We start from the raw sequence: 56,390 nt of genomic DNA, 5'->3' as shown, positions 1-56,390 counted from the left end.
CAGCGCTGCTGGACCAGCTTCTTGCCGGTTGCGGAGGCGGCGGCCCAGTCGTACTGGCTGGGGGCCTGGAGCAGCGCGGCGAGGTAGGCGCCCTGCTGGACGGAGAGCTTGTCGGCGTCGACACCGTAGTAGGCCTGGGCAGCCGCCTGGATGCCGTAGGCGCCGCGGCCGTAGTAGCTGGTGTTGAGGTAGCCGGCCAGGATGTAGTCCTTGGACTTCTCCCGGTCCAGCTTCAGGGAGATGACCAGTTCCTTGAGCTTGCGGGTGACCGTCTGTTCCTGGGTCAGGTAGTAGTTCTTGACGTACTGCTGGGTGATCGTCGAACCACCCTGGGCGCCCTTGCCCATGACCGTGTTGAGCACACCGCGCGTGGTGCCCTTCAGGTCGACGCCGGCGTCCTGGTAGAAGGTCTTGTTCTCGGCGGCGACGAAGGTGTGCTGCACGGGCTTGGGGATGTCCGCCAGGTCGACGTTCTCCCGGTTGAGCTTGCCGTCGCGGGCCAGCATCGTGCCGTCGCTGTACTTGTAGACGTTGCTCTGGAGCTGGGCGTCGGCGTTCGCCGTGTCGGGGATCGGCGTCGTCATGTACAGGACGATGAAGGCGCCGATGACGAGCACGGTGAGGCCGAGGAAGGTGCTGAGCATCTTCTTCCAGGTGAACAGGCGGCGTATCCGGCCCTTCTCACCCCTGGCTCCCTTGCCGCCCTTCGTCGTGCCGCGGCGGGCCGCCGCGCGCCCGCCGGCCGCGGCGTGCGTCGCGCCCTCGGCCGACGAGACCGGCTCGGTGCGCGACTCGGGAGCCGCCGTCTGCGACGAGCGGTTCCTGGGCGCAGCGCGACGGCCACCACGCTGTCGCGCTCGTCTCTCTTCCGCTCGTCCCATGAGTCCGCTCGCTCCGCTTCCTACTCGGCAGTCACACCCGTGCCCGGAGGCAGGTCAGCTCAGAAAGCTAACACCGCTCTCTGTGACAAAGGGGTCCCGATCCGGTCCCGCGAGGGCGTGAGAATCAGCACCCCTCGCGCTGGAACCGGTGCACCGTTCCAAGGGAACCGACGTACGAGAGCGGTCAAGGGTTGCCATCTCACGGTAAAGTGATATCACTTAGATAGATCCAAGCTAGATCGAAGCGAACCCGCGAGCGAGCGCCGTCCGGCCGGCTCACCCGGCCCACCGGTCACCCCGGCGCACCGGCTCACTCGCTCGCAAGAAACGGGGGACCCATGTCCACGCACGACCCGTCGGCCACCGTCGACGCACCCGAGATGCCCGCCCCGCAGGTACGCGAGTTCCCGGCCCGCAGCGTGGGCGGCGGCCTCGCGCTGCTGTCCGGTCTGGTCGGGCTGCTGGCCGGAGCCGGCATGATCGCCGCCGCCACGACCGTGACCTCGTCCGGCGGCAACGCCGCGCTGATCACCGGTGGCATCCTCGTCGCGCTCGCCGCCTTCCTCGCGATGTGCGGGCTGAACACGGTGGCGCCGGGCGAGGCCCGCGTGGTGCAGCTGTTCGGGCGCTACCGGGGGACCATCCGCGAGGACGGACTGCGCTGGGTGAACCCCTTCACCTCCCGCGAGAAGATCTCCACCCGCGTCCGCAACCACGAGACCGCCGTCCTCAAGGTCAACGACGCCTACGGCAACCCCATCGAGCTGGCCGCGGTCGTCGTCTGGAAGGTGCAGGACACCGCCCAGGCCTCCTTCGAGGTGGACGACTTCCTGGAGTTCGTCGCCACCCAGACCGAGGCCGCCGTCCGGCACATAGCCATCGAGTACCCCTACGACGCCCACGACGAGGACGGGCTCTCGCTGCGCGGCAACGCCGAGGAGATCACCGAGAAGCTCGCCGCCGAGCTGCACGCGCGCGTGGCGGCCGCCGGCGTGCGGATCATCGAGTCCCGCTTCACGCACCTCGCCTACGCTCCGGAGATCGCCTCCGCGATGCTCCAGCGGCAGCAGGCCGGCGCGGTGGTCGCGGCGCGGCGCGAGATCGTGGACGGCGCGGTCGGCATGGTCGAGGCGGCGCTCGGCCGGATCGCCGAGCAGGGCATCGTGGAGCTGGACGAGGAACGGAAGGCGGCGATGGTGTCCAACCTGATGGTCGTGCTGTGCGGGGACCGGGCACCGCAGCCGGTGCTCAACACGGGGACGCTCTACCAGTGACCTCACCGGAAGAGGGGACGGCCCCTCGGCGTCGGCCGCAGCAGCGCAAGCAGGTGCTGCTGCGGCTCGATCCGCTGGTGTACGACGCGCTGGCCCGGTGGGCGTCCGATGAGCTGCGGTCGGCGAACGCGCAGATCGAGTTCCTGCTGCGGAAGGCGCTTCAGGATGCCGGGCGGCTGCCCGGCGGGGCACAGCCCCTGCCCCGGCGGGGGCGGCCCCCCGGACCGCCTGACCCGCCTGGCCCCTCCGGGGACTCCGCCCCGAGATCCCCGTAGCGAATCTGTGGCAATCGGCCCCCACCTGCGGCGCTGCACGCCCCGCCACCACCTCTGCACTCGGCGTATACACCCCGCGTATACACCCTGTGTACAGTCCTCCTCATGTCCATCGGTCACACCCTCCTGGGACTCCTTGAGTCCGGGCCCCGCCACGGCTACGACCTCAAGCGGGCCTTCGACGAGAAGTTCGGTCACGACCGGCCGCTGCACTACGGCCAGGTCTATTCGACGATGTCCCGGCTGTTGAAGAACGGCCTGGTCGAAGTCGACGGCATCGAGGCCGGCGGCGGCCCGGAGCGCAAGCGGTACGCCATCACCGACGCCGGGGTCACCGACGTCGCCCAGTGGCTCGCCACGCCCGAGAAGCCCGAGCCGTACCTCCAGTCGACGCTCTACACGAAGGTCGTCCTCGCGTTGCTCACGCACCGCGACGCGGCCGACATCCTGGACACGCAGCGCTCCGAGCACCTGCGCGGCATGCGCATCCTGACCGACCGCAAGCGCAGGGGCGACCTCGCCGACCAACTGATCTGCGACCACGCCCTGTTCCATCTGGAGGCCGATCTGCGCTGGCTGGAGCTGACCGCGGCGCGCCTCGACAAGCTGCGAGAGGCGGTGACCGCGTGAGCGCCCCCGCCGGTTCGCTGCTCGCCGCCGAGGACCTCCGCAAGGCCTACGGTCCGACCCTCGCGCTGGACGGCGCCGAGTTCTCCATCCACCCCGGCGAGGTCGTCGCCGTCATGGGTCCCTCCGGGTCCGGCAAGTCGACGCTGCTGCACTGTCTCGCCGGAATCGTGCCGCCCGACTCGGGCTCGATCACGTACGACGGGCAGGAGCTGGCGACGATGAGCGACGCCCGGCGCAGTGCGCTGCGGCGCTCGGAGTTCGGGTTCGTGTTCCAGTTCGGGCAGCTCGTGCCGGAGCTGACCTGCGTGGAGAACGTGGCGCTGCCGCTGCGGCTGAACGGCGCCCCGCGCAAGCAGGCCGAGCGGACCGCCCTCGCGTGGATGGAGCGGCTGGAGGTCGACGACCTCCGCGGCAAGCGGCCCGGTGAGGTGTCCGGCGGGCAGGGGCAGCGGGTGGCCGTGGCGCGGTCGCTGGTGACCGGCCCGCGGGTGATCTTCGCCGACGAGCCGACCGGCGCGCTGGACTCGCTCAACGGCGAGCGCGTGATGGAACTGCTCACGGAGGCCGCCCGGTCCGCCAACGCGGCGGTGGTGCTGGTCACGCACGAGGCACGGGTGGCCGCGTACTCCGACCGCGAGATCGTCGTACGGGACGGGAAGTCGCGGGACATGGAGCGGGTCGTATGAACCTGCGCCAGTGGGGCCGGGATCTGGCCCTGGGGTTCCGGTTCGCCTTCGCGGGCGGACGGGAGGGGTGGGTCCGGGCCGGGCTGACGGCCGTCGGCGTGGGGTTCGGCGTGGCGCTGCTGCTGCTGTCGACCGCGCTGCCCAACGCGCTGTCCGCGCGGCACGACCGCGAACAGGCGCGCATGGACTACAGGTTCGACCTGACCGTGCCGCCCAAGGCGGACGACACCCTGGTGATCTCCTACGTCGACACGACGTTCCGGGACAAGGACGTGCGAGGGCGGCTGGTGGAGCCGGAGGGCCCGCGGGCACAGCCGCCGCCCGGCGTGAACCGGTTCCCGGGCCAGGGCGAGATGGTCGTCTCACCCGCGCTGAAGAAGCTGCTCGCCGCGGACGGTTCGGCGCTGCTGCGGGAGCGGCTGCCGTACCGGATCGTCGGGGGCATCGGGGAGAGCGGGCTGATCGGCTCGCAGGAACTCGCCTACTATGCGGGCGGCTCGGGGCTCGCCGCGCGCATCGACGGGTCACGGACGGCCCGGCTCACGGCCTTCGGGGACCCCAACCCGACCCGCGAGGAACCCGACCCGGTGCTGGTCCTGCTGAACATCGTGGTGATCGTGGCGCTGCTGATGCCGGTCGCGGTGTTCATCGCGGCGGCCGTGCGGTTCGGCGGCGAGCGGCGCGACCGCCGGCTCGCGGCCCTGCGGCTGGTGGGTTCCGACAGCCGGATGACCCGGCGGGTCGCGGCGGGCGAGGCCCTGGCCGGCGCGCTGCTCGGCCTGGCCCTCGGCACCGGGTTCTTCCTGATCGGGCGGCAGGTGGCGGGCTCGGTCGAGGTGATGGGCGTGAGCGTGTGGCCCAGCTATCTCGACCCGTCCCCCGCGCTGGCCGCGCTGGTCGCGGTGGCGGTGCCGACCGCCGCCGTCCTGGTCACGTTGCTCGCGCTGCGCGGTGTGGTGATCGAGCCGCTCGGCGTGGTGCGCGCGGCGAAGCCCGCACGGCGCCGGCTGTGGTGGCGGCTGCTGCTGCCGGTGGCCGGCCTCGCGATGCTCTACCCGATGATCGGCCAGGGCCGCGACAACGGCGACTTCAACAAGTACCTGGTGGTCGGCGGTGTCCTGCTGCTGCTCGTCGGGATCACCGCGCTGCTGCCGTGGCTGGTGGAGACGGTCGTCGGCCGCCTCGGCGCCGGTGGCATCGCCTGGCAACTGGCCGTCCGGCGGCTCCAGTTGAGCAGCGGTACGGCGGCCCGGATGGTCAACGGCATCGCGGTGGCGGTGGCCGGGGCGATCGCGCTCCAGATGCTGTTCGCCGGCGTCGACGGCCAGTACACCGAGGAGACCGGCCAGGATCTCCGCCGGGCGCAGATGCAGGTGGGTCTCCCGGACGGCGTCCCGATGACCGCGACGGTCCAGAAGTTCGCCGACACCAAGGGCGTACGGAAGGTCACGGCCCTGTGGGAGGGGTACCTCGGTGACGCCTCGTGGGATGCCGGGGACGGCCCCAGCCTGTCCGCCGAGCTGACCGTCGGCGACTGCGCGGCCCTGCGCGAGGTGGCGAAGCTGCCGTCCTGCGCGAACGGCGACCTGTTCGTCCTGGAGGGATCCGAGTACTCCCTCGACGGGCCGGCGCTGAACCGGCCGGGCAGGAAGCTGTACCTGGAGTCCTACGGCCGCGGCGATGTCGCGGAGGTCACCTGGACCGTCCCGGCGGGCGTCGGCACGGCCCGCTCGGTCGTGGACCCGGCCGGCACCCGGCGCGGAGGCTTCCTGATGACTCCGGCCGCGATGCCGGAGAACGTCGCGAAGACCGTCAGCGGCGAGCTGTACCTCTCGGTCGACGAGTCGGTGCCGGACGTCTCCGACCGCGTCCGCAACACCGCCGCCCGCGTGGACCCGCTGGCCATCCCGACCAACTGGACCGCCACCACGACCTCCGCGAGGTACGACTCGCTGCGCACCGGGCTGCTCGTCGGCGCCGTCTGTGTGCTGATGCTGATCGGGGCGAGCCTGCTGGTGTCGCAGCTGGAGCAGCTGCGCGAACGCCGCAGGCTGCTCTCGGCGCTGGTCGCCTTCGGCACCCGCCGCCGCACGCTGACCATGTCGGTGCTGTGGCAGACGGCGATCCCGATCGGGCTCGGTCTGCTGCTGGCCTCGGTGGTGGGCATCACGCTCGGCGCGGTGCTGCTGCGGATGTCGGACACGCCGGTGGGCGTGGACTGGCCGAGTGTGCTGGCGATGACCGGCACCGGCGCAGCGGTGGTCCTGGCGGTGACCCTGCTGAGCCTGCCGCCGCTGTTGCGGCTGATGCGACCGGACGGCCTGCGCACGGAGTGAGCGTGCGCCACGAACGCCCCGTTCACCCCTCCGGGTGGGCGGGGCCCGGTCGTTCCTCGCCCCTTCCGTTCCCGTCCCCGGGGGCTGTCGCCCCCGGACCCCCGCCTTCGGCCTGAACGGCCTCGTCCTCAGTCTCTCCCAGCGGGGGGACCCCCGGACGGGCTGGGTGTTGTACCGGGGCCACGTCTGCGGCCGTCGCGCCCCTCGGCTTCGGTGCCGTCAGCAGGGCCGGTTCTCTCGAGTACGCGTGCAGGTAGCCCACCACCGTGTTCGTCACCGCCACCAGGGGTACGGCGACCACCGCGCCGCCGATGCCTGCCACCATGCCGCCGGAGGCCACCGCGAGGACCACCGCGAGCGGGTGGACGCGTACGGCGCGGCCGAGGATGAACGGCTGGAGGATGTGCCCCTCGATCTGCTGCACGGCCAGCACGACCGCCAGCGTCATCACCGCGGTGAACACGCCCTGGGTGACCAGGGCCACGACCACGGCCAGCGCCCCGGAGGCGACCGCGCCGACCAGCGGGATGAAGGAGAACAGGAAGATGAAGACGGCCAGCGGTACGGCCATGGGCACGTCGAGGAAGTAGATGCCGAGGCCGATGAAGATGGCGTCGATCAACGCCACTATCACCGTGCCGCGCACATACGCCGTGAGCGTCGCCCAGGCCCGCGGACCGGCACCCGCGACACCCGGCCGCGCGGCGGCGGGGACCAGCTTGAGGGTCCACTGCCAGATGCGCTTGCCGTCGTAGAGCAGGAACAGCGTCGAGAAGAACGCCAGCAGGATGCCGGTGAGGGCCTCCACGACGACGGTGACGCCCTCCAGGCCCGCGGAGGTGATCTCGTCGGTGTTGGCGCCGACCGCCTCGCGCAGGTTCTTGGCGATGCCGTTGATCTGCTTGTCGGTGACGTGGAAGGGACTGTTGAGCAGCCAGCGGCGCAGGTCGTCGATGCCGTCCTGGACCTGGTCGGAGAGGTTGTCGATGTTCTCCATGACCTGCCAGGTCACGAACCAGCCCATCAGGCCGATGACGACGAACCCGAGGATCCCCGTCAGCGCGGTCGCGGGCCCGCGGGGGACGCCCAGCCGCTTCAGCCGGGCCACGGTGGGTTCCAGGAGCGCGGTCAGCAGCAGGGACACCACGAAGGCCAGCACGACGAGTTGGACGGCGCTGATGACCTTCATCAGGACCCAGACGGTCCCGGCCAGCACCAGCAGTCGCCAGCCCGCCTCGGCGGCGACCCGGACACCCCACGGCACGACCTGTGCGGGGTCGGGGCGCGGCGCGGGAGGCGGGAGTTCCTCGGCGGGCGCCGCCGGTGTCTCGGGCACCGCCGGCTCAGGTCCGGCTCCGCTCTCCCGGTCGGTCTCGGCCCGACGTTCGTCGAGCCGCTGCCCCATCTTGGTCAGACCGGCACCCACCCGGCCGAGCCACCCTGGCACTCGCGACATGATCCGCCCTCTTCCCCCGTCTCTCCCCACCACTCACCCCTGGAGTCGTCGGCATAGACCGTACAGGGCGAAAGCCCCTCCCCCTAGGACGGGGAGGGGCTGCGCGGGGTTGAGCTGTCGGCGCCGGGCGTCAGGCCTAGTACCAGTGGTTGGACTGCCAGAACGACCAGGCGTCACACGGGCTGCCGTAGCGGTCGTTCATGTAGTTCAGGCCCCACTTGATCTGGGTGGCCGGGTTGGTCTGCCAGTCGGCGCCCGCGGACACGTACTTGCCGGCGGGCAGCGCCTGGAAGAGACCGTAGGCGCCGGAGGACGGGTTGACGGCCCGGTAGTTCCAGCTGGACTCGTGGTCCACGATGTTGCTGAAGCACTGCCACTGGCCGCTCGGCACCATCTGCTGCGCCATCGCCTGGATCTGGTCGACGGTGTAGGAGTTCTGGATGGGGAAGTCGGCGGAGCTGCGGCTCGCGGCGGCCTTGGCCTCGGCGCGTTCCTTGGCGTCGGCGGCCGCCTTCTCGGCGGCCTTCTTCTTCGCGATCGCGGTCTTGGCCGCGGCCTTGCGGGCCGACTCCTCGGCGTCCTTCTTGGCGCCCTCGTCCGCGGCGATGGCCTGGACACTGGCCTGCTGCGTCAGGGAAGCGGTCTGCACCTGGGCCTGCTGACCTGCGGGGATGTCGGCGAGGAGCGTCGTAGAGTCGCTTACCGTCGCTTCCGCGTCGTTGGGCTGCGCGGTGCTGCCCGAGGCAACACCGACGACGCTTCCGACAGCGGTGACCGCCGTGGCCGAGGCCACTGCGAATCCCCGGACCGAGATCCGGCTCACACGGTTTCCTTCCAGCATCGCCCGCTTCGGTGACCCTGGCGGACGCAATCGTGCCCCTGAACACTGGCCTCCCAACTGCGGGGTCACGGGAGGCGCGGGCCCGGTGGGCAACTCCCTGCTCGGGAGCGCCGCGTGGTGCGCGGGCGGCATACGACGAAGCTATGGAGTTGATGGGGTGTCGTATCGCTGGGGATACACGTGTGTCGTATGCGGGGCCTGACAGGAAGGAGACTCTGCCGTACCCGACGCCGAGTGGCAATTCCGAGTTGCGTGTGAAAGCTCACATCCCGTTTCGCCCTGGGTATTTCATCGTTCGCCCACATACGAAGGCGCCGCCCGACTAGGCTCACAGCCTTTGCCGAGCGGCGCCAACTACCTGATAGGGCCCGCGAAACGGGGCGGTCCGGTCAGATGTGCCCCTCCTCCAGCATTTCGGTCACCAGGGCCGCGATCTGGGACCTTTCGGACCGGTTGAGGGTGACGTGCGCGAAAAGCGGATGCCCCTTCAGTTTCTCCACGACGGCGACGACACCGTCATAGCGGCCGACCCTCAGATTGTCCCTTTGTGCGACATCATGGGTCAGAACGACCCGTGAATTGGCACCGATCCGGGACAGAACGGTCAGCAGGACATTCCGTTCCAGCGACTGCGCCTCGTCCACGATCACGAACGCGTCATGCAGCGAGCGGCCACGGATGTGGGTGAGCGGCAGGACCTCCAGCATGCCGCGGGCGGTGACCTCCTCGATGACCTCGCGGCTGGTGACCGCGGACAGCGTGTCGAAGACCGCCTGTGCCCAGGGGCTCATCTTCTCGGCCTCGGAGCCGGGCAGATAGCCCAGTTCCTGCCCGCCCACCGCGTACAACGGGCGGAAGACCATCACCTTCTGGTGCTGGCGGCGCTCCAGGACCGCCTCCAGACCGGCGCACAGCGCGAGCGCCGACTTGCCGGTGCCGGCCCGGCCGCCCATCGACACGATCCCGATGTCCGGGTCGAGCAGCAGATCGAGCGCGATGCGCTGCTCGGCGCTGCGGCCCTTGATACCGAACACCTCCCGGTCGCCGCGCACCACCCGCACACCGCCGTCGGCCGTGACCCGGCCGAGCGCCTTGCCGCGCTCTGACTGGATGGTCAGGCCCGTGTGCACGGGGAGTTCGGAGGCCTCCGGGACGTACACATGTCCTTCCTCGAAGAGGATGTCCACCTGTTCGCCGGGGAGCGTCAGTTCGGACATTCCGGTCCATCCGGAGGAGTCCGTGATGGCCAGTTCGGCCCGGTACTCCTCGGCGAGCAGCCCCACGGAGGACGCCTTGATCCTCAGCGGGAGGTCCTTCGATACGACGGTGACGTCGAACCCCTCGGCCTGCAGGTTGCGGGCGACCGCGAGGATGCGTGAGTCGTTGTCCCCCAGGCGGTAGCCGGTGGGCAGCACGCTGGGGTCCGAGTGGTTGAGCTCGACACGGATGGTCCCGCCCAGCTCCCCGATCGGGATGGGGGCGTCGAGACGGCCGAACTTCACCCGGTAGTCGTCGAGCAGACGCAGGGCCTGCCGGGCGAAGTAGCCGAGTTCGGGATGGTGCCGCTTGGCCTCCAGCTCGGTGACCACGACGATGGGGAGCACGACTTCGTGCTCGTCGAAGCGGTTCATGGCGTGCGGGTCGGCCAGCAGGACGCTGGTGTCGAGAACGTAAGTGCGCCGGTCGGGCTTATGGCGCTTTGTGCTGGTCACCACGGAAGGACGTACCCCCTCGGATGAGGTCGGGGAGCGACGGAGTGGAGCTGGACCGGAATTCGACCGCCTGCACGGGCCGAAAACCGGCCCTCCGCTGCGTCCGTGCGGACCGCACGATCGGGCTGGTGCAAAGGGCCTCCCGGGCGGACGGCCCCGTGCCGTCCGCTGAGATCCGACACCCGTGGTTCGGGCGTCGACCTGCTTGGCTTATGCCCTCGAACTTGCGCCGCCATGCCACGGCATATGACGGCGCGCCGATGAACTCCTTGTTACTTCCGTTCCGGCGGGGGTACTCGGCGCATTTTTACGGGGGCACGGAGACGTGCGGCCGGAGGTGACGGTGGATGGCCGGACGCGGGGGAAACGGCACGGCCGGCCGTCATGTGCTTACGGCCGGCCGTGGTGTCGGTGCTGTGGTCAGCCGCCGAAACGCCGGTGCCTGACCTCGTAGTCGCGCAGGGCGCGCAGGAAGTCGACCTTGCGGAAGGCGGGCCAGAACACGTCGCAGAAGTAGTACTCCGAGTGAGCCGTCTGCCACAGCATGAAACCGGACAGCCGCTGTTCGCCGCTGGTGCGGATCACCAGGTCGGGGTCGGGCTGGGCGCCGGTGTAGAGGTGGCGGCCGATCATGTCGATGTCGACGGACTCGGCGAGGTCCTCCATCGACACGCCCTTGTCCCGGGCGTCGAGGATCATCGAGCGGACCGCGTCGGCGATCTCCTGGCGGCCTCCGTAGCCGATGGCGACGTTGACGAGTATCCCGTCGATGTCGGCGGTGGCCTCCTCGGCCTCCTTCAGCGTGCGCTGCATGCCGGCCGGGAGGAGGTCGGGCGTGCCGACGTGGTGCACGCGCCAGCGGCCGTCGGCGGCGAGGGTGCGGACGACGTCCTCGATGATGCCGAGAAGGGGGACCAGCTCCTCCTTGGCGCGGTCGAAGTTGTCCGTGGAGAGCAGCCAGAGGGTGACGACGCCGACGTCCGTCTCGGAGCACCAGCCGAGGAACTCCTCGATCTTCTCGGCGCCCGCCCGGTGGCCGTGCACGGTGGTGGAACCCGCGGCCTTCGCCCAGCGGCGGTTGCCGTCCATGATCACGCCGATGTGCTTGGGCACCTGAGCGTGGTCCAGGTGGCCTTCCACCCGGCGCGCGTACAGCCTCACCAGCAGGCCGCGCAGCTTGTCGCGCAGGTTCACGTGAATTGTCAGCCCCTCCGTGCGGTGACGGTCCCCGCGGGCGGCAGCCTACCCCCACGGGGGTCGTGGGCGGTGGGCGGGGTGGGGGCGCACACGGAGCGGAGCGGGGGCGCTTCCGGTGCTTCCGGTGCTTCGGTGGAGTGGGGCCACGGGTGCGTTACCGGGTGCGGGAGCGGCTTCTGCGGGCGGCACCCTCGGGCGGGGCCCTGTGCGGCAACAAAAAACGGGCCGGTCCGTGGGGGGGATACGGACCGGCCCGAGGGGGGGTTTCCACCATAACCCTTCGTGAGGGATGCTGCGTGCATTGGCGCGCTAAAATTACTCTCCGCAGTCAACCGGCGACGGGGCGGTGGTCTTGCCGGGTGCGATTCACAGGTGGTTCATGGCCGAAAGGCGGCGGAATCCCAGGCGGACGGGGCAGAACACCGGTTAAAGCGGAGGTTTTCGCACCGGTTGAGCCCCTGCCGGGCAATCGCCCGCTCATCCCCCTGACGGGCTACCCCACCTGCGCGTCCGCTTGACGCGGCACGCCACCGCGCAGCCCCCTCCACTGCACGGTGACGCCCGCGCAGCTTTGCTGGCGCGAATTGCCTGGCAATGAATTTACCGGAGGCGCGACAAGGGTCCGGACCAACCGCGGTAACGATGTGGAAACCCTGTGGAGATGGCTGGGCGGAGTGTGGAGGTATGGGCGAAATGCCGCTCCCCCCACGGGCGTATGCCTGGGTGTGTCCGGTGGGGCGGTCGGCGGGCGGGCGGGTTCGCGGGGCGGCAGACGCAAAGTGGACGCTGCGCGTCGCGGTGAGGACAGGCACTGTCCTCTTGCAGCGCCGGCGCCGGCCGCACGGCCTGGGGCCGGTCGACGTGGGGCCGGTCGACGTGGGGCGAGTGCCTGCGGCTCGGACGGCGGTTCCTGGCCGACTCGGCCCGAGGAGAGGCTGTTTGAAGGCCAGGGGCCGCTGTCAGGCCGGTCTGCGGGCCTCGACGAGGTGTCGGGTGCTGTGGGCCACGAAGGGGCCCTCGGACTCGATCCGCTCGTGCAGGGAGCGGAGTTGTCGCTCGTACCGGTCCACGGTGAAGCCCGGCACCATCCACACCACCTTGCGCAGGAAGTGGACGACGGCGGCGATGTCATGGAACTCGACGCGCAGCCGTTCCGCCCGCAGGTCGACGATGTCCAGGCCGGCCGTCTCGGCGTCGGCGCGTTCGCGATCCGGGTGGCGGACGGCGCTCACTTCCTCGGGCAGCTGCCCGAGGAAGTACTCGACCAGCTCGAAGACACTGCGCGGGCCGACGTGTTGGGCGAAGTAGGCGCCGCCCGGTTCGAGGACGCGCGCGATCTCGGCCCACGGCGGCCGTACCGGATGCCGGCTGGAGACGAGGTCGAAGGCGGCGTCCGCGAAGGGCAGGGGCTCGTCCTCCGCCACAGCGACGACCGCGATCCCGCGCGGGCGCAGCAGGGCGGTGGCCTTGGCCACGTTCGCCGGCCAGCCCTCGGTCGCGACGGCGAGGACGGGGGCCTTCGGGGCGACCCGGCCGAGGGCGAAGTCCAGGACCTCCCCTCCCCCGGTCTGCACGTCGAGGGCGGCGCGGGCACCGGCGAGGCGCTCGGCGAGGGACACCGCGTACCCCCAGGAGGGCCGGGCCTCGGTGGCCCGTCCCTCGAACCAGGAGAAGTCCCACCCCTCGGTGGGCACGGCCACGCCCTCGGCGACGAGGTCCTCGAAGCCGCGGGGCCGGTCGTCCCCGTCCCGCGACGGCTGCCGGGCGCTCATCGTGGCCGTCACCGTCACTTCACCAGGGGGCGTACGTCGTCGCCCACGAACCGGATGAAGCCCTCGGGGTCGGGTTCGTCGGCGGTAGGGAGGAGGACGACCGTGTCGGCGCCCGCCTCGGCGTACCGCTGGACCCGCTCGGCGACCTCGGCCGCGTCACCGGCGACACCCAGGCCGGGCACGTCGGTGAGGCCGGTCGTGACCAGTTCGCGCTGGAGGCGGGCGGCGGCGTCCTCCCCCGTGGCGGCGAAGAGATAGACGACGAGCTTGTGCGAGGCGGCGTCCCGACCGGCCGCGGTCCTGCCTTCCCGCACCAGCTTCCGTGCTTCGCGTACGCCCTCCGGTGAGAAGGACTCGTTGAGAACCGTGCCGTCGGCGACCTCCCCGGACAGCCGCAGGGTGCGCGGGCCGATCCCGCCGACCAGCACCTCGGCCCCGTCCGGCGGCGGCCAGTCGAGGGCGATGTCGTCCAGGGTGACGTACCGCCCCTGGGTCGTGATCCGTTCTCCGTTCAGCAGGCCGCGCAGGGCGAGGGTGTACTCGCGCAGCAGGGTCAGCGGGGAGGCGGGGCGGGCGCCGACCTGGCCCATCCAGTCCTGGACGCCGTGGCCGATGCCGAGGCTGACGCGGCCCGGGAACATCCGGTGCAGGGTGGCGGCCTCCATCGCGGTGACGGCGACATTGCGCAGCGGGACCGGCAGCAGGCCGACGCCGACGCGGACCCGCTCGGTCCAGGCGAGCGCGGCCGCGGCGGCCGCGATCCCGGCCTCGCGGAAGCAGTCCTCGAAGACCCACAGCTCGTCCAGGCCGGTGGCATCCGCGAGTCGGGCGATCGTGCGGAGCCGCTCCGGGGGCAACTGCGGGCGGAAGATGGCGCCGAGTTCGGTCATGATCCCTTCCTATCCGGGCGCCCCCGCCCGGACAACCCCTTTGATCCGGGTGCCTCGCCCGGACAACCCCTTTACGTCATGGCCGAGTCGACGCATTCGTGAGGCCGTGGACTACTGGCGCTCGTGGCTCAGGAGGACGACGCCGTTGCCGAAGGTGTGGGTCTCGACGAGACGGAGGCCGGCCGGGGCGGAGCCCTCCGTGAACAGCGGGGTGCCGCCGCCGACGATCACCGGATCGACGTAGATCCGGAACGCGTCGACGAGCCCGTGCCGCAGAAAGTCGGCGGCCAGGTGGGCGCCGCTGAGGACCAGAGGGCCGCCCGGCTGCTCCTTGAGCGCGCGCACCTCCTCCGGTACGACGTCCCGCACGACGGTGGTGTTCCAGTCGGCGCGCTCCCACGTCCGTGAGTACACGAACTTGGGCTTCTCCCGCCAGATCTCGGCGAACTCGACGACCGTGGCGCTCGCGTCGGGGTCCTGGTCGGCCGTGGGCCAGAACTCGGTCATCAACTGGTGCGTGACCCGACCGCTCAGGAAGGCGCCGGCCTCGCGGAGGGTGTCGTTGAAGTGCTGGTGCAGTTCCTCGTCGACGCGATGCCAGGAGATGTCCCGGTCGGGGCCCTCGATGTACCCGTCGAGGGAGATGGTGGCGGTCAGGACGACGTCACGCATGGTCGGTGCTCCTTGCTGCTCCTCGGATCCCTTGCTGCACGGTGCCATGGAAGGAGGGTGTGGCGGGGACGAGACGGGGATACGGTCCTGGCGTGGCGCGGGGTTCAAAGGGCGGGTTCGACGGGCTCGCTGGGTCTCGCGGGGGTCGGTCGGCTGATCGGAGCTGGGGATGGGGCGGCGGTTTCGGGACGGGCGGGGGCGGCTGGTCGTACCGGGTGAGGCGGGTCAGCGCGGGGCGGTGGTGACGGTCCCGTTGGAGATCGCGGCCTCCTACCGCGCCCGGACGAAGGGGCTGCTCGGCCGGGACTCGATCGAGGGCGCGATGCTCCTCACCCCCGCCGGCAGCGTCCACACCTTCGGTATGCGGATGCCCATCGACGTCGCCTACCTGGACCGCCACCTGACCGTGCTGTCCGTCCGGACCATGCGACCGGGCCGGTTGGGTCGACCCCGGCTGAGGTCGCGACACGTGCTGGAGGCGGAGGCGGGGGTCATGGCGGGGTGGGGGGTGCGGGTGGGGGTGGTGGTCGCGGTGGAGGCTGAGGCGAATTCCGGACACTCTGCGTGATGGGCGGTTTCCAGGCTGTCACTGGTGGTGGCTAGAGTCGCTGGTGGGGCGTCGAGGTTCTCGGGGTGGCTCTACTGGGGTGACGTGTTGGCGAGGCGAGGCGGGGCTGCGTCAGCGGCATCGCCGTGGCCAGGTCAGCCTGTTGGACGAGGCGAACACCAGACCGCGCCGGACAGAAGCAGCACGACGACTGGTCACAAGGAGGTTCCACGCATGGCGTGGGAGGAATGGGAGCAGGTCAAGGCCGCCGCGGGGGAACCGGGCGGCCATGCGCGGATGCAGCTCAACCAGCTCCCGGTGGACCAGGGTGCGAGCGGCGGGACCGGTGACCTGGTGGTGTCTCAGGACGACCTCGGCGCGGTCGGCCACGACGCGTACCTGCTGTGGGACGAACTGCGCACGACAGCGGACATCGCGGGCGCGGGTGCCGACAGGAGCGGCGAGGGATCCACTGCCCAGGCAGCGAGTTCACTGACGTCCTACGGTTTCGCCATGGGCGCGGGGCTGACCAGGACGGTGGAGATCTGGACCTCCCAGGCGGAGTCGGTGCTCCAGGCGTGCGCGCACATCTCCGACCATCTCGACTACACCAAGAAGCTGCACGCCGAGGAAGACGCGAAGATCGCCGCCCAAACGGCCGCGATCGACGGCGGCGTCTCGTCCGTGTCGGTCTTGAGCAAGTACTTCCAGTAGAGGGACGCAGCTGTGGCGCTCACGTACACGGACCTCATCGAGGTGGATCTAGGCAGACTGGGCTCGGCCGTCTCCGACTGGGACAGCACCGTCAAAGGGCTGAAGACGCTGGCGGAGAGCGCCCGTACAGGAATGCTGGCGAAGTCGGACGCGGCTCGCTGGGCGGGGGTGAACGCCACGGTCACCCGGGGGTTCGTCGCGGAGACGGCGAAGGAGATCTCCGACCTGCACACCGAGGCCGGCAGCATCCATCACGTCCTCGACGACGCCCACACCGAACTCGTCTCACTGCAGAAACAGATCCGAGCCGCCCAGGCCGAAGCGCGGAAGTGGGGCATCAGCGTCCAGGACTACGGCGACGGCACCGTCCACTGCGTCTACCCGCACATCAGGGGCGATACGGACGTGCGCACCACGGAGGAGAACACGGCCAGGGACGAACTGGCCGGCCGGATCAACCGGATCCTCGCCCACGCCGCCGAGATCGACGCCTCCGTCACCCGCGCACTGAACAAGAGCCACGGCAACGACGCCCACAACGCCGGGCACAGCTCGTACGACTCCCTCGACGACGCCCAGGCCGAGCGGGCGGCCGAACTGGCCGAGCTCGGCCCCGAGATGAGTGACAAGCAGTACCTGGAGCTGAACTCCATCATGAAGTTCAACGCCAGGGACTCGGACTTCTCGACGGACTTCTACAAGTCGCTCGGCGGCCCGAAGGACGCGCTGGAGTTCTACGGCCGCATGTCGCTGAACGGCACGATCGGGGACGACAAAGACCGGCTCGCTCTCACCCGGCAGCTCCAGAAGAACATGGGCCTGGCCCTGGCATCGGCGACCGACCCGGACAACAAGTCGCACCTGCCGGCGAGTTGGTCCTCCGAGTTCCGGAAGCTGGGTACGCAGCCGATCCAGCTCTATCCCGCGGGCAGCGCCCCGTACGGCTACCAGCTCCTGGGCGGGATGCTGCGCTACGGCAATTACGACGCACGGTTCATCAACCCCATCGCGGAGCACATCGTTCAGCTTCACCGCAAGGACCCTCAACGGTTCATGGGCAACAAGCCCATGGCCCCTGGATCCGACCTCGACTGGGGCTTCAACCCGTCGGGAAGGAACGGCGCCGGCTACGACCCGCTGACCAGCGTCCTGGAAGGCCTCGGCCACAGCCCCGAAGCGGCAAAGAAGTTCTTCACCGACGCGCCGACCGTCTATAAGGAGGACGGCACGGTCGACAAGAACGCGACCCTCGGCTATTCCTACTTCGACGAGTTGAACAAGACGGACTTCGAATGGGCCCCGGACAGCCTCGCCCACGCGGGCAGTGACGAGGCGAAACACGCTCGCGAGACGGGCGCCGACGCCCTCGGTCACGCGCTGGAGGCTGCGACGACGGGGGCGGCGTGGGATGCGGATCCGCCGGTGTTGCGGCGGGACGAACAGACGGCCGACGTCATGCAGAAGGTGATCGACCGCTACAACGTCGCCTCCGAAGGCGGACCGCCTCCCGAGATCATGAAGGACAGTCTGGCCCGCATGGGCGCGGCGTACATCGACGACCTCAACTACTCGATCGACGACTTCGGCGGCTCGGGCGACCCACTGAACCGAAACGCACACTTCGGGCAGAGCAGCGACGGATCAAAGCGAACATCCTTCGGTGAGGATCCAGCGGCGAACTTCATGATGCTGGTGGCCGGCGACGCAGACGGCTACCAGACACTGGCCTCGGCTCAGCAGGTCTACATGGGGAGCGGCCTCGCAGCTTTCGAGAACGACGAGGACAACGCCAATTTGTTTGCCCAAAATGCCGCAAAGGTGAACGGAATCCTCGACGAGTCCCGGTCTCATGGAATTCGTGAGGAATTCAAGGACGACGAGACCACCAAGGGCATGGAGACGACAAAGCAGGGCGAGTGGCGCAAGACCTTGATGACAGGTGTCGTCACGGCGGTTGCCGCCGGCGGCACGGCATTGGTCCTGGGCCCGGCCGCCGGCATCGTGGCAACCACCGCCGTTCCGGTTCTGCTGGGAACAGGCGCCTCCGCAGTCAGCACGGCCTACGGCAACCACACGATGCAGTACCTCCAGGACACCGAGTACAAGAACGATCCGCAAGCCCTCCAAGCTGTGCAGGGAATGACGTCGATCGGCCAGCGGGCAGTCACCCAGCCTATTCTTAGCTACGCCGAGACGACAGGCATGAACGACAACGATGCCAAAAATTTCGTCAATGCAATCGAGCAGTCCTACCTGGCTGGAAAGCAGAAAATCTCAAGCAACGAAGAGGCGTCACAGTGAGGCATCTGCTCCGAATTTCCTGGTGTGGGACAATAGCAGCCCTGGCGTTTTCGACCGGCTGCGCCGACGAGAAGCCTCTCAGCGAAAAGTACCCCACCCAGTGGACGACCTGTAACGCGCTCTTCGGCGCCAAGAACATGAAGTCTCTTCAGGACATGCTTGACTCCGACGATCTCAAGTTCAGCAACTCTGCACTCTCCGTCGACCAGCTCAAGAAGGGCCTGATGAAGGAGGCGATGGGGCCCTACGACAAATTTAAGGGCTTTGATGAATATAGCGTGTGCAGGCTTTCAGGAAACGGCCTCTTCTACGCGAGCGTGACATGGGCCGCGGACTCCTTGAAGGCCGTACAGACCTACACCGACAGATGGCATCAAGCGAGCACAGATGTCTACGTGTTGAAACGCTCCCCCATTGACCTCGTATTCCGCTGCGAGATCAAGGGCGCGTCGAGCGAGCAACAGAAGCAAGTACTCCTCGAAGCCCGAGTCAGCCCGCCGGGCAACCCTCGGTTTTCGGCAGCGTTCCACCAGGAACTGACCGTCAATCTGGCCCGCGCGCTGAGAGATGAGCTGGCCTGCACCAACAAGCCGGACATTCCGGATGACTTGCAGCTCAGCAAATAGGCCAAGCCGTTCTGTTCAGCCCTGTGGGCGGGAAACCGATGTGGGCGGAGGGTCGCGCCAAGGCGTTCGGTACCTGTCGGACCACTTGCCCCGCCCTCCGTGCAACGGAAGCAGCGGCAGCGCGGCCACGGTGAGGAGTCCGGAAGTGCAGTCAGTCCACGGGGTAGGTGCGAAGCGTCATGCGGGAGCTACCCGGCTCGGGTCGGGTTCCGGCGTTCACCGTGGCCCCTCCCCCGTCGACGGGGGGTGGCAGACGCACCGCAGTGGCGTACCAGCGGCAACAGACCGCCGCTGTGCGGGAGCCAGGTCTGCACGAACCGGGGCTCGTCGAGACTGTTCACGGCCGAGGGGGCGATCGGCTGACAGGCGGGACCGCGGATGGGTCTGTCAGCTCGCCGTCCTCGGGAACGTGACCTCCACTCGGCGGTTCTTCTTGCGGCCCGCCTCGGAGGCGTTGTCGGCGATGGGGTACTGCTCGCCGTAGCCACGCACCTCGAACGTGACGTTCGCGTTGTTGAGGTCACCGGCGAGGGCGGCCTGGACCGCGTTCGCGCGCTGTTTCGACAGGACGTCGCCGTGGGCTGAGGAGCCGAGGTTGTCCGTGAAGCCGAAGACGCGGATCTGGGTGGCGTTCTGCTTCTTGATCTCCTCGGCGATACCGGCGATACGCGCCTTCGCGTCGGCGCTGAGCTTGGCGCTGTCCTTGCCGAAGAGGACCTCCGCCTGGAGCGCGAACTTCACATCCGCGTTGGTGTCCTCCCGCCGCTCGTCCCCGGTCTCGTCCTCGACGACCTGCTTGATGTCCAGCACCTTGGGCTCCGCGAGGGTGGCACCCTCGGGCAGCTTGAGATCGGGGTCGTTGGGGTCCACCTCCACGGGGGCGGTGGCGGTGGGTTCGGTGCCTGGGGGGACGCTGGGGTCGTCGGCGTGGGCGGGGGGTGTGGTGAGGAGCAGCAGGGTGGTCGTGAGCACGGCCAACGGCAGGTGGCGGGGTGCGAGTCCGGTGTGGGTCATCGGGGGTTCACCCCGAGACCTTGATCACCGCGCTGGGGAACAGCGGCAGTTGGAAGGAGACGTCCGTGGTGTCGGCGGGCGGGGACGGGAACTGGAGGAAGACGTCGATCGACTCGCCGGCCTTCAGCGTCGAGAACCCCGTCGTCGTCAGGGGGCGGCCTTCCGTGTCGCGCAGGACGTAGTAGCGCTTCTTGCTCTTCGAGTCGACGAGGGTGGCTCCACCGAGGGACAGCCCGTTGTTGATGATCTCGGTCTCGTTGCCACTCAGCGCGGACGGGACGACGATTTCCGTGCCACTGTCGTTCTTCAGTGCACCGCTCACGGTGATGAAGCCGCCAGCGTCGCGTACCGCGGAGGTGAGCTGGAGAAGGAGACCGCTCGGGCCCTTCACCTCTGCCAGCGGTTCGTCGGACTGGCCCTCTTGGGCGCTGGGCTGCGACCCGTTGCCCTGCGAGGCGGAGGCCGAATTCTGGGGCTTCTTGTCGTCGCCACCGCCGCCGCTGCACGCGGTCGCGCCGACGGCCAGCCCGGCCACGGCAGTCAGTGCGACCATCCTCCTGCCGGCTTTCGCCGTGAACCGCATCCTCATCACTCTGCTTCCTTATCCACTCGTCGTTCGCTCGTCAGTCGGCCAGGTGGACGTCGAAGAGGTCTTCCGGCGCGGGCAGATCGGTGAGGTCCTCCGGGTTCAGTTCCCAACCCCCGTCCTCGCACGTCAGCTTCGGAAGTGCATCGCCTTCGGCATCCTCGCCCGGAAGCTCGAATGTGCACAGCGGCTCGATCACAGCAGTCGCGGAGGCATGTGCCCTTCTGTTCGCCGTCCCCGGGACGACGGAGGCTCCGATGGGCTTGTTCGCCTGGACGGTCACGCTGTAGCCCAGGAGGCCATCCGGGCCGCATTCGACATTGCCCGCGTCGTTCATTGCCGCAAGCTCATAAGCTCGCCAGCAGGTGTCGTCGGCTCCATTGCCGTCGAAGATGTCCTGCCATTTCGCCGGGTCCCGGACGTCCACGACCCACAGGTCAACCAGCTGGTCTCTGGCCTCCTGTGCTGCTGCCAATGCCGCCGCGTCGGCGGCCGTCTGAGCGCCACTGCGATTCACCGCGGCCTGGCCGACCGCGAAGTACGCGAACGCGAGAAAGAGCAGGCCCGCCACCACCGTGAGGTAGATGGGAAAGACCTGCCCTGCGTCGCCGTACGCGCGAGGTCGTGTCAGGGAGCCACCCGGGTGATCTGAGTCCTGAGCTTGTCCACGATCGTCTGTCCCAGATTCGTATTCGCGATCAACACCACAATCGCCACCACCACCGCGATGATCCCCAGGTACTCGACCGCGGTCTGCCCCCGGTCGCCGCGGCGGCGGGCGGCCTGTGCCGTCGTGTTCTTCCAGCCGCTCACCCGGACCTTGGCCGCGACGACGGTCTTCAGCATCAGGTCGCTCATGGCGTTCCCCTCCGTTTGAGGCGTTACCGGCATGAGGAACGTAGGGCGGAGCGGGGGTCTCGGTGGAGGGTCCCAGGGCCCAATCGCGGGCCCAATCGGTGGTCCGGGAGCGTTTCACGGGGTCACCGCCGTTCCCAGCCACTTGGCCGCGGCCTCCGAGCGGCTGGTGCTGTGGAGCTTGGCGAAGATGCGGTTGATGTGGTTCTTGACCGTCTTCTCGCTGATGAAGCAGGCGGCGGCGATCTGCTGGTTGGTCAGGCCCGCCGCGATCAGGTCCATGATCTCCGCCTCCCTCGCGCTGAGTTGGAACGCTTGAGCCGACTGTCCCATAAGCGGTTGCACTTGCGAAAGTCGTTCGCGAGAAGTCGCAGGGGATGCGGCATGTGAGGCCTCGACACCATGTGCAGTCGCACTGGCTCGGAGCTGGGCGAGTACCGCCGTCGCCGCCGTCGGTGTGAAGTGGGCCCGTCCCGCCGCGATGTCCCGGATCGCGGAGAGCAGTTCCGCCACGGTGAACTCGCCGTGCACCAGATAGCCGCCCGCCCCGCGCCGCAGGGCCTCCTGGACGATCTCCGATTCGCTGCTGTAGGTGAGCATCACGACGGGGGCGATCCGCACCAGATGGGGCAGTGCCGACAGCCCGTCCACCTCGGGCATGCGGACGTCCAGCAGGACGAGGTCGGGGCGATGGTGGAGGGCGGCGTCGTAGGCCTGGCGACCGTCGGCGGCCTCCGCGACGACCGTGATGTCCTCGTGGCCCGAGAGGAGCGCGGTCAGGCCGGCCCGGACCACGGGGTTGTCGTCAGCCACCACCAAGCGCACCGGAGTGGAGCGGGGTGGCGCCGCAAACGCTTCCCGTAAGGGGACGGCAGGCGGCTGGTCCGGCATCGGGCGGCCTCCTCTCGTGGGGTGGGGGGTGGGGTCGTACGGCGTGCCGGTCATGGTGTCGATGTCGTGAGTGCCGCGAGCGGAAGTTCCAGGAGTACGCCCGTGCCGCGGGAGTGGAGGCCGCCGCCGAAGCGGATGTGGGCGCCGACGGACGCGGCCCGCTCCGCCATGCCGACGATCCCGAAGTGTCCTGTGCGACGGAGATGTTCGAGGGTGGTGCCGGGCGGCAGGCCGCTCCCGTCGTCGAGGACGCTCACGTCGAGGAGTCCGTCGCGCACGCCCGCCCGTACCTCGACCCGGGTCGGGTCCGCGTGCCGGTGGGCGTTCTCCATGGCTTCCGAGGCGATGGTGAGGAGATGACGGGCCACCGCGGGCGGAACGGGGAGCGTGGTGCGGTCGCCCGTCGGGTGGTAGGTGGCCGGCAGACCGGTGCCGGCGGCGAAGGCGCGGGTGCGGACGGCCAGTTCGTGGAGAACGTCGATGCCCTGGTCCGGGTCCGTCTCGCGACGCAGGTCGGTGAGGAGTTCGCGGGACTCGGCGGCGGCCCTGCGTGCGGCGCGGGCGACCAGTTCGGCCTGTTGCCGGACGCGGTCCGGGTCCATGGTCGCTGATCCGGCGGAGCAGGCCAGGCCGTCCGCCGCGAGGGCCACGCCGTGCAGGGTCTTGGCCACGGAGTCGTGCATCTCCCGGGCCAGCCGGGCCCGTTCGGCGGCGACGGCCTGGGTGACGGCGAGCCGGGCCTTGACCGTCGTCAGGGCCAGGGTCGCGGTGCCGAAGCGGAGCATGAGGTTGCGCAGGGTGGAGCCGACGGCTCCGGTGATGACGCAGAGGCCGGGAAGCAGCAGCCTCTCCGCCAGGCCCGTGCCGGACTCCCGTTCCAGGGTGGCGTGGACCAGCAGCAGGATGAGCGACTGGACCGAGGCGAAACAGGCGGCCCCCCGCCAGCCGTAGACGATGCCTGCGAGGAGGGGCGTGCAGACGCTGACGTAGGCGAGGGTGGTGTCGGGGCCCGCGGAGATCAGCAGCAGCGTGCCGAAGAGGGTGTCCACGGCCAGCAGGGTGGGGTGGCGCAGCAGGAGTGGGCCGAAGCGTTCCCAGTCCCGGAAGAGGACGTACGAGCCCATGAAGGTGACGACGACGGCCGCGCCGACCAGGCGGGCGCCAAGGCCCGGTGAAGCGTTGAGGAGGGCGGCCGGGGCGGCCAGGGCGATCATCGCGAGCCGGAAGCCGAAGACCTGGCGGCACATCGCCTGGAGGGCGTTGACCTGGAGCGGGATGGAGGGCTGGGTGTCGCGTCGTTCGGTCGTCCCGGCCGCGAGTGGGTCGTCTCCATCGCCCAGGACGGCACCCGGAACGCGGGCTGCCGCGGCGGCTTCCTGGACCCGCGCACGGCGTCGCCGCAGCAGGCCGCCGCGTCCCCTCGGAGTGGCTGTCATGACCGTCATCCCGCTCACCTACTCGCCCGTGATCGAGCTGAAGTCCGTGCCGGAGCCCAGCAGCATGCCCGCGCCGAGGAGGAGCATGGTGGCCGGGACCATGAACGTCGTGATCATCAGCGTGGCCTTGGGAACGGCGCGCGCGGCCTTGCGGCGAGCGTTCTGCGCGTCCGTACGGCGCATGTCCTTGGCGATCGCGACCAGGGTGTCGACGATCGGCGCACCCAGTTCCTCCCCCTGTTGAAGCGCGGTGACGAACATGGCGACCTGCTCGGAGTCGTTGCGGCGGCGGAGTTCGGCGAAGGCGTCGCGGCGGCTCATGCCGAGGTCCATCTGTCGGAGGGTGATCCGGATCTCGTCCGCCCACGGGCCCTCGTACTTCGACGCCACCCGGTCGAGGGCCTGGCGGAAGCCGAGGCCCGCGCTCACCACGACCGCGAGAACGTCGAGGAAGTCCGGGAGAGTGCGCTCGATCGCGTCCTTGCGGACCCGGATCGCGGACCAGATGCCGACCTCTGACCAGAACGCGCCGAAGGCGACCATGAGGAGGGCGAGGAAGAAGCTGCCCTGGAGCAGCGCGGCCAGACCGCCGACGCCTCCGATCACCCCGTAGACGGCCCGGCGGGCCGCATAGCGGTCGATCGTCAGGCCGCCCGGGTTGCCCGCGAGGTCGATCCGGCGGCGGTATCTGGCGACCTGCCGGGGCCCCATGAGCCGCAGGACGGCGGGGGCGTACCGCATGCCGAGGCGGTCGATGAGCGAGCCGACGGCGCTGGTGCGGGTGGCGCCGACCTCCAGGGCCAGCGCGAGGTCGGTGGGCAGCTTCACCTCGGCGCGGTACATGCGTACGCCGGCGAAGACGCCCCAGACGCCGAGGCCCATGGCGAGTGCGAGCAGAAGTTCCATGGCGGTCGATTCCTCCCCTCGATCTCAGACGTCGATGCGGGACATGCGGCGGATGAGGACGAAGCCGACGGCGTAGAGGGCGAAGGCGATGATCACGCTGGCCTGCCCGGCGGGTGATCCCGTCATGCGGTCGAGGGTGCCGTCCGCGACGCTGTTCATGAGGAACAGGGCGCCCACCCCCAACACCGGCACCGCATAAGAAGTCATGCTCACCTGCGACAACTGGGTCCGTACCTCCCGTCGGGTCTCCTTCCGTTCCTCCAGGGTCTCTGTCAGGTTGCGGAGGGCGCCCACCACCTGGCCGCCGGCCCGGTTGGAGAGGACCAGGGTGGTGACCAGGACGACGAGTTCGCGGGAGGGGAGGCGGTCGGCGAGTTCGCCGAGGGCGTCGTCCAGGGAGTGGCCCACGGCCAACTGGTTGGCGACCTTGGCGAGTTCCTCGCCCGCCGGGGCCTCCAGTTCCTCCGCGGCCATGCCGATGGCGGTGCGCAGGGCGAGGCCCGCGTTGGTGGCGTTGGCCAGGATGCGGGCCAGTTCGGGGAGTTGGTTGATGAAGCGCTCGATGCGTTTCTGGCGCTGCCAGTTGAGGAACTGCCAGGCCGCCCAGATGCCGAGCAGGCCGGCCAGGGGGCCGAAGAAGGGGGCGAGGGTGGCCTGGCCGATCAGCCACAGGGCGGCGACCGTCGCCAGCATGTACGCGAAGAACTCGCCCGGCGTCACGTCCAGGCCGGTCGCCGTCAGCCGCAGTTCGAGTTTGCGGCCGAAGTCGGTGCGGCGCAGACGGCGGTCCAGGCCGCGGAAGCGGCGCCGGCGGCCGGTCAGGGGAACCTGGCCGGCGGCGGTGAGGCGGTCGACGAGGGCGGCCCGCTGGGCGCGGCCCCTCGCGTACGTGTGCACGCCCGCGACGGCGAGACAGCAGGTCAGCAGGCTCACACCGGTGGTGAGGCTGATCAGGTTCTGGAGGGTCATGGGGTGTCCTGCCTGTCCTGGCTGCTTCCGTGACGTCGTACGTCGGCTGTCGGCTGTCGGCTTCGTCTGTCGGCTGTCGGCTTCGTCTGTCGGCTGTCGGCTGTCGTCTGTCGTCTGTCGTCTGTCGTCTGTCGTCTGTCGGCTAGCCGTGACGTCGTACGTCGCCTGTCGGCTATCGGCTATCGGGCTTCTCTGGTGGTCAACTCGTCGATCGTGCGGGCGACTCCGAAGGCCTGCGGTATCGGCTGGCTCGCCATGTAGAGGCGGTCGGCGGTGCGGCGCGGCAGCGGGTGGTATTCGAAGACGCCGTGGATGCGGCCGTCCGCGGCCATCGGCCGGGCGTTGAAGCGGGCGATGGTCGCCAGCCGGTACGGCTCTCCGCCGTGGCTGTCGAGCAGCGCGATCTCCGTCACCCGCCGGGCCCCGTCCGCGAAGCGGGTGAGCTGGATGATGACATCCACCGCGCTGTTGATCTGGTCGTGCAGGGCGACGAAGGGGATCTCGACGTCCGACATGGACGCCAGGGTCTGGAGCCGCATCAGCGCGTCCTCCGCGCTGTTGGCGTGGACGGTGGCCAGGGAGCCGTCGTGGCCGGTCGACATGGCCTGGAGCATGTCGAGGGACTCGCCGCCGCGGACCTCGCCGACCACGATCCGGTCGGGGCGCATGCGCAGCGAGTTGCGGACCAGGTCGCGGATGGTGATGCGGCCGTTGCCCTCGACGTTCGGGGGGCGGGACTCCAGGCGGATGACGTGCGACTGCTGGAGCTGGAGTTCGGCCGAGTCCTCGATGGTGATGATGCGTTCGGTCTCGGGGATCAGGCCGGAGAGGGCGTTCAGGAGGGTCGTCTTCCCGGTGCCCGTCGCGCCGGAGACGATCACGTTGAACTTGGCCTGCACCAGGCCGGCCAGCAGGTACAGCATGGGCTCGTCCAGCGAGCCGAAGCCGATCAGTTCGTGCAGGGTGAAGGAGCGCGGGAAGCGGCGGATGGTGAGGGTGGGACCGGTCAGGGACAGCGGGGGGATGATCACGTTGACGCGTTCGCCCGAGGGGAGGCGGGCGTCGACCATCGGGTTGGTCTCGTCGACGCGGCGGTTGACGGTGGAGACGATGCGTTCGATGGTCTGCATGAGCTGGTCGTTGGAGGCGAAGCGGATGGGCAACTGCTCGACCTTGCCCGCCCGTTCGACGAAGATCGCGTCCGGGCCGTTCACCATGATCTCGGTGATCGAGGCGTCCTCCAGGAGCGGTTCGAGGATGCCGAGGCCCAACGCCTCGTCGACCACCCGGCGGATCAGCTGCGCGCGCTCCGTCGTGGACAGCACCGGGCCCTCGCGGCTGATGATGTGTCCCAGCACCCGCTCCAGACGGGCCCGGCGCTCGGCCGCCGCCAGCGCGCTCATCTCGGCGAGGTCGATCTCCTCCAGGAGCTTCGCCCGGTAGGCGGCGACCATGTGGCCGTCCTCGCCCCGGCCGCCCTGCTCCTCGGGCGAGGTGATGCGGGCCCGCAGGCTCATCTCCGGTTCCTCCTCAGTGCGTTCCGTCGGCCGACTCGGATGTGGGCCGGACTCAGTGGTCGACCGGCATGGTGGCCGTCCTTCGGGCCTCGCCGAAGTCCCCGATGCCGGGGATGACCGACGGGATGGTGATGGTGGACGTGACCCGGACCTCCTCGCCCAGGTCCTCGGGGGCACAGCTCGTGCCGTCCGCGAGCCAGGAACTGACCGCGCTCCGGCAGGCTCCCCCGGCGCCCTCGCCGAGCGAGGCGCTGCGGGCCCCGGCCCTGGCCGCCGTACCCGCCTGCTGCGCCGCGTAGGCGATCAGGCCGAGTTGTACGGCGGCCAGCGCGACGAGCAGGAGGATCGGGAGGAAGCCGAGGTACTCCAGGGCGACCTGCCCGCGGTCGTGTCCACGGCGTCCGCGGCCCATATCAGTCGTCATCCTCTTCCTCCACGGCACCGGCGTGGCCCTCGACCTCGAACGGGAAGTCGATCGCGCCCGGGAAGAGGACCGGGACCCGGAGTGTGACGGTCGCCGTCACGTATCCGCCCGACGTGGGGCAGCTGACCGTGGCCCCGGACCGCCACGCGTCCGACAGCTTGTCCAGTCCCGCCTGTTCGCACACGGCCTGCCGCTCCCCCCGATGCGCCGCCGTCCCGGCCCGCACCGCCTCGTCGGCAGCATTCCCCGCGAGCGTGAACGTGTATCCCAGCAGGACGAACTGCCACACCAGCACCAAGGTCACGATGATCAGCGGGGTCATGCCGAGGAACTCGATCGTGACCTGGCCCCGGTCGCCTCTGTGTCGCCGTGGTCTCACGTCACTCCCTCCTCCGCCGGAATCCCGCCGACACCCGGTCCCCGCCGCGCCCCGCCCGGCCGGACTTGCGGTGCTGGGAGCCCTCCGGGGCCCTGACCAGGCCGAGTTCGCCCGCGAGGGACCACATGGCCTGGCGGACGGTGCTCCTGCCGTCGAGGGCGTGGACGCGGCCGGCGTCCACCGCGGACTGGAGTTCCTTGAAGTTGGCGGGGATCACGGTCGCCGCTACGGGCGTGCCGGTGATCTTCTGGACGAGCGCGGGCTGGATCTCCGTACCGCGGCTGTGGCGGTTGACGACGACCGTGGTCTCCTCGGCCTTGCGGATCTGGAGGCGGTCCCACATGCGGACGGCGCGTTTGGCGCCGCGCACCGCCACCACGTCGGGGGTGGTGACGAGCAGGGCGCGGTCGGCCATCTCGACGGCGGCGGCGCCGGCCCCGCCGAGCTGGGCGCCGCAGTCGACGACGACGACCTCGTAGCGGGAGCGCAGGGCGCCGACGATCTGGCGGGCGGCGCGGTCGGTGACCTCCTCGCCGCGTTCGCCCTCGCCGGGGGCGAGCAGCAGGGCCACACCGGTGTCGTGGCGGAAGACGGCCTCGGCGAGGATCCGGGGCGAGATGTCGGTGATCGCGGCGAGGTCGACGACCGAGCGGCGGAACTGGACGTCCAGGAAGGACGCGATGTCGCCGGCCTGGAGGTCCATGTCGACGAGGGCGGTGGGGCGGCCGGAGGCCTGGGCGGCGAGGGCGAGCTGGACGGCGAGGAGGGTGGTGCCGACGCCTCCTTTGGCGCCGCTGACCGTGACGACGGTGCCGCCGACGCCGGTGAACACGTCGCCGCCGTGCCCGAGATGACGTCGTACGCCCACCGACCACTGGGCGACGGCCTGGACGCGGTGGGCGAGATCCTCGTAGCCGAGCGGCAGGGTGACCAGGCCGCGCGCGCCGGCGTCCATGGCGGCGGAGAAGAGACCGGGGCCGGCGTCGGTGGTGACGAGGATGACGCCGACCGCGGGGAAGCGCAGGGCGACCTCGCGGACCAGTTCCAGCGCGGGGACAGGACCGATGCGCTCATGGACGATCACGACCTCGGGCAGCTCGTCGACCGACTCCGCGGCCAGGCGGGCGAGGGTGTCGACGAGCTGTGTGGAGTCGGTGACCGGGGTGACGGGTTCGGCGTCCGGGAGCTGGCTGAGCAGGGTGGTGAGGGAGCGGACCGCGTCCGCGTCGCCGACGGCCGGGAGGATCCTCGTGGGCATGACGGCGGCCTCTCACTTGTCCGTGGTGAGTTCGTACGTACGGTCCTGTTCGGGGACCGTGGTGGGAGTGCCGGGCGCCACCAGGGCGAGCCGGACGCGCTTGGCGAACGACTCGGCGTACGTGATGCGCTGGGCGTCGAGAGTCGACAGCGCGAAGGTGATCGGGACGGCGTCGGTGGGCTGTCCGCGGTCGTCCTTGTCCGGGTCCAGGGCGGTGATGTCGCCGACGTCGAGGACGCGGGCGTTGGTGACGATGATCTTCGACTGGTCGGGGTCGCTCTCGCGGGCGCCCTCGAAGGTGGCGTAGACGTTGACGGAGGAGCCCGGGGTGATCTTTCCGGCGACGCCGGTCGCCGCGTCGATCATGATGGCGACCTCCTGCTGGCCGGCCTGGAGGGCGGGCTGGTCGACGATCATGTCGCTCTGGAGCAGGGAGCCCTTCTTCAGCGTGGTCACGGCGATCTTGCCGCGGATGTCCCCGAGGTCGGTCACCGCGTTCGCCGACAGCCAGCGCTCGGGCATCTCGATCTTCTCGAACTGGCCCGCGGTGAGCGGGGTGTAGGGCGCCACACTTGACCTGACCCGGTACGCGGTGACCTCGGGGCCGACCTTGGACTGCACGTCGTCGATGACGGAGAGGACGCCGGCGAAGGCGCCGAGGGCGCACAGAACCGACAGGAGCAGGAGGATCACGCCGCGGCGCTGACGGGAGTTCATGAACCGGTGCAACCTCGTTGGGGGTCGGGTCGAACGGACAGGAGCGGGTCGGGCGGGCCGAGCGGGGTGGAGCGAATTGCGCGGTCGGTGGACCTTGTTGCTGTTCAGCGTTGTCGCTCAGCCGCCGGCGGTGAGCGCGCGTCGGGTGCGATGGCTGCCCGCGGTGAGCGCGCGGGTGTGCCCGGGTTCGTGGGCGGGCGGCGGGGTGGCGGAGCAGAAGACGCAGAGGTCGCCGATGACGTCGATGCCGCACCAGTGGCAGACGGTCTGGCGTACCGAGGTGACGAGTTGGTAGAGGACCGACAGGTCGGGCAGGTAGGCGCAGAACTCGATCAGCTTGTCGGTGCCCCACCAGGCGGCGGACTCGGCGGGCGCCTCCGTCTCGCGCAGGCCCTGGGTCCGCCAGGCGGGGGCGAGGGTGGCGGTGACCCAGTCGGACTGGAGGCGGCCCCGCCCGACGAGCATCCAGGTGCCGAACTCGGGCCCGTCCAGGAGGGTGTCCGGCCCGGCCTTCACCAACTGGGGTTGAGGGTGGGCCAGTACGGCGAACTGGCTGCCGGGCATCCAGGACCGGGCGTGCGAGGTCAGGCCGACCGGGACGCGGTCGAGGCGGGCCACGGAGGCGAGGAGCGCGCCGGCGTGGATGTAGTGGGTGAGCAGTCGGCCGGCCGAGGCGAGGACGCCGGGGCTGAGGTCGCAGGAGGCGAGCTGGCGCAATTGGCGGGCCAGGACGGCCAGTCCGAGTGGCGGCAGCTCGGACCGGAACAGTGCGATGCGGTCGCTCTCCAGGAGGGAGCGGACGGTGTGCAGGCGCTGTTCGACGGCGGTGGGGGCGGCCCGCGAGTACAGGACGACGAGGTGTCCGTGCTGGTCGAGAAGGGTCTGGACGTCGGCGACGGCCTGGTCGAGGGGCCGGCGGTCGAGGCCGTCCAGCACGGCGGCGGGCACGGTGCGTTCGTCCTGCGGCGGCAGGGCCAGGTCGGCACCGGTCACGGCAATGGCAGTTGGCACGCGCAGCTCCCCGATTCCCGCGGTCCGGCCCGCCGGGAGTTACTCCGGCGCACCGAGGTGACTTCATTGCGTGACTACCTCAGCACTGTATCCACGCCCCTGTGGACGGAGAACAGCTTTCCGTGGCCGCCTGTGGACGGATCTTCACGCAAGTCGCGCCAAAACGGGGCAGGTTGCCCACACGAGTCCTCCACGGGCGGACCTCTTGACAAGAGAATTGGTCTGGACCAACTTATTGTCATGTCCCCACTTAAAAGATCGGCGCGGCTCTGGTCGGGAGCCGTCACCGCCGCACTCGCCCTCACCCTCGCGGGCACGGGCCAGGCGTCCGCCGCGGACGTCAACAACGCCAGGAACGCCGGCTTCGAGTCGGGCCTCGGCAACTGGACCTGCTCCGCGGGCAGCGGCACCACCGTCGCCTCCCCCGTGCACAGCGGCACGGCCGCGCTGAAGGCGACCCCTGCGGGGCAGGACAACGCCCGCTGCGCCCAGACGGTCGCCGTGAAGCCCAACTCCACCTACACGCTGAGCGCCTGGGTCCAAGGCGGCTACACCTACCTCGGCGCGTCCGGCACCGGCGCCACCGACGTCTCCACCTGGACCCCGGACGCCACCACCTGGAAGCAGCTTTCGACGACGTTCTCCACCGGCGCGTCGACCACGTCCGTCACCGTCTACCTGCACGGCTGGTACGGCCAGGCGGCCTATCTCGCCGACGACGTCTCCGTGTACGGCCCCGACGGCGGCGGGGGCACCGACCCGGCCCCGACGGTCCCGTCCGCCCCGGCCGGCCTCACGGTCTCCGGTACGACGTCCTCGTCCGTGTCCCTGGCCTGGAACGCGGTGTCCGGCGCGACCGGGTACAGCGTGTACCGCGACGGTACGAAGGCGACGGCGGTGACCGGCACCTCGGCGACCGTGACCGGGCTCGCGGCGGCCACCTCGTACTCCTTCCAGGTCACCGCGACGAACGCGGCCGGTGAGTCGGTGAAGTCGGCGACGGTGACGGGTCGGACGGCCGCGACCGGCGGAGGCGGCGGAGGCACGCTGCCCAAGCACGCCGTGACCGGCTACTGGCAGAACTTCAACAACGGCGCGACGGTCCAGCGGATCTCCGACGTCCCCGCCCAGTACGACATCATCGCCGTCGCCTTCGCCGACGCGACGACGACCCCGGGCGCGGTCACCTTCACCCTCGACTCGGCCGGCCTCAACGGCTACACGGTCGACCAGTTCAAGGCCGACATCAAGGCCAAGCAGACCGCCGGCAAGAAGGTCATCATCTCGGTCGGCGGCGAACGCGGCACGGTGAGCGTCAACGACGCCACCTCCGCGGCCAACTTCGCCAACTCCCTCCACACCCTGATGCAGACGTACGGCTTCGACGGCGTCGACATCGACCTGGAGAACGGCCTCAACGCGACGTACATGACGCAGGCGTTGCGCGCACTGTCGGCAAAGGCCGGGCCGTCCCTCATCCTCACCATGGCCCCGCAGACCATCGACATGCAGTCGACGTCCAACTCCTACTTCCAGACGGCCCTGAACGTGAAGGACATCCTGACGGTCGTCAACATGCAGTACTACAACAGCGGTTCGATGCTCGGCTGCGACGGCAAGGTCTACAGCCAGGGCACCGTGGACTTCCTCACCGCCCTGGCCTGCATCCAGCTGCAAGGCGGCCTGGCCCCGTCCCAGGTAGGCCTCGGCCTCCCCGCCTCCACCCGCGGCGCGGGCAGCGGCTACGTCTCCCCGGCGATCGTCAACAACGCCCTGGACTGCCTGACCCGGGGAACCAACTGCGGCACCTTCAAGCCGTCCCGCACCTACCCCGACCTCCGCGGCGCGATGACCTGGTCGACGAACTGGGACGCGACGGCGGGCAACGCGTGGTCGAGCGCGGTGGGACCGCATGTGCATGGGCTGCCGTAGGGACGGCGGTTGAGGTAAGGGGTCGACGCCCGGGTCCCGGCCATGCGGGGGCCGGGCTCGGCAATTTGAGACACCATCAGGAAAGGAGATCGCCGTCGGATTGGGCCACGATCAGGGCGGTATCCGGTTCCGGGCTTCGTCGGTGCGGCTGGCCCGCGTCCGCGGGTACCTCGCTGCCGAGTCGCCCTGACGAGTCTCGGCTACCCCCTTCCGGGAGCCGTGCCGTACGTCGCCGCGCTCTCCCTCGGCAGCCTTGCCCACATGCGCGTGCCGCCACCCGGCTCGCGGGATTCCCCGAAGCCCCAGTCGCCGTCGCACGCCCGGCAGACACAGGCCAGGACACGGAGTGCCGCGCGGCGGCGGGTGTCGCAGGCGTTGGCCAGGTGGGGCTGGGTGTGGCGCGGGTGGTTGTCGTAGACGATCACTCGGAGGGTGGCCGCTCGGTAACGGAGGGAGAGGTAGAAGTCGGCGGATTCCGTGAATTGGGCCGCTACCGCCGTCAGTTCGCCCACCGCTTGCAGCGCCGGGTCGAGCATGTCGTGCAGGTCATGGGCCTTGAGGACCTCGCGGGTCGTCGCCCGCGCGAGGGCGGGGCTCGCCAGGGCGGCGGGGAGAGTGAGGCTGTAGGAGACGGTCTCGGGCATGGGAGGCGTGAAGTCCGCGGGGAAGGTGGGGGCGAGCGGGCAGCGGGGCATGGGCATGGCTGGGCTCCTGGTCGTGGATGGGCAGCGCTCGCAGTCGGTGGCTCGTCCCCCTGGCGCGGGCCCGCCCCTCCCAGGGAAGAAGCGTGCGGGCAGGCTCGCGCGGTGCTCTGCCAACTGCGGTCGTGTAGTTGAGGCGTTACTGAATGTAGAGCGCCCGATGGTTCAATTGCCACTCGAAACCTGAAATTGACCCGACCGGGGTCCAGCGGTGCCCATTGACGGCAGACTGCTGACTGACCGCACGGGAAGGAACGGCATGCCTCCGAGGACGACACCCACCGAGCGCCAGAAGCGTCTGGGCAGCGAGCTGCGGAAGATGCGGATGGCGGCGGGGATAACGGCCGACCAGGCCGCCGGGCTGCTCGGGCTCGATCGCGCGAAGATCTCCAATATCGAGACCGGCATCCGCACCATCAGTCCCGAGCGGCTGCGCACCCTCGCCTGCAACTGCGACTGCTCGGACCAGGCGTACATCGAAGGCCTCGTGAGCATGGCTCGGCCCAGCGGGCGTGGCTGGTGGGAGCGTTACCGAGGTGCCCTGCCCGCCGGGCTACTGGACATTGCCGAGTCCGAGGCCTACGCGACGCGGATGCGGACTGTGCACATCGCCCATATTCCTGGGCTGCTACAGACCAGCGACCACGCTCTCGAACTCTTCCGGGCCGTGCTTCCGCCCCTCCCCGAGCACGAAGTCGCCTTGCGACTGGCATTCCGGGTCGAGCGGCAGCAGGTGCTGGAGGGGGACGACCCGCCCGAGTACGTCGGGGTCCTGCACGAGGCCGCCGTGCGGATGCAGTTCGGCGGCCGTAAAGTGGCTCGCGCCCAGTTGGAGTATTTGCTCACCGTGTCCGAGCGGCCGACCGTACGGCTGCTGGTCATTCCGTTCGCCGCCGGTACGTTTCCCGGGTCGGGGCAGACCTTCAACTATCTGGAGGGCCCGGCGCCCCGGCTGGACACCGTGCAGGTCGACAGTACGCATGGGCCGGAATTTCTCGGCGGTGAGGCGCAGTTGGCCAAGTACCGTACGCACCTGGACTGGATGGAGCGCATCGCGCTCTCGCCAGCGGCATCCCGGGACCTGATCCTGGACATCGCCAACAGTCTGTAAGGAGACGTCAGATGGACGGCATCATCTGGGAGGAGCCCTTCTGCGGTGAGGGAGCCAGCTGCTTCCGCCTCGGCACCGACCCCGACGGCAACGCCTACATCGCCATAGCCGGGGCTGAGGATGTCCACCTCACCGACTCCCGTGACGCGCTCCGGACCATGATCCTCGACATCAAGGCGGGGAAGGCCGACCACCTGCTGTGAGTCAGCCGGCCGGGCGGTAGTACCCCAGCACCCAGGCCAGTTGTGCGAACCAGCCGCGCAGCAGTTCGCGTGGTTTGGCGTTCACCACGGCCTCGTACACACGGCCGTCCACGTGGACCACGGCGACCATCAGGGCCTTGCCGTCGGGGCTTGCCTTGTAGTGGACGCTGCGGATCTCGGGCCAGGTGAAGTCGACGACGAGGTCGTACATGTCGAAGGCCACGCCCGACGCGTCGACGACGACCGAGCTGTGCTTGGCCACCGCCAGGAACTCCGGGGCATCCGGTGCCGAGGGGGCGTACTGCGGTGGGGGCGGGCCGAAGCCGGTCGGGACGGGGGGCGGCTGCTGCTGCTCTGTCACACCCGGGAAGCTACCCGACGTACGGGCTGCGAAGGCGGGACGGGCCGGACCGCGAGGACGGCGATGTCGTCGTCGCTGTCCGCTCCCAGGCGGATGAGGAGTTCGTCGCAGAACACGTCGAGGGGTTCGCGGGCGAGGGCCGCGGCGTGTCGGCGAAGGCGGTCCATGGCGTCGTCGAGGGACTCTTCGCGGCGTTCGATCAGGCCGTCGGTGTAGAGGAGGACGGTCGAGCGGGCCGGGATCGCGTCACGGGCCCGGGGGCGGGGCAGGTCGGGGTCCAGTCCGAGGAGTACTCCCGCGCCGTCCTGCAGATAGCGGGTGCGGCCGTCCTCGCTGATGAGGAGGGGCGGCAGATGACCGGCTGAGGAGTGCACCAGCTCCCAGGGGCCGTCCTCGGGGCCTTTGACGAGTCCGTAGATACAGGTGGCGGTGGCCTCCCGGTAGAGGCTGTGGTTCGCCATGTCCAGGCGGCGCAGAACCGTCTCGGGGGGCTCCTGCCGGTCCACGGCGATGCCGCGCAGCATGCTGCGCAACTGGCTCATGGCGATGGCCGCGTCGAGGTTGTGCCCGGTGACGTCTCCGATCACCACCGCGGTGTCCCCGCCGGGCAGGACGAAGCTGTCGTACCAGTCGCCGCCGACCTGGGCGGTGGTGGAGGAGGCCGCGTAGCGGGCGGAGATCTGGAGGTGGCCGATCTCCGGCAGTACGGGCAGCAGTGAGCGCTGGAGACGTTCGGCGATGTTTCTCGTCTCCTGGTAGAGGCGGGCGTTGTCCGCTCCCAGGGCGAGGGCGCGCGCCAGGTCGTCGATCAGGGGCAGGTCGTCCTCGGTGAACGGCCGTTCCGCACCGCCGCGGGCCACGGTGAGGGCGCCGATGACCTCCCCGCGTGCCCTGAGCGGGGCGACGACGGCGCTGCGCGTCCCCATGTCGCGCAGCAGTTCCCGGTAGTGGGTGTCCAGCGGGCTCGTGGCCTGGCTCGGCGGCGGGACCTCGGTGAGCAGCAGCGGGCCGGCGCCGCGCAGCGCTCGGGCCAGAGGTCCGCGGGCGGCCTCCGACACGGGCGGGAGCAGGCCCTCGTGCTCCTCGGGGCAGGCCGTCTCGGGGGCGCGGCGGACGACGCAGACCCGCTCCACGCGGGCGGCCTCCGCGGTGAACAGGTCCACCGCGCACCAGTCGGCCAGCCGCCCGGTGAGCACCCGGCCCACCTGCTCCACCCCCTCGTCCAGGTTCGGGGCGTTGGTGAGCGCGGCCCCGGTGTCGGCCAGCAGGGTGAGCCGTTCCAGCGCCGTCATGCCCGCGCCGCTTTCCCCGGTCTGTGGGGCGGCCGACGGGGTGGGGCGGTCCGGTGGCTGCGGTGCCACGGGGCGGGTCCGGCCGGGCGGGCGGGACGTGGTGAGCGGCGCGGCGGCCCTGGGGGTGAGCTGGGCGACGAACACGGTGCGGCCGTCGGGCATCTCCTGGGTCTGGATGAACAGCCGGACGGGGACCAGTCGGCCGTCGCGGTGCAGGGCGGGGAGGGGTACCGAGCGGCCCAGGATCCTGGGCTGTCCACTGAGCAGCAGGGACGTGAACGCCGCGAGGTGGCGTTTGCGGAGGTGCTCCGGGATGAGGGTGGTGAGGGGCAGCCCGACGAGGTCGTCCGGGTGCCGGCCGAGCAGGTCCGCCGCGGGTCCGTTCGCCGCGATGATCGTGTTCCGCTCGTCGGCGGCGATCGTCGCCACCCTGCTGGCGTGCACCTGGCCCACGTCCCAGGGCACCAGCTCGGAAGGGCTGGCGCCGGGCTCCCGGGGCATCACCGTCCACGCGGTGGGGGGTCCGCCGGCGAGCTGACCGACGATCTGGTCGAACAGCCACTGGTGGAAGACGCGACTCCGCGGCAGGGCCGGCAGGGTCAGGAACCGTTCGTCACGGGCCTTCTCCTCGGCCAGGTGCAGAACCGTGCGCAGCGCCTGCACCGCGGGCCCGGCGTCCGACGGCACGGGCAGGGGCAGCGAGCGGATCTCCGCTCCGTTGGCCTCCTGCCGCAGTGCGGCCGTCACACACGTGCTGATCAGGTGGTTCATGTCCTGGGCTGCGGCGAGTTCGCCCGGTGGCACGCCCAGGTCCTCTCCGGCGGCCAGGGCCAGGACGATCTCGCGCAGCAGCCTGTGCCGGTGCTGCTGGGACGCCGAGTAGAGCGCTCCTGGTACGTCGACCAGTGTCACGGTCGCAGCGGAGACGGGGCCCGGCGGAGGCGCCGAGGTCTCCCACCCGTCCGGCTGCCGTGGTGTCCCGTCGGGCGCCAGCTCGAACCACACCGTCTTGGTGTCCTCGCCTACGTCGACGCCGTGCCGGGACGCCAGTTCCTCGACGAGGGCCAGGCCCTGCCCCGTACCGGCGTACGGGGGGTATGTGTACGGGACGATCCCGTGGTCCGGCCGCCGGTCGGTCACGCCCACCCGCACCGTGCCGCCGTCCACCCGGGCCGACACCTCGACCTCGGTGCGGGCATGCAGCAGCGCGTTGGTCACCAGCTCACTGACCAGGAGCTGAGTGGTCTCGACCACGTCCGACGCGACGCCGTCCAGAGCGGACCGCACGAACCGACGAGCCTCCGCCGCGCTCCGCGGCCCCTGGGCGAACCGGCGCGATGGCGTTCCCGGAGCAGGGTGGTCGGCCATGGCCTCAGTCTGCCCCAGCGGGCCCGGCCTCGCGCCTGCTCACGGCTGCCGGGCGGCGGACGGGTGAAGATTCCTTCCGTCACCCTGAAACATTTCCACCGTCCCACCGCATCAATGAGGTGAGGGCAGCCCGCACGGGCACAGGGCGGGCACCAGAGACACAGGGCGCGCAGGTGCCCACCGGACTGGGGGAACACGCATGAGACAGGTCCGCGCGGACGAGTACGCCGAGTTCGCGGCGGCGCGGACCGGGCATCTGTACCGGTCCGCGTGTCTGCTCACCGCGGGGGACACGCACCTCGCCGAGGATCTCGTGCAGGAGACCCTCGGCAGGCTGTACGTCCGCTGGGGGCGCGTCTCCCGGGCCGACAACCCCGCCGCGTACGCGCAGACCGTCCTCACCCGCGCCTTCCTCACCCATCAACGGCGGCGCAGCAGCGGTGAGCGCGCCGTGGACGTCCTTCCCGAGCGGGCGGGCGCGGGGGCCGACGTGCCCCTGCGGCTCACGCTGGTGCAGGCCCTCGGCCGGCTGCCCGCGAAGGACCGGGCCGTTCTCGTCCTGCGGTACTGGGAGGACCGGTCCGTCGAGGAGACGGCCCGTGCGATGAACGCCAGCTCCGCCGCCGTACGGACGCGGTGTGTGCGGGCCCTCGGCCGGCTGCGGGAACTGCTGGGCGAGGACATCGGCGAGTACGCCCGTCCCTGAGCGTGCCCCGGCCCGTCTCCAGCGGGCTGCCCGGCACTGAACGCCCGTCAGCGGGCGGCACGACCACCCCCACTACTTCCTTCGACCAATCCGACCCCGGAAACGGTGGTGCGCCATGCCCGTCGACCAGACCCACGACCCCTTCGAGGACCGGCTCTCCGCTGCCCTGCACCAGGCCGGCGGCGCCTTCGACACCGACCGTGCCGCGCTCGTCGCGGCCGGCGAGGTGCGAGGGCGCCGACTGCGCCTGCGGCGGCGGGCCGCCATCGTGGGGGGTGCGGCAGGCCTCGCCCTCGTGGGGGTGGGCGGGGCGCTGCTCGTACCCTCCGGCGCAGGCGGTTCCCCGCAGCACGGCTCGGTCGCCGCGACCGGGTCCGGCACACCGAGTGCCGTGGCCGCCACCCCCGCCGTGCCCGCCGTCTCCGGCGCCGAGATGGTCCGCACCCTCACGAAGCTGCTGCCCAAGGGGGAGGTGACCCGCGGCGAGGCACGGGGCACGGACAGTCCGCTGCCGCCGTTCGCGCAGGTGGTGTTCGACGACGGCAAGGGCGCGGGGTCGGTCTCGCTGCTCGTGGACCGGGTCCGGGGCGGGGGCGAGGCCTTCGATCCGGCGAGCGCGGTGACGCCCTGCCCCGAGATGGAGCTGCCCGACTCGGGCCTGGACAGCTGCGTGACGCAGACCCTGCCCGACGGGTCCGTGGTGACTCTCATCCAGGGGTACGAGTACCCGGACCGTCGCGCGGACACCAAGTCGTGGAGTGCCGACCTGGTCACTCCGGACGGGACGCGGGTGAGCGTGAGCGAGTGGAACGCCGCCGCCCAGAAGGACAAGCCCGTCTCCCGGCCCGAACCGCCGCTCAGTCTCGAGCAGTTGAAGACGCTGGCCGCGGCGGACGAGTGGCGGCGGGTCGCCGGCGCCATCCCCGAGGAGACCCGGAAGCCGTCCTCCTCCACGGAGGGCTCGACCGCGGGCGCGACCGGTTACGAGGGCCGTCGGATCCTCGCGATCCTCACCAAGTCGCTGCCCGACGGCGTGAAGGTCGTCTCCAGTGACCACGACGAGACCGAGTTCGCCTATGCCGTCGTCGACGACGGCAAGGGCAAGAGCTACGTCCAGATCAACATGCAGCGCGACATGTCCGACGCCGCCGGCGAGCTGTACGGCTCCGGCGCCGAGACCCTTCCCGACGGCACGCGCGTCGCGACGCGGCAGGGGCCCGGGGAGAAGGGCGGCGAGGGCGTCGTGATGTGGACCGTGGACACGATGCGCGCGGACGGCAGGCGCGTGGTGATCAGCGCCTTCAACTCGGGCAGTCAGACGACGGCCGCGACCCGCCCCGAACCGGCCCTCACGATGGCCCAGTTGCGGAAGATCGCGCTCAGCCCGCAGTGGTTGGTGCTGGGCGGCTGAGGCCTGACCGCGGGAGGGCCGGCCGCCGACCGCGGCCGGCCCGGCCCGGCGTCAGCGGGCGGCCGTCACTCACCTACGAGGCGGCTCAGAAGAACTCCGACCACGGCTGGTCCCAGATCTGCTTCACGCACAGCACCAGGAACAGCAGGCCGGCCGTCGCGAGCATCCCGTTGCTGAGCCGGCCGTTGCGCCACTCGGCGGGAGTGCGGGCGGAGTTGAGCAGCCAGATCAGGGTCAGGGCGAGGAAGGGCAGGAAGGCCGCGCCCAGTACGCCGTACAGGATGATCAGGCGGAAGGGCTGGCCCTGGAAGAGCAGGACCATCGGCGGGAAGGTCAGCCACAGCAGGTAGAGGCGGAACGGCCAGGAGCGTTCGCGCCGGCCGGAGGCGACCTCGGCGCCCGTGGCCCGCGCGCTGCCCCGATAACGGGCGACGAAGTCGGCGAACATCAGGCTCACGCCGTGCCAGACGCCGATCAGGGAGGTGAAGGAGGTGGCGAAGAAGCCGATGAGGAAGAACTTGGCGGTGGCCGTGCCGTACTCGTCCTCCAGGATGTCGCCGAGCTGGACGAGTCCCTTGTCGCCGCTGGCGATCGCCACGTTCGCGGAGTGCAGCAGCTCGGCGCCGACGAACAGCATGGACACGACGAAGACCCCGGTGGTGATGTAGGCGACGCGGTTGTCGAGCCGCATCACCTTCATCCAGCCGGTGTCGGTCCAGCCCTTGGCGTTGACCCAGTACCCGTAGGCCGCGAGGGTGATGGTGCCGCCGACGCCGCCGACCAGGCCGAGGGTGTTGAGGATCGAGTCCTTCTCGTCGGGGAGGACCGGCAGCAGACCGGCCAGGGCGTGGGGGATGTTCGGCGTCACGCGGATCGCGAGGTAGACGGTCACCACGAACATGACGCCCACCAGGACCGTCATGACCTTCTCGAAGACCGCGTACTTGTTGAACCAGACGAACACCAGGCCCACCAGCCCGCAGGCGATGGCCCACCACTCCAGGTCCATCACGTCCGGGAACAGTGCCTGGAGCGGCAGCGCGCTGGACGACATCGCCGCCGCGCCGTAGACGAAGCCCCAGACGACGACGTAGACGAGGAAGAAGTACGTCGTCCAGCGGCCGAGGCTCGCCCAGCCGTCGAAGAGGGTGCGGCCGGTGGAGAGATGCCAGCGGCCGGCCGCCTCCGCGAGGGAGATCTTGACCAGGCAGCCGAGGACCGCGGCCCACAGCAGCGTGTAGCCGAAGTTGCTGCCGGCGATGAGGGTGGCGACCAGGTCGCCGGCCCCGACGCCGGTCGCCGCGACGACGATGCCGGGGCCGATGTGGCGCCAACTGGACTTGCGGGGGGAGGGGTTGTTGCCGCCGGATGATGCCTCGGTGTCAGTGGGGTTACCCGTGGTGTCCGCCATAGGAATCAAGAAAGCGGAAGGAGTCGCAGCCGACAAGAGGGCGTACGCGAGTGCAACGCCCGCCCGGGGCGCGTAACCCACCCCGGCGGAGCGTCAAGCACACGCACACGTGCCCAGTTCGAACCACACCGTCTTGCCGGGCCCGTCCTGGTGGCAGCCCCAGCGCCGGGCGAGCGCCTCCACCAGGAACATCCCCCGGCCGCTCTCCGCGGAGCCCGCCTGGAGTACCTGCGGGGTACGGCGGCCGGTGTCGGTCACCTCGCAGCGCAGCACGCCGTGCGACGCGGACAGCGTGAGCCGGTAGTGACTCGCGGAGTGCAGCAGGGCGTTGGTGGCGAGTTCGCTGACGAGCAGTACGGCGGTGTCGACCAGGTCGTCGGGCTCGGCCAGCCCCCAGCCCTCCAGCTGCCGGCGCACCTGCGAGCGCGCCTCCCCGACGGCGGACGGCCGCGGGTCGTACTCGACACTCCAGTGGCCCGCGCCCAGGGGCGGTTGAGGACAGGCGCCGTACGGAGAGTCGGGGTCAGGAAGGCGCCCCCCGGAGAGTTGCAGCATGCTTCCAGGATGACCTCCCCCGACTACCCGTACACGGGGAGGACTACCTGTTTCCGTACCTGTGGACAGCTACGGACGGGCGGATACCCGCGGGTATCTGCGGATACCCGGAGATACCCGTGGATATCGGGGCTCACCCGTACTGGAGGCGTACGGCCGTCCCCTCCGGGGTCGGGCGGAGGTCGACGTAGGCGCAGACCTGGCGGGTGAACCAGAGGCCCTGGCCGGAGGGCGGGGTGTTCGCGGGTGGGGGGACGAAGCCGGCCAGGGGGTCGTCCACGCGGTGGGAGAGGTGCAGTTCGCAGATGCAGGCGGGGGCTTCGCCCCAGAGGAGGGTGGTGGCGACGGGGGCCAGGGAGGCCGCTTCCGCCACCGCCTTCGCGAAGAGTTCCGCGTCGGCGGTGCCGAGGCCCTGTCCGGCCGCCCAGGAGCGGACGGCGTCCGTGGTGGGCGCCGGGAGGTGTCGGGCGTCGGCCGGGGGGCGGGGCAGGGGGGTGGCGTCCAGTTCGGCCGTCAGCCGGAGCGGGTCCTCGTACGCGCCGCTGTCGGGGTGGGTGCGGCGGGCCGCGGCGACGAGGGCCGGGGCTGTGGTGCGGGTGTCGTAGACGCACAGGGCGGTGGTGGACGTGGGGGCGAACAGGAGGTTGGAGAGGGCCTCGTAGCGGAGCCACTCGGCGCTCTCGCGCGGGGAGCGGCCGGCCCGGCCGTTCCACACGGGTTCCATGAGGAGGTGGATACGGCCGTCGGGGCCGGCGTGCGCGGCGAGGTGACCGGCGGCGCGGGCCACGGCGTTGGCGGCGGAGCCGGTGTACCAGTCGGTGTGCGGGACCAGGGTGATGCGCTTGGTGTCGGTGCCGAGGGCGTCGCGCAGGGCGGCCAGTTTGGCGGGGGCGACGATGGCCACCGGCGGGGGCTCGTCGGCGGCGGCGAGGCCCTCGGCGAGGAAGGGAAGCGCGGCGGCGAGGAAGGCCTCGTCCGTGCCGGGGGCTGTCATGCGGTGGTCGAACGCCTTCCGGGGCGGGGCGGTTCGGATGGTCATCGGGCGGTCCCCTCTGTTCTGTCGCGTCAGTTCTGTCGGGTCTGTCGGGTTCGGGTTCGGGTTCGGGTTCGGGTTCGGCGTTGCCTTACCTCTGGGCCGTCACCCAGGCGGCGATCTGACTGCGGTTGCTGAAACCGAGCTTGCTGAGGATGCGCTCCACATGGCCCTCGGCCGTGCGGCGGGCGATCACCAGGCGGTCGGCGATCTGCTGGTTGGCGAGGCCCTCGGCGACCAGTTCGGCCACCTGTGCCTCGCGGCGGGTGAGACGGACGGCGTCCGGCGGGGCCTCGACGACGGGTGCGCGGGGCGGTGCTGCCGGGCTGGGGGACGGGGTGTGCGGGGCGGGCTCGGGGCCCGGGGGTCTGCCGGGGTGGGCGGGGCGCGGGGCCGGGCCGTGCGGGGCCGGTCCGGTGGCGCGGGCGGGACCGGACGGTGGGGGTGCGGGGCGGCGCCGGGCCGTCGGTTCGGGGGTGCCGAGGGCGTGGCGGACGACGTCCGCGAGGGCGAGGGCGGCGCCGCGGTCGTAGGCGCGGCGGAACTCGGTGCGGCCGAGGGCCCGCCGGGCCCGGTCCTCGGCGGCGCGGCGGGTCGCGTTCAGGGCGGCCGAGCCCCAGCGGCTGGGGTCGACGTCCGCCCAGGCGCGGTCGGCGCCGCCCAGCAGGACGGCCGCGCGCTCGTGGGCGCCACGGCCATGGACGCCGCGGTCGGCGGTTCCGCGTTCGGCGGCGATGCGGGCGAGGAGGTCGAGGGTGAGGCTCATGCCGACCACGTCGTGCACCGCGAGCTTGAGGCGGAGCGCCTCGCGGCCGTGCCGCTCCGCCCGTTCCCAGTCGCCCTTCACGGTGTGGGCGAGGGCCAGCATCCGCTCCACGTACGACAGCACCCACTGCTCGCCGTGGTCGGCGCACAACCTGCGGGTCTCCTCGCAGACGGCGATGGCCTCGTCGGCGCGGCCCAGGAAGCCCAGGGCGCAGGCAAGTTCGACGCGGTCGAGGCCGACGAGGCTGAGGTGCTGACCGGGGACTCGGCCGCGGTCGACACCGGCCCGGAAGTGGGCCAGGGCACCCTCCAGGTCGTCGCTGAAGAGGCGGATGACGCCGATGACGTAGTCGGCGTGGGCCGCCTCCGCCGCGTCGCCGAGGCGGTCGGCCAGGTCGCGGGCCTGTTCGGCGCGGTGCCTGCCGCGGGTGAGGTCCTCCGGGCAGCCGGCGAGGAGGCCGGACACCCACAGGGCGCGGGCGCGTTCGGGGGTTGGCTCCGGGTTGGCGGCCAGGGCGCGGTCGAGCCAGTAGCGGCCTTCACGGGGGGCTCCGCAGGCGTGCCAGTGGAACCACAGGGTGCCCGCCAGGCGGAGGCCCGCGAGGGCCTCGCCGGGGGTGGTGAGGCTGAAGTCCAGGGCGGCGCGGAAGGTGTCCTGGTCGGCGCGGAGGCGGGTGACGATGCCGGGCTGGCCGGGGCCGAACCAGTCGCGCTCGCAGGTCGCCGCCCGGTGCTGCATCCAGTCGCGGAGACGGGTGCGGGTGGCGTGTTCCTCGCCGGGGTGTTCGCGGAGGCGCTCCAGGCCGTACTCGCGGAGGGTGTCCAGGAGCCGGTACCTGACGCCACCGGCCGGGTCGGTCTCCCGGCAGAGGACGGACTTGTCGACGAGTCCGGCGACGGCGTCGAGGATGTCGTACGGCTGGAGGGGCGGCGTGTGTTCCGCCCCCGCCGACCCTTGCCGGCCCGAGCCCGGGGGCTCCGCCCCCGGAGCCCCCGGACCTTCGCCCACCCAGCGCCCGACTCGGGACGAGAGGCGAGCCTCGCGCTGGTCCCCTCCGGGCCGCTCCCCCGTATCCGCCCCCGCGTCCCCGCACACCGCCTCCGCCGTCTCCAGGTCGAAGCTTGCCGGGAGGACCGACAGGCGGGCCCACACCCTCTGTTCCGCCTCCCCGCACAGTTCGTGGGACCAGGCGACCGCCGCCCGCAGGGTCTGGTGGCGGGGGGCGGCCGTGGGGCTGCCCCCGGTGAGGAGGCGGTAGCGGTCGTCGAGGCGGGCCAGGAGCTGGTCGACGTCGAGGACGCGCATCCGCACGGCGGCCAGTTCGATGGCGAGCGGGAGGCCGTCGAGGCGGCGGCAGAGGCGGGCCACGGACGCCCGGTTCGCGGCGGTGAGGCGGAAGCCGGGGACGACGGCGGCGGCCCGGTCGGCGAACAGGGCGAGGGCCGGGTAGCCGTCGGCGGCGGAGAGGTCGCCGTCCGGGTCGGGGACGGGCAACGGCCGTACGTCCATGAGGTGTTCCTCGGTGAGGCCGAGCCGGTGGCGGCTGGTGGCGAGGATCCGGACGCCGGTGGTGCCGTGCAGCAGCGCGCCCGCGAGTGCGGCGCAGGCGGGCAGCAGATGCTCGCAGTTGTCGACGACGAGCAGCAGCCGCCGGTCCTGGAGGCGTTCCACGAGGGTGTCGAGCGCCGGGCGGGCGGAGTGGTCGTGGAGGCCGAGCGCGTCGGCGACGGCGAGCGGAACGAGTTCGGGGTCGTGCAGGCCGGAGAGGTGCACGAAGCACACACCGTCGGGGAAGGCGCGGGCGACGCGCGAGGCGATCCGCCCGGCCAGCCGGGTCTTGCCGACGCCGCCGGGGCCGGTCAGGGTCACCAGCCGGGCGCGGGCCAACAGCTCGCGTCCTTCGGCCAGTTCGCCGCGCCGGTCGACGAAGCTGGTCGTCTCCACCGGCAGGTGGCCGTCCCGGCTCGGCGCTGATCCGCCCATGATCAGCCAGTCCTCTGCGGTGGGGTCCTCTGAGGAGCCGGAGGACCGGACTCCTCTTGTGCGCGGACCCTCAGCCTTCCCCGGGGCGTACATATATGCACGCGCGGCTCACACCCGCGGGTGCACTTTGCCCAGGTCCGCCACCTGAGGGCCGGTCACGCGTACACTGCGCGGCCGTCGCCGGGCGCGGCACCCCCCTCCCGCGCGGGGTCGCTCCGTACGATTCCGGCCATTCGGCGCCTTGCCCACCCTTGACCTGACCATGTCATGCCTCGACGATGAGCGGCACCCCGCACCCGTGCACAGCCCCGCACACAGTTCCATCCCCGCTCCATCCCCCACGCGTCCGGCGATCCCGGACTTCTGGAGAACCGAGGAGAACCCATGCGACTCCGCACACGCGGCGCAGGCACCCGCGGTCCCGGCCGCAGCGGCAGACGAACCGCCGCGCTGGCCGCCCTGATGGCCCTCGCCCTCGCCGCGCCGGTCTCGGCGACGGCCACGAACGCGGCGGCCGGCAGTGCCGCGAAGCCGGCGGCCTCCGCCGACGACATCCGCCAGTACGAGATCCACGTCCACCACAGCACGTCCCAAATGCGCACCGCGATCGCCGCGTCCGGGGTGAGCGTCGACGAGGCCGACGAGGAGACCGTCGTCGTCTCCGGCCGCGCCGACCAGATCAAGAAGCTGCGCGCGCAGGGCTACGAGGTCGCCCCGCTGGGCGCCGCCCCGGACCGCACCGCCGAGGGCGAGGTGCGGCTCTACGACTTCCCGTCCGCCGACGCGCGCTACCACAACTACGCCGAGATGAACGCGGAGATCGACCAGCGCATCGCGGCCTACCCGAACATCATCAGCAAGCGGGTGATCGGCACGTCCTACCAGGGCCGGAACATCGTCGCCATCAAGATCAGCGACAACGTCGGCACCGACGAGGCCGAGCCCGAGGTGCTGTTCACCCACCACCAGCACGCCCGTGAACACCTGACCGTGGAGATGGCCCTGTACCTGATCCGCGAGCTGGGCGCCGGCTACGGCACCGACTCCCGCGTCACCAGCATGGTCAACAACCGGGAGATCTGGATCGTGCCCGACCTCAACCCGGACGGCGGCGAGTACGACGTCGCCACCGGTGCCTACCGGTCGTGGCGCAAGAACCGCCAGCCCAACTCCGGCTCCACGGCGGTCGGTACGGACATGAACCGCAACTGGGCCTACCGGTGGGGCTGCTGCGGCGGCTCCTCGGGCTCGCCGTCCTCCGAGACGTACCGGGGTACGGCGGCCGAGTCGGCGCCCGAGGTGAAGGTGGTCGCGAACTTCGTGCGCAGCCGGGTCGTGGGCGGCGTCCAGCAGATCAGGGCCGGCATCGACTTCCACACGTACAGCGAACTGGTGCTGTGGCCCTTCGGATACACCTCGGCGGACACGACCACCGGGATGACCGCGGACGACCGCAACGCCTTCGCCACGGTCGGCCGGTCGATGGCCGCGAGCAACGGGTACACCCCGGAGCAGGCGAGCGACCTGTACATCACGGACGGGTCGATCGACGACTACCTCTGGGGCACGCACAAGATCTTCGCGTACACCTTCGAGATGTACCCGGGCTCGTCGGGCGGCGGCGGTTTCTACCCGCCCGACGAGGTCATCGAGCGGGAGACCGCACGCAACAAGGACGCGGTGCTGCAACTGCTGGAGAACTCGGACTGCATGTACCGGTCCATCGGGAAGCAGACGCAGTACTGCAGCTAGCGGCAGCCGCCGGGCGGATCAGGACGCGGACTCCTCGGCCTGGCTGTCGACGCCGGTGTCGGCGTCGGAGTCCTTGCCGTCGGCCTCGTCGTCGAAGTAGGCGTCGAGAACCGCGTCCAGCTGCTCGTCCCACTCCTTGAAGCGGCCCCTGGCCGTCGCCTCGATCTCGATCGGGTACCAGCGGCGGTCAGGGGTGTGCACCGTGATGGTCAACCGCTTTCCGAAACGCGGGACTTCCGTCTCGATCGCGCCGATCTCCTCCCAGCGGAACTCGCACTCCTCCGCGTCGAGGCGGAGGCGGACGCCCCGGGCGTCGGCGACGATCCGCGCCCGGCGGTCGGCGGCCTCGAAGACGGGACCGTCCGAAGCCTCGTCGGACTCCGACTCCTCCGCCCCCGAGTCCCCCGACTCCTCGGCCGCTGCTGCCGGTTCGCCCTCCGAGGCGTCCTCGGCGGTGACCGCCGCGTCGTCCTCCGAGCCGTCCTCCGGCTCCGCGTCCTTCGGCTCCGCGTCCTTCGGCTTCGCGTCCTTCGCCTCCGCGGTCACGGGCGACGTGAGCCCGGGGATGAATGCCGGATCGAATCCGGCGCCCTCCAGGGGCTGGCTGCTCGAACCTATACGCTGCTCCACAGCGGGCAGTATGGTCGAAGATCCTGTGCCGGACACAGTCGGCCCCCCACTTCGTTATGAGACGCCTACACGCGATAGAGCGACCGCGGCTAGACGAACAGGCTCAATACGGCCGCCACGAGGAACCCGGCGACCGACAGCACCGTCTCCAGCACGGTCCACGTCCTGAGGGTGTCCCGCTCGCTGATCCCGAAGTACTTGGCGACCATCCAGAAGCCGCCGTCGTTGACGTGCGAGGCGAAGATGGAGCCGGCCGAGATGGCCATGATGACGAGGGCGACGAAGGCCTGCGAGTGGTCCCCCTCGGCGAGCAGCGGCGCCACGATGCCCGCGGTCGTCACGATCGCCACCGTCGCCGAGCCCTGGGCGACCCGCAGGACCACCGAGATCAGGTACGACAGCACCAGCACCGGCAGACCCACGTCGTTGAAGGTGTCCGAGAGCGCCTGCGCGACCCCGCTCGCCTTGAGCACGGCACCGAAGATGCCGCCCGCGCCGACGACCAGCAGGATGTTGCCGACCGGCTTCAACGAGGCCGTGGAGACGGTTTCCAGGGACTTGCGGGACCAGCCGCGCCGGATGCCGAGCAGGTAGTAGGCGAGGAGCAGGGCGATCGTGAGGGCCACGAACGGGCTGCCGAAGAACTCGATCACCGAGCGCGTGGTGGAGGGGTCCAGGGCGATCGAGGAGAAGGTGGCCGCGAGGATCAGCACCAGCGGCGTACCGATGATTCCGAGGACGGTGCCCAGCGGTACCGGGTCCTCGCGCGGGACGACACCCTGCGTCCGCTGCTCCTCGACGACGGCCGACCGCGCCTCCGCCGCCGCCTCGACCATGTCCTGCGGTACGGCGACGAAGAGGCGGCGCCCGATCCACGCGGAGTACGCCCACGCGGCCAGCACCGCGGGGATGCCGCAGACGACGCCCATGAGGATGACCCAGCCGAGGTCGACGTGGAGGAGTCCGGCGGCCGCCACCGGGCCCGGGTGCGGGGGCAGGAAGGCGTGCGTCATCGACAGGCCGGCGAGCAGGGGGAGGCAGTACAGCAGGATCGATTTTCCGCTGCGCTTGGCGGCGGCGTAGACGATCGGCGCGAGGACGAAGATGCCGACGTCGAAGAAGACGGGGATGCCGAAGATGAGGCCGGTCATGCCCATCGCGAGGGGTGCCCGCTTCTCACCGAAGAGGTTGAGGAGCCGGGAGGCCAGTACCTCGGCGCCGCCGCTGACCTCGAGGACCGCGCCGAGCATGGTGCCGAGGCCGATGATGATCGCGACGTGGCCGAGGATGCCGCCCATGCCGGACTCGATGGTGGAGACGGCGTCCGAGCGCTGGACGGTGCCGAAGAGTTCGGTGACGGACAGTCCGGCCGACAGGCCGACGGCTATGGAGACGGCGAGCAGGGCGACGAACGGCTGGAGCCTGACCTTGATGATCAGGACGAGCAGGAGGGCGATGCCGAGGGCGGCGACCGTGAGCAGTCCGGCCGTGCCGTCGACGAGGAGGAGCAGTCCGCCGGTGTGGGGCGGGGCTTCGGCGGCGGCCGCGAGGGGGACGGGGAGGGACATTCGGGGGTCCTCTGCGTAAGAACATGGAGCTTTCGGGCAGGGCGGATCGCGGCACGGCGCGCCCCCGGATCGGGGGTCGCCGTGCCGTCGTACGGCGTGCGGAGTCGAGGTGTGCGGGAGTTGGCGGGCCGTCAGGGGATCGGGCTCAGCCCAGGACGGCGAGCGCGTCGATCTCGATGAGGAGCCCTGCGGGGAGGCCGACGTAGACCGTCGTGCGGGCGGCGGGCGGGGCGGTGAGCGCCTGCTCCTCGAAGTAGGTGTTGTAGAGGTCGTTCATCTCGGCGAAGTGGTCCACGTCGGTCAGATAGACGCGGATCATCATCACGTCGTCCCAGCTCGCGCCGCCCTCCGCCAGGATCGCCTTGACGTTGGCGAGGGTCTGGAGGGTCTGCTCGCGCAGGGTGGGGCCGGCCGGTGTGGGAGGCCTGCCCTCCTCGGCGGGCAGGAAGCCGACCTGGCCGGCGACCTGGAGGATGTTGCCCTTGCGCACGCCGTGCGAGAACTTCGCGGGCGGGGTGGTGTGGGTGTTCGGCGTGAGCGCGATCTTTTCGGTCATGGTCGTGCGGTGTCCTTCGCTGGGGTCCTGCCGGAGTACTCGCCGCTGATGTCGTCCGCCGTGCGGCGCACCTGCGGGAGGAGGGTGAGGAGTTCGTCGGCGGTGACGACGACGTTCGGCGCGGAGACCGACATCGCGGCGACCACCCGGCCGTCGGCGCCCCGGATGGGCGCGGCGACGCAGTTGATGGACTCCTCGTGGCCGCCGAGGTCGGTGGCCCAGCCCTGTTCGCGCACCTTCGTCAGCTCCCGCAGGAAAGCGGGGGCGTTGGGGGTGGAACGGGCCGTGTAGAGGGGGTATTCGAGTCGCTCGGCGATCGTGCGCCGCTCCTGCTCGGGCAGGTCGGCCAGGAGCAGCTTGGCGACGGCGGCGACGGTGATGGCGACCGGCTTGCCGATCCGGGAGTACATCCGCACCGGGTAGCGGCTCTCCACCTTGTCGATGTAGAGGACCTCGCCCTCCTCGTACACGGCGAGGTGCACGGTGTGTCCGCACCGTTCGTTGAGCCGGGCCAGGTGGGGGTGGGCGATCTCGCGGATGTCGAGGTTCTCCATGGCCTCCTGTGCGAGGGCGAAGAGGCGGGCGCCGAGTCGGTAGCGCTGGTCGGACTGCCGGTAGACGAGCCCGTGCTCGTGCAGGGTGCGCAGCAGCCGCAAGGCCGTGGACTTGTGGACGCCGAGGCGGTCGGCGACCTGTCCGAGATCGGCGGGGCCCTCGGCGAGCAGCGGCAGGATGCTCAGGGCGCGGTCGACGGTCTGGCTCATGGGGTGGGTACCTCCTCGGTGGCCGCCGCGGCTTGCGTCCAGCCGGGGCCGAGTCGAAGTCTCCCCCACGCGCCGTCGTCGAGGGCGGCGAGGCGGTCGGCGTGGTCGCGGGAGGGAGGTACGGCGAGGTCTCCGGGGACGGTGAGGGCGGCGGCGGCCCAGAGGTGGCCGTGGCGGAGGCGGGCCTTCATGGGCAGCGCGCGCAGGGTCGCGGAGAGGAAGCCGGCGGCGAAGGCGTCCCCGGCGCCGACGGCGGCGACGACGTCGACGCGCGGGGCGGGCACGAAGGTGACGTGGCCGGCGTCGAGGACGGTGACGCCGTGTCCGCCCTGCTTGACGACGAGCGTGGCGGGGCCGGGCAGGGCGCGGCGGACGGCGTCGGCGCCGTGCGGGCCCCACACCTCCTGTGCCTCGTCCGCCCCGACGAACACGAGGTCGGCGCCGCGGGCGAGTTCCAGCAGGGCGCGCGGGTCGTCGCCGTCCTGCCAGAGTCCGGGGCGGTGGTTGACGTCGAAGGAGACGAGCGGCCGGGCTGGATGGGGCGCGGTCAGTTCGTGGAGGAGTCCGCGGCACTCCTCCGAGAGGGCGGCGGTGATGCCGGTGAGGTGCAGGACGCGTCCGGCCCGCGCGGCGGTGAGGTCCACGTTCCCCGCCGCCATCGCGGAGGCCGCGGACCCGGCCCGGTAGTACGCCACCTCGTGGGCGTCGGTCGCCCGGTCCCCGGCGGTGCGGAAGTAGACGCCCGTCGGTCGCGCGGGGTCCCGTCGGACGGCCGTGACGTCGACGCCGTACGCCCCGATCGTCTCGACCAGGTGGTCGCCGAAGCCGTCGGCGCCGACCCTGCTGATCCACCGGGCCGAGTGGCCGGCGGCGGCCAGCACGCAGGCCACGTTGGACTCGGCGCCGCCGATGGCCCGGTCGAAGGAGGGGACGTCGGCGAGGCGGCCGGGCCGGGAGGGCAGGAAGGTGACCATGGACTCGCCGAGCGCGACGACGTCCACGACGTCGGGGGCGTTGCGGGGTCCGGTGGCGGTCACGATCGTCGTAGCTCCCTGGTCGGTGTGCGGGTCGGCTCCGTTGACCCCGCGTTGGCCGAGATGTTAGACAGCGGTTAGCGACATACGCAATGAGCGTTGCACATGACGCAACACGTCACTTCAGGAGGCTCGCATGGCCCTGGACCCCGGAACCGAAGCGCTCGCGCGGCTCGCCGAGGAGCGCGTCGACCACCGCTTCAAGGGCCTCCCGCCGGACGCCGACGGTCTGACGGTCGGCGAACTGGCCGCCCAGCGCCGCAACCTCTTCACCGGCGGTTTCAGCACGCCCGTCCTCGCCCTGTCCGCCGAACGCCTCGACCACAACCTGCGGCTCATGGAGACCTACGCGACCCGCCACGGCCTCGCCTTCGCCCCGCACGGCAAGACCTCCATGGCGCCGCGGCTGTTCCGGCGGCAGATCGAGCACGGCGCCTGGGGCATCACCCTCGCCGTCCCGCACCAGGTCCGCGTGGCGCGGGCGTACGGCGTCCAGCGGGTCTTCCTCGCCAACGAGCTGGTGGACCCGGCGGCCCTGCGCTGGACGGCGGCGGAACTGGCCGCCGACCCCGGCTTCTCCTTCGTCTGTTACGTCGACTCCGTGCGCGGGGTGGAGCTGATGGACGCGACCCTGCGCGGGACGGCCCGCCCGCTGGACGTGGTCGTCGAACTGGCCGCCGGGGAGGGCGCCCGCACGGGGGTCCGTACGGAGGCGGAGTGCGCGGCGGTCGCGGACGCGGTGGCCGCGGCGCCGGCCCTGCGGCTGGTGGGCGTGGCGGGCTACGAGGGCGAGGTGCCGGGGGCCGACCCGGAGCGCGTGCACGCCTGGCTGCGCCGGCTGGTGGCGCTGGCCGTGGACCTCGACAAGGCGGGGCGGTTCGCGGGCGTGGCGGAGATCGTCGTCAGCGCGGGCGGCAGCGCCTGGTTCGACGCGGTCGCCGACGTCTTCGCCGGCATCCCCGAACTCTCCGCGCCCGTGCTGAAGTTGCTCCGCTCCGGCGCGTACGTCTCGCACGACGACGGCCACTACCGCAAGATCACGCCGTTCAACCGCGTTCCCGAGGAGGGCGCCCTGGAACCGGCGTTCCGCCTCTGGGCGCAGGTGGTGTCCCGGCCCTCCGCCGAGCAGGCCTTCGTGAACGCCGGCAAGCGGGACGCGGCGTACGACCTCGACCTGCCCTTCGCCCAGGTCGTCCGGCGCGACGGCGTCGAACGGGCGGCGGCCGGCGTCGAGGTGACCGCCCTGTCCGACCAGCACGCGTGGCTGCGGACGGCCCCGGACGCGGACCTGGAGGTGGGCGACTGGGTCGGCCTCGGCCTGTCCCACCCGTGCACGTCCTTCGACAAGTGGCAGCTGATCCCGCTGGCCGAGGCGGACGGCACGGTCGTCGACTACATCCGTACGTTCTTCTAGTCCGTACATTCTTCTGGGAGGTTCGGTCGTGGAAGATCTCGTCATCCGTGACGCGGACGTCGTCGACGGCACGGGCGCGGACTCCTACCGCGCCGACGTGGTGGTCGACGGCGGCAGGATCGTCTCGATCGTCAAGGAGGCGGCGGCCGCGGGCTGCCAGCGCCCGAAGGCGGTCCGCGAACTGGACGCCGAGGGGCTCGTCCTGTCCCCCGGCTTCATCGACATGCACGCCCACAGCGACCTCGCCCTGCTGCGCGACCCGGACCACAGCGCGAAGGCCGCCCAGGGCGTGACGCTGGAGGTGCTGGGCCAGGACGGCCTGTCGTACGCACCGGTCGACGACCGCACGCTCGACGGAGTGCGCCGGTCCATCGCCGGGTGGAACGGCTCGGGCGAGGACATCGACTTCGACTGGCGGTCGGTGGGCGAGTACCTCGACCGGCTGGACCGTGGCATCGCCGTCAACGCCGCCTATCTCGTCCCCCAGGGCACGGTCCGCGCGCTCGTCGTCGGCTGGGACGACCGCGAGGCGACCCCCGCCGAGCTGGACCGGATGCGGCGACTGGTCGCCGAGGGGCTGGAACAGGGCGCGGTCGGCATGTCCTCCGGGCTCACCTACACGCCCGGCATGTACGCCAAGAACGCCGAACTGACCGAACTGTGCCGGGTGGTGGCCTCGTACGGCGGCTACTACTGCCCGCACCACCGCTCCTACGGCGCGGGAGCCCTGGAGGCGTACGCGGAGATGGTGGAGCTGTCCCGGCAGGCCGGCTGCCCGCTCCATCTCGCGCACGCCACCATGAACTTCGGGGTGAACGAGGGACGGGCGCCCGACCTGCTGGCCCTGCTGGACGACGCGCTGGCCACCGGGGCCGACCTCACCCTGGACACGTATCCCTACACCGCCGGCTGCACCACCCTGGTGGCCCTGCTGCCGAGCTGGGCGAGCGAGGGCGGCCCGGAGGAGATCCTGCGGCGGCTGGCGGACGACGGGACCGCCGAGCGGGTCCGCCACGATCTGGAGGTGGTGGGCTCGGACGGCTGCCACGGCGTGCCGGTCGACTGGGACACCATCGAGATCTCGGGCGTCGGCAGCGCCGGACTCGGCGAGTACGTCGGCCGTACGGTCCGGGAGTCGGCGGCGCTGCGCGGCGAGGCGCCCTGGACGACCGCCCGCCGGCTCCTGGTCGAGGACCGGCTCGCCCCGGCGATCCTCCAGCACGTCGGCCACGAGGAGAACGTCCGGGCGATCATGCGCCACCGCGTCCACACCGGCGGCTCGGACGGCATACTCCAGGGCACCAAGCCCCACCCGCGCGCGTACGGCACCTTCCCACGGTATCTCGGGGAGTACGTAAGGGAGTTGGGCGTGCTGTCGCTGGAGGAGTGCGTGGCCCGCCTCACCGGCCGTCCGGCGGCCCGGCTGCGCCTGCCCGACCGGGGCCTGGTCCGCGAGGGTCACCGGGCGGACCTGGTGCTGTTCGACCCGCGGACGGTGGCGGCGGGCTCGACCTACGACACGCCGCGAACGCCGCCGACCGGCATCCCGTACGTCCTGGTCGACGGCCGGTTCGTCATCGAGGACGGCCGGCGGACGGACGTACTGGCGGGGCGGGCGGTCCGCCGCAGTCCCGTGGCCGGGTGACGGACCGCCCCTCCGCGTCGCCCTACGGCTTGGGCAGGACGCACCCGGCGGCGCTCAGGTTGAGCTGGTTCCGGGTCGTGAAGCAGGCCGGGAACTGGTAGGTCTGCTGGGCGTAGTTGATGCCCTGGCGGACGGTGACGTTGCCGCTCGCGTCGACCTCGCACGGGTTGTTCACCGTGCAGGACTCGCCGTCCTCGTTGCCGGTGTTGTTGACGGCGACGACCCTGCCGGTGGCCTGGTCGACCACCGGTGAGCCGGACGTGCCGCCGATGGTCTGGCAGGCGGAGGTGTAACGGACCGAGTCCTTCCAGGTCCAGTCGCCCTCTTTGATGCGGTACACGAACGCGTCGATGTTGCAGCTGTAGAGCCGCTTCCAGTAGCCGGAGGCGACGGTGATCGCGGTGCCGGCGGTGGGGTGCGTGTCCTGCACGGTGAGCGCGCTGATGCCGTACGAGCTGCGGATCGTCGCGTACGTACTGGTGAGCTGGTAGACCGTGGCGTCCGTGTCGGTCATCGTCGAGTAGGCGATCTTGCTGGCGCGCAGGGTCGCGACCCGGGTGCCGGCGGAGTTGAGCAGCCCGAAGGTGCGGCTGGAGGCCCGGTTGACGATGACCTGGCCAGGCGCGGGGAAGCCCGTCTCCAGGCAGTGGCCGTTGGTGAGGACCAGTGCCGGGTCGGTGTCGAGCGAGTTCGGGAAGCGGACCAGGGAGCCGGAACAGTTGCTCAGCGCGACGGTCCCGGCCAGGGTGACGGCCTGAAGGGTCGGCGACGCGGCCGCCTTCGTGTCCGCGACCGCCGGCGCCGAAGCCGTGCTCACGGCTGCCGGCGCCTCGCTCACGGGCGCGTCGCTCACGGGCGCCGCGACCGCGGGCGCCGCACCGGCCCCGGCGATGGCCAGGGCGATGAGCGCGGCGACGAGAGGCTTTCTCATGTGGGGGTCCCCTCTGACGACAAGGCGACCGAAGATCTTCCGGCCGCCGCTGCTGCTGCGTCACGCGCGACGGATCATGCGCGCTTTTTGTCATGCGCATTGTTAGCGCAGAGGGAGGGGAGGACAAGGATCACTTTTCAGCCGCCGGGGAGGCGGCAGGGGCGGCGAGAGCCGACGGGGAGGCGGCGGGCCGACCGGGGGCGGCGGGAAGCCGACGGAGAGCAGCCAGGGCCGACGGGGGCGGTCGCGCACCGACGAGGGCGGGTCGAGGGTCGGAGTCGGTGAGGGGCAGCGGGACCGGCCCGGCGGAGCCCGGATGGGGACACCTCAGCGCGTCGTGCCGCTCTCCCGTCCTCACCTACGCGGCCCTTTGCGGGGGGGGCAGGGGCGACGCGAGCCGACGGGGAGGCGGCGGGCCGACCGGGGGCGGCGGGAAGCCGACGGAGAGCAGCCAGGGCCGACGGGGGCGGTCGCGCACCGACGAGGGCGG

The 56,390-nt window shown here is 71.0% G+C and carries 52 protein-coding genes (1 of these 52 cut by a window edge); 17 read left to right on the top strand and 35 right to left on the bottom strand.

Features of this window, described 5'->3' with window-relative positions; translation table 11 throughout:
* Positions 1-881, bottom strand: the start of a protein-coding gene (locus ACFWJX_RS28815; protein WP_383248836.1) for a transglycosylase domain-containing protein. 1,531 nt of this gene lie to the left of the window's left edge; 881 of the gene's 2,412 nt are visible here — the first part of the coding sequence; it begins with the start codon at positions 879-881; the stop codon falls past the left edge of the window.
* Positions 882-1,219: 338 nt separating this feature from the next.
* Between ACFWJX_RS28815 and ACFWJX_RS28810 the strand changes: the two genes are divergently transcribed.
* From ACFWJX_RS28810 to ACFWJX_RS28790, 5 genes are all read left to right on the top strand, one after another.
* A complete protein-coding gene (locus ACFWJX_RS28810) occupies positions 1,220-2,155 on the top strand; it encodes an SPFH domain-containing protein (protein WP_383248834.1) in 936 nt (311 codons plus the stop codon).
* Complete coding sequence (locus ACFWJX_RS28805; protein WP_383248832.1) at positions 2,152-2,430, top strand: hypothetical protein; 279 nt, start codon at positions 2,152-2,154, stop codon at positions 2,428-2,430. Before ACFWJX_RS28810 ends, ACFWJX_RS28805 begins: the two co-directional genes overlap by 4 nt.
* A gap of 105 nt (positions 2,431-2,535) precedes the next feature.
* Entirely contained in the window at positions 2,536-3,060 is a 525-nt protein-coding gene (locus ACFWJX_RS28800) for a PadR family transcriptional regulator (RefSeq protein ID WP_383248830.1), read from the top strand.
* Positions 3,057-3,746, top strand: a complete 690-nt coding sequence (locus ACFWJX_RS28795; protein WP_383248828.1) for an ABC transporter ATP-binding protein — start codon at positions 3,057-3,059, stop codon at positions 3,744-3,746. The genes ACFWJX_RS28800 and ACFWJX_RS28795 overlap by 4 nt, the downstream gene beginning before the upstream one ends.
* Complete coding sequence (locus ACFWJX_RS28790) at positions 3,743-6,082, top strand: ABC transporter permease (RefSeq protein WP_383248826.1); 2,340 nt, start codon at positions 3,743-3,745, stop codon at positions 6,080-6,082. Before ACFWJX_RS28795 ends, ACFWJX_RS28790 begins: the two co-directional genes overlap by 4 nt.
* A gap of 22 nt (positions 6,083-6,104) precedes the next feature.
* Here ACFWJX_RS28790 and ACFWJX_RS28785 read toward each other — a convergent pair whose 3' ends face one another.
* The 7 genes from ACFWJX_RS28785 to ACFWJX_RS28755 all read right to left on the bottom strand — a co-directional run bounded on the left by ACFWJX_RS28785 (position 6,105) and on the right by ACFWJX_RS28755 (position 14,622).
* A complete protein-coding gene (locus ACFWJX_RS28785; RefSeq protein WP_383248824.1) occupies positions 6,105-7,538 on the bottom strand; it encodes an AI-2E family transporter in 1,434 nt (477 codons plus the stop codon).
* 136 nt (positions 7,539-7,674) lie between these two features.
* On the bottom strand, positions 7,675-8,361 hold the full coding sequence (locus tag ACFWJX_RS28780) for a transglycosylase SLT domain-containing protein (protein ID WP_383248822.1): 687 nt from the start codon (positions 8,359-8,361) through the stop codon (positions 7,675-7,677).
* A gap of 407 nt (positions 8,362-8,768) precedes the next feature.
* On the bottom strand, positions 8,769-10,094 hold the full coding sequence (locus ACFWJX_RS28775) for a PhoH family protein (RefSeq protein WP_383248820.1): 1,326 nt from the start codon (positions 10,092-10,094) through the stop codon (positions 8,769-8,771).
* A 417-nt stretch (positions 10,095-10,511) separates the two neighbouring features.
* The gene (locus ACFWJX_RS28770; RefSeq protein WP_383248818.1) at positions 10,512-11,285 is read right to left on the bottom strand and encodes an isoprenyl transferase; all 774 of its coding nucleotides are present in this window, start codon (positions 11,283-11,285) and stop codon (positions 10,512-10,514) included.
* Between the two features lie 962 nt (positions 11,286-12,247).
* Positions 12,248-13,060, bottom strand: coding sequence for a methyltransferase domain-containing protein (locus ACFWJX_RS28765; RefSeq protein ID WP_383248816.1), 813 nt, complete (start codon positions 13,058-13,060; stop codon positions 12,248-12,250).
* A 14-nt stretch (positions 13,061-13,074) separates the two neighbouring features.
* Positions 13,075-13,950 (bottom strand): LLM class flavin-dependent oxidoreductase, encoded by an 876-nt coding sequence (locus ACFWJX_RS28760; RefSeq protein WP_383248814.1) that lies wholly within the window; start codon positions 13,948-13,950, stop codon positions 13,075-13,077.
* Between the two features lie 111 nt (positions 13,951-14,061).
* Positions 14,062-14,622, bottom strand: a complete 561-nt coding sequence (locus tag ACFWJX_RS28755; protein ID WP_383248813.1) for a dihydrofolate reductase family protein — start codon at positions 14,620-14,622, stop codon at positions 14,062-14,064.
* A 169-nt stretch (positions 14,623-14,791) separates the two neighbouring features.
* Here ACFWJX_RS28755 and ACFWJX_RS28750 point away from each other — a divergent pair, with 169 nt between their 5' ends.
* The 4 genes from ACFWJX_RS28750 to ACFWJX_RS28735 all read left to right on the top strand — a co-directional run bounded on the left by ACFWJX_RS28750 (position 14,792) and on the right by ACFWJX_RS28735 (position 18,810).
* Positions 14,792-15,190 (top strand): DUF192 domain-containing protein, encoded by a 399-nt coding sequence (locus ACFWJX_RS28750; RefSeq protein WP_383248811.1) that lies wholly within the window; start codon positions 14,792-14,794, stop codon positions 15,188-15,190.
* 213 nt (positions 15,191-15,403) lie between these two features.
* The gene (locus ACFWJX_RS28745; RefSeq protein ID WP_383248809.1) at positions 15,404-15,883 is read left to right on the top strand and encodes a hypothetical protein; all 480 of its coding nucleotides are present in this window, start codon (positions 15,404-15,406) and stop codon (positions 15,881-15,883) included.
* 12 nt (positions 15,884-15,895) lie between these two features.
* Positions 15,896-18,184 carry a hypothetical protein gene (locus ACFWJX_RS28740; protein WP_383248807.1) on the top strand — a complete coding sequence of 763 codons (2,289 nt, stop codon included), beginning with the start codon at positions 15,896-15,898 and terminating at the stop codon, positions 18,182-18,184.
* On the top strand, positions 18,181-18,810 hold the full coding sequence (locus tag ACFWJX_RS28735) for a hypothetical protein (RefSeq protein WP_383248805.1): 630 nt from the start codon (positions 18,181-18,183) through the stop codon (positions 18,808-18,810). Before ACFWJX_RS28740 ends, ACFWJX_RS28735 begins: the two co-directional genes overlap by 4 nt.
* Positions 18,811-19,197: 387 nt before the next feature.
* Here ACFWJX_RS28735 and ACFWJX_RS28730 read toward each other — a convergent pair whose 3' ends face one another.
* The 14 genes from ACFWJX_RS28730 to ACFWJX_RS28665 all read right to left on the bottom strand — a co-directional run bounded on the left by ACFWJX_RS28730 (position 19,198) and on the right by ACFWJX_RS28665 (position 30,773).
* On the bottom strand, positions 19,198-19,824 hold the full coding sequence (locus ACFWJX_RS28730) for an OmpA family protein (protein ID WP_383248803.1): 627 nt from the start codon (positions 19,822-19,824) through the stop codon (positions 19,198-19,200).
* A gap of 7 nt (positions 19,825-19,831) precedes the next feature.
* The gene (locus ACFWJX_RS28725; protein WP_383248801.1) at positions 19,832-20,413 is read right to left on the bottom strand and encodes a hypothetical protein; all 582 of its coding nucleotides are present in this window, start codon (positions 20,411-20,413) and stop codon (positions 19,832-19,834) included.
* A gap of 34 nt (positions 20,414-20,447) precedes the next feature.
* The gene (locus tag ACFWJX_RS28720) at positions 20,448-21,041 is read right to left on the bottom strand and encodes a pilus assembly protein TadG-related protein (RefSeq protein ID WP_383249004.1); all 594 of its coding nucleotides are present in this window, start codon (positions 21,039-21,041) and stop codon (positions 20,448-20,450) included.
* On the bottom strand, positions 21,038-21,268 hold the full coding sequence (locus ACFWJX_RS28715) for a Flp family type IVb pilin (protein WP_383248799.1): 231 nt from the start codon (positions 21,266-21,268) through the stop codon (positions 21,038-21,040). The genes ACFWJX_RS28720 and ACFWJX_RS28715 overlap by 4 nt, the downstream gene beginning before the upstream one ends.
* A 114-nt stretch (positions 21,269-21,382) precedes the next feature.
* Complete coding sequence (locus ACFWJX_RS28710) at positions 21,383-22,210, bottom strand: response regulator (protein WP_383248797.1); 828 nt, start codon at positions 22,208-22,210, stop codon at positions 21,383-21,385.
* Entirely contained in the window at positions 22,207-23,592 is a 1,386-nt protein-coding gene (locus tag ACFWJX_RS28705; RefSeq protein WP_383248795.1) for a sensor histidine kinase, read from the bottom strand. Before ACFWJX_RS28705 ends, ACFWJX_RS28710 begins: the two co-directional genes overlap by 4 nt.
* Before the next feature lie 18 nt (positions 23,593-23,610).
* Positions 23,611-24,498: a DUF5936 domain-containing protein gene (locus tag ACFWJX_RS28700; protein WP_383248793.1), complete on the bottom strand. Its 888-nt coding sequence runs from the start codon at positions 24,496-24,498 to the stop codon at positions 23,611-23,613.
* 24 nt (positions 24,499-24,522) lie between these two features.
* Positions 24,523-25,467, bottom strand: a complete 945-nt coding sequence (locus ACFWJX_RS28695; RefSeq protein WP_383248791.1) for a type II secretion system F family protein — start codon at positions 25,465-25,467, stop codon at positions 24,523-24,525.
* Positions 25,468-25,646: 179 nt separating this feature from the next.
* Positions 25,647-26,984: a CpaF family protein gene (locus ACFWJX_RS28690; protein WP_383248789.1), complete on the bottom strand. Its 1,338-nt coding sequence runs from the start codon at positions 26,982-26,984 to the stop codon at positions 25,647-25,649.
* Between the two features lie 52 nt (positions 26,985-27,036).
* On the bottom strand, positions 27,037-27,408 hold the full coding sequence (locus ACFWJX_RS28685) for a TadE/TadG family type IV pilus assembly protein (protein WP_383248787.1): 372 nt from the start codon (positions 27,406-27,408) through the stop codon (positions 27,037-27,039).
* The gene (locus ACFWJX_RS28680; protein ID WP_383249002.1) at positions 27,398-27,730 is read right to left on the bottom strand and encodes a pilus assembly protein; all 333 of its coding nucleotides are present in this window, start codon (positions 27,728-27,730) and stop codon (positions 27,398-27,400) included. Before ACFWJX_RS28680 ends, ACFWJX_RS28685 begins: the two co-directional genes overlap by 11 nt.
* A 58-nt stretch (positions 27,731-27,788) precedes the next feature.
* The gene (locus ACFWJX_RS28675) at positions 27,789-29,045 is read right to left on the bottom strand and encodes a CpaE family protein (protein ID WP_383248785.1); all 1,257 of its coding nucleotides are present in this window, start codon (positions 29,043-29,045) and stop codon (positions 27,789-27,791) included.
* 12 nt (positions 29,046-29,057) lie between these two features.
* Positions 29,058-29,762 (bottom strand): Flp pilus assembly protein CpaB, encoded by a 705-nt coding sequence (gene cpaB / locus ACFWJX_RS28670; protein ID WP_383248783.1) that lies wholly within the window; start codon positions 29,760-29,762, stop codon positions 29,058-29,060.
* 117 nt (positions 29,763-29,879) lie between these two features.
* On the bottom strand, positions 29,880-30,773 hold the full coding sequence (locus ACFWJX_RS28665) for a hypothetical protein (protein WP_383248781.1): 894 nt from the start codon (positions 30,771-30,773) through the stop codon (positions 29,880-29,882).
* Positions 30,774-31,013: 240 nt separating this feature from the next.
* Between ACFWJX_RS28665 and ACFWJX_RS28660 the strand changes: the two genes are divergently transcribed.
* Complete coding sequence (locus ACFWJX_RS28660; RefSeq protein WP_383248779.1) at positions 31,014-32,705, top strand: chitinase; 1,692 nt, start codon at positions 31,014-31,016, stop codon at positions 32,703-32,705.
* Positions 32,706-32,905: 200 nt separating this feature from the next.
* Here ACFWJX_RS28660 and ACFWJX_RS28655 read toward each other — a convergent pair whose 3' ends face one another.
* Positions 32,906-33,406 carry an ATP-binding protein gene (locus ACFWJX_RS28655; RefSeq protein WP_383248777.1) on the bottom strand — a complete coding sequence of 167 codons (501 nt, stop codon included), beginning with the start codon at positions 33,404-33,406 and terminating at the stop codon, positions 32,906-32,908.
* 259 nt (positions 33,407-33,665) lie between these two features.
* Here ACFWJX_RS28655 and ACFWJX_RS28650 point away from each other — a divergent pair, with 259 nt between their 5' ends.
* Together ACFWJX_RS28650 and ACFWJX_RS28645 are read left to right on the top strand one after the other, a co-directional pair.
* Positions 33,666-34,517, top strand: a complete 852-nt coding sequence (locus ACFWJX_RS28650; RefSeq protein WP_383248775.1) for a helix-turn-helix domain-containing protein — start codon at positions 33,666-33,668, stop codon at positions 34,515-34,517.
* Positions 34,518-34,528: 11 nt separating this feature from the next.
* Positions 34,529-34,720: a hypothetical protein gene (locus tag ACFWJX_RS28645; RefSeq protein WP_383248773.1), complete on the top strand. Its 192-nt coding sequence runs from the start codon at positions 34,529-34,531 to the stop codon at positions 34,718-34,720.
* A 1-nt stretch (position 34,721) separates the two neighbouring features.
* On the opposite strand, the gene ACFWJX_RS28640 is transcribed toward ACFWJX_RS28645, so the two are convergent.
* Together ACFWJX_RS28640 and ACFWJX_RS28635 are read right to left on the bottom strand one after the other, a co-directional pair.
* Positions 34,722-35,081, bottom strand: coding sequence for a hypothetical protein (locus ACFWJX_RS28640; RefSeq protein ID WP_383248772.1), 360 nt, complete (start codon positions 35,079-35,081; stop codon positions 34,722-34,724).
* Complete coding sequence (locus tag ACFWJX_RS28635; protein WP_383248770.1) at positions 35,078-37,741, bottom strand: SpoIIE family protein phosphatase; 2,664 nt, start codon at positions 37,739-37,741, stop codon at positions 35,078-35,080. Before ACFWJX_RS28635 ends, ACFWJX_RS28640 begins: the two co-directional genes overlap by 4 nt.
* 199 nt (positions 37,742-37,940) lie before the next feature.
* On the opposite strand from ACFWJX_RS28635, the gene ACFWJX_RS28630 reads away from it, so the two are divergent.
* Positions 37,941-38,447 carry a SigE family RNA polymerase sigma factor gene (locus ACFWJX_RS28630; RefSeq protein WP_383248768.1) on the top strand — a complete coding sequence of 169 codons (507 nt, stop codon included), beginning with the start codon at positions 37,941-37,943 and terminating at the stop codon, positions 38,445-38,447.
* 115 nt (positions 38,448-38,562) lie between these two features.
* Complete coding sequence (locus ACFWJX_RS28625; RefSeq protein ID WP_383248766.1) at positions 38,563-39,858, top strand: hypothetical protein; 1,296 nt, start codon at positions 38,563-38,565, stop codon at positions 39,856-39,858.
* A gap of 85 nt (positions 39,859-39,943) precedes the next feature.
* Here the strand turns inward: ACFWJX_RS28625 and ACFWJX_RS28620 are convergent, their stop codons facing one another.
* The 4 genes from ACFWJX_RS28620 to ACFWJX_RS28605 all read right to left on the bottom strand — a co-directional run bounded on the left by ACFWJX_RS28620 (position 39,944) and on the right by ACFWJX_RS28605 (position 45,606).
* Positions 39,944-41,269, bottom strand: coding sequence for an Nramp family divalent metal transporter (locus ACFWJX_RS28620; RefSeq protein ID WP_383248764.1), 1,326 nt, complete (start codon positions 41,267-41,269; stop codon positions 39,944-39,946).
* A gap of 93 nt (positions 41,270-41,362) precedes the next feature.
* Entirely contained in the window at positions 41,363-41,824 is a 462-nt protein-coding gene (locus ACFWJX_RS28615; protein WP_383248762.1) for an ATP-binding protein, read from the bottom strand.
* Between the two features lie 133 nt (positions 41,825-41,957).
* Positions 41,958-42,863: an anti-sigma factor RsbA family regulatory protein gene (locus ACFWJX_RS28610; RefSeq protein WP_383248760.1), complete on the bottom strand. Its 906-nt coding sequence runs from the start codon at positions 42,861-42,863 to the stop codon at positions 41,958-41,960.
* 85 nt (positions 42,864-42,948) lie between these two features.
* Entirely contained in the window at positions 42,949-45,606 is a 2,658-nt protein-coding gene (locus ACFWJX_RS28605) for a LuxR C-terminal-related transcriptional regulator (RefSeq protein ID WP_383248758.1), read from the bottom strand.
* Between the two features lie 384 nt (positions 45,607-45,990).
* On the opposite strand from ACFWJX_RS28605, the gene ACFWJX_RS28600 reads away from it, so the two are divergent.
* Entirely contained in the window at positions 45,991-47,358 is a 1,368-nt protein-coding gene (locus ACFWJX_RS28600) for a M14 family metallopeptidase (RefSeq protein WP_383248756.1), read from the top strand.
* 18 nt (positions 47,359-47,376) lie between these two features.
* On the opposite strand, the gene ACFWJX_RS28595 is transcribed toward ACFWJX_RS28600, so the two are convergent.
* From ACFWJX_RS28595 to ACFWJX_RS28575, 5 genes are all read right to left on the bottom strand, one after another.
* Positions 47,377-47,988, bottom strand: coding sequence for a hypothetical protein (locus ACFWJX_RS28595; RefSeq protein WP_383248754.1), 612 nt, complete (start codon positions 47,986-47,988; stop codon positions 47,377-47,379).
* Between the two features lie 89 nt (positions 47,989-48,077).
* On the bottom strand, positions 48,078-49,556 hold the full coding sequence (locus ACFWJX_RS28590; protein ID WP_383248752.1) for a GntP family permease: 1,479 nt from the start codon (positions 49,554-49,556) through the stop codon (positions 48,078-48,080).
* Positions 49,557-49,701: 145 nt separating this feature from the next.
* Positions 49,702-50,112: a RidA family protein gene (locus ACFWJX_RS28585; RefSeq protein ID WP_383248750.1), complete on the bottom strand. Its 411-nt coding sequence runs from the start codon at positions 50,110-50,112 to the stop codon at positions 49,702-49,704.
* Positions 50,109-50,876: an IclR family transcriptional regulator gene (locus ACFWJX_RS28580; RefSeq protein WP_383248748.1), complete on the bottom strand. Its 768-nt coding sequence runs from the start codon at positions 50,874-50,876 to the stop codon at positions 50,109-50,111. The genes ACFWJX_RS28585 and ACFWJX_RS28580 overlap by 4 nt, the downstream gene beginning before the upstream one ends.
* A complete protein-coding gene (locus ACFWJX_RS28575; RefSeq protein ID WP_383248746.1) occupies positions 50,873-51,913 on the bottom strand; it encodes a sugar kinase in 1,041 nt (346 codons plus the stop codon). The genes ACFWJX_RS28580 and ACFWJX_RS28575 overlap by 4 nt, the downstream gene beginning before the upstream one ends.
* Before the next feature lie 133 nt (positions 51,914-52,046).
* Between ACFWJX_RS28575 and ACFWJX_RS28570 the strand changes: the two genes are divergently transcribed.
* Positions 52,047-53,324, top strand: a complete 1,278-nt coding sequence (locus tag ACFWJX_RS28570; protein ID WP_383248744.1) for an amino acid deaminase — start codon at positions 52,047-52,049, stop codon at positions 53,322-53,324.
* Positions 53,325-53,352: 28 nt separating this feature from the next.
* Positions 53,353-54,969 carry an amidohydrolase family protein gene (locus ACFWJX_RS28565; protein ID WP_383248742.1) on the top strand — a complete coding sequence of 539 codons (1,617 nt, stop codon included), beginning with the start codon at positions 53,353-53,355 and terminating at the stop codon, positions 54,967-54,969.
* A 22-nt stretch (positions 54,970-54,991) separates the two neighbouring features.
* Here the strand turns inward: ACFWJX_RS28565 and ACFWJX_RS28560 are convergent, their stop codons facing one another.
* Positions 54,992-55,900, bottom strand: a complete 909-nt coding sequence (locus ACFWJX_RS28560) for a serine protease (RefSeq protein ID WP_383248741.1) — start codon at positions 55,898-55,900, stop codon at positions 54,992-54,994.
* Positions 55,901-56,390 lie beyond the last annotated feature (490 nt).

It is taken from the genome of Streptomyces sp. NPDC058335 (genome assembly GCF_042723915.1).
Lineage (GTDB): Bacteria > Actinomycetota > Actinomycetes > Streptomycetales > Streptomycetaceae > Streptomyces.
The sequence above is the reverse complement of the archived record's forward strand: the minus strand, read 5'-3'. Positions and strand labels throughout refer to the sequence as shown.

Excerpts from the sequence above, each read along its gene's own strand:
- ACFWJX_RS28650 (WP_383248775.1), top strand. The coding sequence starts at position 33,666 with ATGCCTCCGAGGACGACACCCACCGAGCGCCAGAAGCGTCTGGGCAGC.
- ACFWJX_RS28760 (WP_383248814.1), bottom strand. The coding sequence starts at position 13,950 with ATGACCGAACTCGGCGCCATCTTCCGCCCGCAGTTGCCCCCGGAGCGG.
- ACFWJX_RS28590 (WP_383248752.1), bottom strand. The coding sequence starts at position 49,556 with ATGTCCCTCCCCGTCCCCCTCGCGGCCGCCGCCGAAGCCCCGCCCCAC.
- ACFWJX_RS28705 (WP_383248795.1), bottom strand. The coding sequence starts at position 23,592 with ATGACAGCCACTCCGAGGGGACGCGGCGGCCTGCTGCGGCGACGCCGT.
- ACFWJX_RS28615 (WP_383248762.1), bottom strand. The coding sequence starts at position 41,824 with ATGCTGCAACTCTCCGGGGGGCGCCTTCCTGACCCCGACTCTCCGTAC.
- ACFWJX_RS28585 (WP_383248750.1), bottom strand. The coding sequence starts at position 50,112 with ATGACCGAAAAGATCGCGCTCACGCCGAACACCCACACCACCCCGCCC.
- ACFWJX_RS28810 (WP_383248834.1), top strand. The coding sequence starts at position 1,220 with ATGTCCACGCACGACCCGTCGGCCACCGTCGACGCACCCGAGATGCCC.
- ACFWJX_RS28600 (WP_383248756.1), top strand. The coding sequence starts at position 45,991 with ATGCGACTCCGCACACGCGGCGCAGGCACCCGCGGTCCCGGCCGCAGC.
- ACFWJX_RS28580 (WP_383248748.1), bottom strand. The coding sequence starts at position 50,876 with ATGAGCCAGACCGTCGACCGCGCCCTGAGCATCCTGCCGCTGCTCGCC.
- ACFWJX_RS28710 (WP_383248797.1), bottom strand. The coding sequence starts at position 22,210 with ATGACCGGCACGCCGTACGACCCCACCCCCCACCCCACGAGAGGAGGC.
- ACFWJX_RS28790 (WP_383248826.1), top strand. The coding sequence starts at position 3,743 with ATGAACCTGCGCCAGTGGGGCCGGGATCTGGCCCTGGGGTTCCGGTTC.
- ACFWJX_RS28675 (WP_383248785.1), bottom strand. The coding sequence starts at position 29,045 with ATGCCCACGAGGATCCTCCCGGCCGTCGGCGACGCGGACGCGGTCCGC.
- ACFWJX_RS28785 (WP_383248824.1), bottom strand. The coding sequence starts at position 7,538 with ATGTCGCGAGTGCCAGGGTGGCTCGGCCGGGTGGGTGCCGGTCTGACC.
- ACFWJX_RS28620 (WP_383248764.1), bottom strand. The coding sequence starts at position 41,269 with ATGGCGGACACCACGGGTAACCCCACTGACACCGAGGCATCATCCGGC.
- ACFWJX_RS28660 (WP_383248779.1), top strand. The coding sequence starts at position 31,014 with ATGTCCCCACTTAAAAGATCGGCGCGGCTCTGGTCGGGAGCCGTCACC.
- ACFWJX_RS28745 (WP_383248809.1), top strand. The coding sequence starts at position 15,404 with ATGGCGTGGGAGGAATGGGAGCAGGTCAAGGCCGCCGCGGGGGAACCG.
- ACFWJX_RS28605 (WP_383248758.1), bottom strand. The coding sequence starts at position 45,606 with ATGGGCGGATCAGCGCCGAGCCGGGACGGCCACCTGCCGGTGGAGACG.
- ACFWJX_RS28685 (WP_383248787.1), bottom strand. The coding sequence starts at position 27,408 with ATGACGACTGATATGGGCCGCGGACGCCGTGGACACGACCGCGGGCAG.
- ACFWJX_RS28750 (WP_383248811.1), top strand. The coding sequence starts at position 14,792 with ATGGGGCGGCGGTTTCGGGACGGGCGGGGGCGGCTGGTCGTACCGGGT.
- ACFWJX_RS28700 (WP_383248793.1), bottom strand. The coding sequence starts at position 24,498 with ATGGAACTTCTGCTCGCACTCGCCATGGGCCTCGGCGTCTGGGGCGTC.
- ACFWJX_RS28655 (WP_383248777.1), bottom strand. The coding sequence starts at position 33,406 with ATGCCCATGCCCCGCTGCCCGCTCGCCCCCACCTTCCCCGCGGACTTC.
- ACFWJX_RS28570 (WP_383248744.1), top strand. The coding sequence starts at position 52,047 with ATGGCCCTGGACCCCGGAACCGAAGCGCTCGCGCGGCTCGCCGAGGAG.
- ACFWJX_RS28765 (WP_383248816.1), bottom strand. The coding sequence starts at position 13,060 with ATGAGCGCCCGGCAGCCGTCGCGGGACGGGGACGACCGGCCCCGCGGC.
- ACFWJX_RS28725 (WP_383248801.1), bottom strand. The coding sequence starts at position 20,413 with ATGAGGATGCGGTTCACGGCGAAAGCCGGCAGGAGGATGGTCGCACTG.
- ACFWJX_RS28630 (WP_383248768.1), top strand. The coding sequence starts at position 37,941 with ATGAGACAGGTCCGCGCGGACGAGTACGCCGAGTTCGCGGCGGCGCGG.
- ACFWJX_RS28800 (WP_383248830.1), top strand. The coding sequence starts at position 2,536 with ATGTCCATCGGTCACACCCTCCTGGGACTCCTTGAGTCCGGGCCCCGC.
- ACFWJX_RS28695 (WP_383248791.1), bottom strand. The coding sequence starts at position 25,467 with ATGACCCTCCAGAACCTGATCAGCCTCACCACCGGTGTGAGCCTGCTG.
- ACFWJX_RS28645 (WP_383248773.1), top strand. The coding sequence starts at position 34,529 with ATGGACGGCATCATCTGGGAGGAGCCCTTCTGCGGTGAGGGAGCCAGC.
- ACFWJX_RS28730 (WP_383248803.1), bottom strand. The coding sequence starts at position 19,824 with ATGACCCACACCGGACTCGCACCCCGCCACCTGCCGTTGGCCGTGCTC.
- ACFWJX_RS28625 (WP_383248766.1), top strand. The coding sequence starts at position 38,563 with ATGCCCGTCGACCAGACCCACGACCCCTTCGAGGACCGGCTCTCCGCT.
- ACFWJX_RS28715 (WP_383248799.1), bottom strand. The coding sequence starts at position 21,268 with ATGAGCGACCTGATGCTGAAGACCGTCGTCGCGGCCAAGGTCCGGGTG.
- ACFWJX_RS28690 (WP_383248789.1), bottom strand. The coding sequence starts at position 26,984 with ATGAGCCTGCGGGCCCGCATCACCTCGCCCGAGGAGCAGGGCGGCCGG.
- ACFWJX_RS28560 (WP_383248741.1), bottom strand. The coding sequence starts at position 55,900 with ATGAGAAAGCCTCTCGTCGCCGCGCTCATCGCCCTGGCCATCGCCGGG.
- ACFWJX_RS28755 (WP_383248813.1), bottom strand. The coding sequence starts at position 14,622 with ATGCGTGACGTCGTCCTGACCGCCACCATCTCCCTCGACGGGTACATC.
- ACFWJX_RS28680 (WP_383249002.1), bottom strand. The coding sequence starts at position 27,730 with ATGACCCCGCTGATCATCGTGACCTTGGTGCTGGTGTGGCAGTTCGTC.
- ACFWJX_RS28635 (WP_383248770.1), bottom strand. The coding sequence starts at position 37,741 with ATGGCCGACCACCCTGCTCCGGGAACGCCATCGCGCCGGTTCGCCCAG.
- cpaB (WP_383248783.1), bottom strand. The coding sequence starts at position 29,762 with ATGAACTCCCGTCAGCGCCGCGGCGTGATCCTCCTGCTCCTGTCGGTT.
- ACFWJX_RS28610 (WP_383248760.1), bottom strand. The coding sequence starts at position 42,863 with ATGACCATCCGAACCGCCCCGCCCCGGAAGGCGTTCGACCACCGCATG.